72 protein-coding genes, 5 tRNA genes, 2 rRNA genes and 1 pseudogene (1 of these 80 running past the window's edge) are annotated in these 56,718 nt (G+C 22.3%); 63 read left to right on the top strand and 17 right to left on the bottom strand.

What is annotated here, in order from left to right; all coding sequences use genetic code 11:
• On the top strand, positions 1-823 hold the 3' portion of the coding sequence (epmA, locus tag D9V81_RS02045) for an elongation factor P--(R)-beta-lysine ligase (protein ID WP_158349686.1). Its footprint begins 134 nt before the window's first position; 823 of the gene's 957 nt are visible here — the last part of the coding sequence; its start codon lies off the left edge, out of view; the stop codon is at positions 821-823.
• A gap of 34 nt (positions 824-857) precedes the next feature.
• Here the strand turns inward: epmA and D9V81_RS02040 are convergent, their stop codons facing one another.
• The 3 genes from D9V81_RS02040 to hslV are packed head-to-tail and all read right to left on the bottom strand — an operon-like array spanning position 858 to position 3,520.
• Entirely contained in the window at positions 858-1,607 is a 750-nt protein-coding gene (locus D9V81_RS02040; RefSeq protein ID WP_158349684.1) for an FAD-binding oxidoreductase, read from the bottom strand.
• A 34-nt stretch (positions 1,608-1,641) separates the two neighbouring features.
• A complete protein-coding gene (hslU, locus tag D9V81_RS02035) occupies positions 1,642-2,973 on the bottom strand; it encodes an ATP-dependent protease ATPase subunit HslU (protein ID WP_158349682.1) in 1,332 nt (443 codons plus the stop codon).
• Positions 2,974-2,989: 16 nt separating this feature from the next.
• Positions 2,990-3,520: an ATP-dependent protease subunit HslV gene (hslV, locus tag D9V81_RS02030; RefSeq protein WP_158349680.1), complete on the bottom strand. Its 531-nt coding sequence runs from the start codon at positions 3,518-3,520 to the stop codon at positions 2,990-2,992.
• A 177-nt stretch (positions 3,521-3,697) separates the two neighbouring features.
• Here hslV and rpmE point away from each other — a divergent pair, with 177 nt between their 5' ends.
• A complete protein-coding gene (gene rpmE, locus D9V81_RS02025) occupies positions 3,698-3,901 on the top strand; it encodes a 50S ribosomal protein L31 (RefSeq protein ID WP_158349678.1) in 204 nt (67 codons plus the stop codon).
• A 33-nt stretch (positions 3,902-3,934) separates the two neighbouring features.
• Here the strand turns inward: rpmE and D9V81_RS02020 are convergent.
• The 3 genes from D9V81_RS02020 to D9V81_RS02010 all read right to left on the bottom strand — a co-directional run bounded on the left by D9V81_RS02020 (position 3,935) and on the right by D9V81_RS02010 (position 5,156).
• Positions 3,935-4,007 (bottom strand) — tRNA-Gly (locus tag D9V81_RS02020).
• An 82-nt stretch (positions 4,008-4,089) separates the two neighbouring features.
• Positions 4,090-4,632 (bottom strand): oligoribonuclease, encoded by a 543-nt coding sequence (gene orn, locus D9V81_RS02015; protein ID WP_158349676.1) that lies wholly within the window; start codon positions 4,630-4,632, stop codon positions 4,090-4,092.
• A 74-nt stretch (positions 4,633-4,706) separates the two neighbouring features.
• The gene (locus D9V81_RS02010; RefSeq protein WP_158349674.1) at positions 4,707-5,156 is read right to left on the bottom strand and encodes an Hsp20 family protein; all 450 of its coding nucleotides are present in this window, start codon (positions 5,154-5,156) and stop codon (positions 4,707-4,709) included.
• Between the two features lie 162 nt (positions 5,157-5,318).
• Here D9V81_RS02010 and pgi point away from each other — a divergent pair, with 162 nt between their 5' ends.
• The 8 genes and pseudogenes from pgi (at position 5,319) to rplI (ending at position 12,907) form a co-directional block, all read left to right on the top strand.
• Positions 5,319-6,956, top strand: a complete 1,638-nt coding sequence (gene pgi / locus D9V81_RS02005) for a glucose-6-phosphate isomerase (RefSeq protein ID WP_158349739.1) — start codon at positions 5,319-5,321, stop codon at positions 6,954-6,956.
• 43 nt (positions 6,957-6,999) lie between these two features.
• Complete coding sequence (miaA, locus tag D9V81_RS02000) at positions 7,000-7,911, top strand: tRNA (adenosine(37)-N6)-dimethylallyltransferase MiaA (protein WP_222836878.1); 912 nt, start codon at positions 7,000-7,002, stop codon at positions 7,909-7,911.
• A gap of 216 nt (positions 7,912-8,127) precedes the next feature.
• On the top strand, positions 8,128-9,690 hold the full coding sequence (locus tag D9V81_RS01995; protein ID WP_187306097.1) for an anthranilate synthase component 1: 1,563 nt from the start codon (positions 8,128-8,130) through the stop codon (positions 9,688-9,690).
• Between the two features lie 2 nt (positions 9,691-9,692).
• Positions 9,693-10,262: pseudogene (locus tag D9V81_RS01990) on the top strand (aminodeoxychorismate/anthranilate synthase component II); the annotation flags it as partial.
• 78 nt (positions 10,263-10,340) lie between these two features.
• Complete coding sequence (locus tag D9V81_RS01985; protein ID WP_158349666.1) at positions 10,341-11,645, top strand: adenylosuccinate synthase; 1,305 nt, start codon at positions 10,341-10,343, stop codon at positions 11,643-11,645.
• A gap of 151 nt (positions 11,646-11,796) precedes the next feature.
• Positions 11,797-12,141 (top strand): 30S ribosomal protein S6, encoded by a 345-nt coding sequence (gene rpsF / locus D9V81_RS01980; RefSeq protein ID WP_158349664.1) that lies wholly within the window; start codon positions 11,797-11,799, stop codon positions 12,139-12,141.
• 52 nt (positions 12,142-12,193) lie between these two features.
• Positions 12,194-12,421 (top strand): 30S ribosomal protein S18, encoded by a 228-nt coding sequence (gene rpsR, locus D9V81_RS01975; protein ID WP_158349662.1) that lies wholly within the window; start codon positions 12,194-12,196, stop codon positions 12,419-12,421.
• 36 nt (positions 12,422-12,457) lie between these two features.
• Entirely contained in the window at positions 12,458-12,907 is a 450-nt protein-coding gene (rplI, locus tag D9V81_RS01970) for a 50S ribosomal protein L9 (RefSeq protein ID WP_158349660.1), read from the top strand.
• Positions 12,908-13,107: 200 nt separating this feature from the next.
• Here rplI and D9V81_RS01965 read toward each other — a convergent pair.
• A tRNA-Ile gene (locus D9V81_RS01965) sits at positions 13,108-13,179 on the bottom strand.
• Positions 13,180-13,288: 109 nt separating this feature from the next.
• Between D9V81_RS01965 and D9V81_RS01960 the strand changes: the two genes are divergently transcribed.
• Both D9V81_RS01960 and sbcB read left to right on the top strand, forming a co-directional pair.
• Positions 13,289-13,361, top strand: a tRNA-Asn gene (locus D9V81_RS01960).
• The gene (sbcB, locus tag D9V81_RS01955; RefSeq protein WP_158349658.1) at positions 13,332-14,807 is read left to right on the top strand and encodes an exodeoxyribonuclease I; all 1,476 of its coding nucleotides are present in this window, start codon (positions 13,332-13,334) and stop codon (positions 14,805-14,807) included. The genes D9V81_RS01960 and sbcB overlap by 30 nt, the downstream gene beginning before the upstream one ends.
• A 6-nt stretch (positions 14,808-14,813) precedes the next feature.
• Here the strand turns inward: sbcB and D9V81_RS01950 are convergent, their stop codons facing one another.
• Both D9V81_RS01950 and mutY read right to left on the bottom strand, forming a co-directional pair.
• The gene (locus D9V81_RS01950) at positions 14,814-15,047 is read right to left on the bottom strand and encodes an oxidative damage protection protein (protein WP_158349656.1); all 234 of its coding nucleotides are present in this window, start codon (positions 15,045-15,047) and stop codon (positions 14,814-14,816) included.
• Between the two features lie 23 nt (positions 15,048-15,070).
• Positions 15,071-16,102: an A/G-specific adenine glycosylase gene (gene mutY, locus D9V81_RS01945; RefSeq protein WP_158349654.1), complete on the bottom strand. Its 1,032-nt coding sequence runs from the start codon at positions 16,100-16,102 to the stop codon at positions 15,071-15,073.
• A 95-nt stretch (positions 16,103-16,197) separates the two neighbouring features.
• Here mutY and trmB point away from each other — a divergent pair, with 95 nt between their 5' ends.
• Positions 16,198-16,938, top strand: coding sequence for a tRNA (guanosine(46)-N7)-methyltransferase TrmB (trmB, locus tag D9V81_RS01940; RefSeq protein ID WP_158349652.1), 741 nt, complete (start codon positions 16,198-16,200; stop codon positions 16,936-16,938).
• 19 nt (positions 16,939-16,957) lie between these two features.
• Here the strand turns inward: trmB and hemW are convergent, their stop codons facing one another.
• The 4 genes from hemW to dnaB form a co-directional block, all read right to left on the bottom strand.
• Entirely contained in the window at positions 16,958-18,100 is a 1,143-nt protein-coding gene (gene hemW, locus D9V81_RS01935; RefSeq protein WP_158349650.1) for a radical SAM family heme chaperone HemW, read from the bottom strand.
• Positions 18,101-18,131: 31 nt separating this feature from the next.
• Positions 18,132-18,536: a Holliday junction resolvase RuvX gene (gene ruvX, locus D9V81_RS01930; protein ID WP_158349648.1), complete on the bottom strand. Its 405-nt coding sequence runs from the start codon at positions 18,534-18,536 to the stop codon at positions 18,132-18,134.
• A gap of 3 nt (positions 18,537-18,539) precedes the next feature.
• Entirely contained in the window at positions 18,540-19,103 is a 564-nt protein-coding gene (locus tag D9V81_RS01925) for a YqgE/AlgH family protein (RefSeq protein ID WP_158349737.1), read from the bottom strand.
• Positions 19,104-19,267: 164 nt separating this feature from the next.
• The gene (dnaB, locus tag D9V81_RS01920; protein ID WP_158349646.1) at positions 19,268-20,623 is read right to left on the bottom strand and encodes a replicative DNA helicase; all 1,356 of its coding nucleotides are present in this window, start codon (positions 20,621-20,623) and stop codon (positions 19,268-19,270) included.
• A gap of 207 nt (positions 20,624-20,830) precedes the next feature.
• On the opposite strand from dnaB, the gene ssb reads away from it, so the two are divergent.
• From ssb to deoD, 4 genes are all read left to right on the top strand, one after another.
• Positions 20,831-21,328 carry a single-stranded DNA-binding protein gene (gene ssb / locus D9V81_RS01915; protein ID WP_158349644.1) on the top strand — a complete coding sequence of 166 codons (498 nt, stop codon included), beginning with the start codon at positions 20,831-20,833 and terminating at the stop codon, positions 21,326-21,328.
• A gap of 99 nt (positions 21,329-21,427) precedes the next feature.
• The gene (locus D9V81_RS01910) at positions 21,428-22,024 is read left to right on the top strand and encodes a NifU family protein (protein WP_158349642.1); all 597 of its coding nucleotides are present in this window, start codon (positions 21,428-21,430) and stop codon (positions 22,022-22,024) included.
• Between the two features lie 47 nt (positions 22,025-22,071).
• Entirely contained in the window at positions 22,072-23,295 is a 1,224-nt protein-coding gene (locus tag D9V81_RS01905; RefSeq protein WP_158349640.1) for a phosphopentomutase, read from the top strand.
• A 32-nt stretch (positions 23,296-23,327) separates the two neighbouring features.
• Positions 23,328-24,035, top strand: a complete 708-nt coding sequence (deoD, locus tag D9V81_RS01900; protein WP_158349638.1) for a purine-nucleoside phosphorylase — start codon at positions 23,328-23,330, stop codon at positions 24,033-24,035.
• A 30-nt stretch (positions 24,036-24,065) separates the two neighbouring features.
• Here the strand turns inward: deoD and D9V81_RS01895 are convergent.
• A tRNA-Ser gene (locus tag D9V81_RS01895) sits at positions 24,066-24,154 on the bottom strand.
• A gap of 186 nt (positions 24,155-24,340) precedes the next feature.
• Between D9V81_RS01895 and aroK the strand changes: the two genes are divergently transcribed.
• From aroK to trpS, 4 genes are all read left to right on the top strand, one after another.
• Positions 24,341-24,862 carry a shikimate kinase AroK gene (aroK, locus tag D9V81_RS01890; RefSeq protein ID WP_158349636.1) on the top strand — a complete coding sequence of 174 codons (522 nt, stop codon included), beginning with the start codon at positions 24,341-24,343 and terminating at the stop codon, positions 24,860-24,862.
• A gap of 31 nt (positions 24,863-24,893) precedes the next feature.
• On the top strand, positions 24,894-25,985 hold the full coding sequence (gene aroB, locus D9V81_RS01885; RefSeq protein ID WP_158349634.1) for a 3-dehydroquinate synthase: 1,092 nt from the start codon (positions 24,894-24,896) through the stop codon (positions 25,983-25,985).
• Positions 25,986-26,051: 66 nt separating this feature from the next.
• Complete coding sequence (gene rpe / locus D9V81_RS01880) at positions 26,052-26,726, top strand: ribulose-phosphate 3-epimerase (RefSeq protein ID WP_158349632.1); 675 nt, start codon at positions 26,052-26,054, stop codon at positions 26,724-26,726.
• 47 nt (positions 26,727-26,773) lie between these two features.
• The gene (trpS, locus tag D9V81_RS01875; protein ID WP_158349630.1) at positions 26,774-27,769 is read left to right on the top strand and encodes a tryptophan--tRNA ligase; all 996 of its coding nucleotides are present in this window, start codon (positions 26,774-26,776) and stop codon (positions 27,767-27,769) included.
• 14 nt (positions 27,770-27,783) lie between these two features.
• Here trpS and tsgA read toward each other — a convergent pair whose 3' ends face one another.
• Positions 27,784-28,953 (bottom strand): MFS transporter TsgA, encoded by a 1,170-nt coding sequence (gene tsgA / locus D9V81_RS01870; RefSeq protein ID WP_158349628.1) that lies wholly within the window; start codon positions 28,951-28,953, stop codon positions 27,784-27,786.
• A gap of 193 nt (positions 28,954-29,146) precedes the next feature.
• Here tsgA and tusD point away from each other — a divergent pair, with 193 nt between their 5' ends.
• From tusD to rplQ, 35 genes are all read left to right on the top strand, one after another.
• Complete coding sequence (tusD, locus tag D9V81_RS01865; protein WP_158349625.1) at positions 29,147-29,539, top strand: sulfurtransferase complex subunit TusD; 393 nt, start codon at positions 29,147-29,149, stop codon at positions 29,537-29,539.
• Between the two features lie 6 nt (positions 29,540-29,545).
• On the top strand, positions 29,546-29,905 hold the full coding sequence (tusC, locus tag D9V81_RS01860; protein WP_158349623.1) for a sulfurtransferase complex subunit TusC: 360 nt from the start codon (positions 29,546-29,548) through the stop codon (positions 29,903-29,905).
• Positions 29,906-29,923: 18 nt separating this feature from the next.
• Positions 29,924-30,211: a sulfurtransferase complex subunit TusB gene (gene tusB, locus D9V81_RS01855; protein WP_158349621.1), complete on the top strand. Its 288-nt coding sequence runs from the start codon at positions 29,924-29,926 to the stop codon at positions 30,209-30,211.
• Between the two features lie 58 nt (positions 30,212-30,269).
• Positions 30,270-30,644 carry a 30S ribosomal protein S12 gene (rpsL, locus tag D9V81_RS01850; protein ID WP_158349618.1) on the top strand — a complete coding sequence of 125 codons (375 nt, stop codon included), beginning with the start codon at positions 30,270-30,272 and terminating at the stop codon, positions 30,642-30,644.
• Between the two features lie 40 nt (positions 30,645-30,684).
• A complete protein-coding gene (gene rpsG / locus D9V81_RS01845; protein WP_158349617.1) occupies positions 30,685-31,155 on the top strand; it encodes a 30S ribosomal protein S7 in 471 nt (156 codons plus the stop codon).
• A gap of 115 nt (positions 31,156-31,270) precedes the next feature.
• Complete coding sequence (gene fusA / locus D9V81_RS01840) at positions 31,271-33,379, top strand: elongation factor G (protein WP_158349615.1); 2,109 nt, start codon at positions 31,271-31,273, stop codon at positions 33,377-33,379.
• Positions 33,380-33,432: 53 nt separating this feature from the next.
• Positions 33,433-34,617 (top strand): elongation factor Tu, encoded by a 1,185-nt coding sequence (gene tuf, locus D9V81_RS01835; RefSeq protein ID WP_158349613.1) that lies wholly within the window; start codon positions 33,433-33,435, stop codon positions 34,615-34,617.
• A 237-nt stretch (positions 34,618-34,854) separates the two neighbouring features.
• Positions 34,855-35,166, top strand: a complete 312-nt coding sequence (gene rpsJ, locus D9V81_RS01830) for a 30S ribosomal protein S10 (RefSeq protein ID WP_158349612.1) — start codon at positions 34,855-34,857, stop codon at positions 35,164-35,166.
• A gap of 28 nt (positions 35,167-35,194) precedes the next feature.
• On the top strand, positions 35,195-35,824 hold the full coding sequence (gene rplC / locus D9V81_RS01825; RefSeq protein WP_158349610.1) for a 50S ribosomal protein L3: 630 nt from the start codon (positions 35,195-35,197) through the stop codon (positions 35,822-35,824).
• 10 nt (positions 35,825-35,834) lie between these two features.
• The gene (gene rplD, locus D9V81_RS01820) at positions 35,835-36,440 is read left to right on the top strand and encodes a 50S ribosomal protein L4 (RefSeq protein ID WP_158349608.1); all 606 of its coding nucleotides are present in this window, start codon (positions 35,835-35,837) and stop codon (positions 36,438-36,440) included.
• On the top strand, positions 36,437-36,739 hold the full coding sequence (gene rplW, locus D9V81_RS01815; protein WP_158349606.1) for a 50S ribosomal protein L23: 303 nt from the start codon (positions 36,437-36,439) through the stop codon (positions 36,737-36,739). Before rplD ends, rplW begins: the two co-directional genes overlap by 4 nt.
• Before the next feature lie 21 nt (positions 36,740-36,760).
• Entirely contained in the window at positions 36,761-37,588 is an 828-nt protein-coding gene (rplB, locus tag D9V81_RS01810) for a 50S ribosomal protein L2 (protein WP_158349605.1), read from the top strand.
• A gap of 14 nt (positions 37,589-37,602) precedes the next feature.
• On the top strand, positions 37,603-37,881 hold the full coding sequence (gene rpsS, locus D9V81_RS01805; protein WP_158349603.1) for a 30S ribosomal protein S19: 279 nt from the start codon (positions 37,603-37,605) through the stop codon (positions 37,879-37,881).
• Between the two features lie 17 nt (positions 37,882-37,898).
• Positions 37,899-38,231 carry a 50S ribosomal protein L22 gene (rplV, locus tag D9V81_RS01800; protein ID WP_158349601.1) on the top strand — a complete coding sequence of 111 codons (333 nt, stop codon included), beginning with the start codon at positions 37,899-37,901 and terminating at the stop codon, positions 38,229-38,231.
• Between the two features lie 18 nt (positions 38,232-38,249).
• Positions 38,250-38,966 carry a 30S ribosomal protein S3 gene (gene rpsC, locus D9V81_RS01795; RefSeq protein WP_158349599.1) on the top strand — a complete coding sequence of 239 codons (717 nt, stop codon included), beginning with the start codon at positions 38,250-38,252 and terminating at the stop codon, positions 38,964-38,966.
• 2 nt (positions 38,967-38,968) lie between these two features.
• Positions 38,969-39,382, top strand: a complete 414-nt coding sequence (gene rplP / locus D9V81_RS01790; RefSeq protein ID WP_158349597.1) for a 50S ribosomal protein L16 — start codon at positions 38,969-38,971, stop codon at positions 39,380-39,382.
• Positions 39,379-39,570: a 50S ribosomal protein L29 gene (rpmC, locus tag D9V81_RS01785; RefSeq protein WP_158349596.1), complete on the top strand. Its 192-nt coding sequence runs from the start codon at positions 39,379-39,381 to the stop codon at positions 39,568-39,570. The genes rplP and rpmC overlap by 4 nt, the downstream gene beginning before the upstream one ends.
• Before the next feature lie 3 nt (positions 39,571-39,573).
• Positions 39,574-39,828 (top strand): 30S ribosomal protein S17, encoded by a 255-nt coding sequence (gene rpsQ, locus D9V81_RS01780; protein WP_158349594.1) that lies wholly within the window; start codon positions 39,574-39,576, stop codon positions 39,826-39,828.
• Between the two features lie 109 nt (positions 39,829-39,937).
• Entirely contained in the window at positions 39,938-40,306 is a 369-nt protein-coding gene (rplN, locus tag D9V81_RS01775; protein ID WP_158349592.1) for a 50S ribosomal protein L14, read from the top strand.
• Between the two features lie 19 nt (positions 40,307-40,325).
• Positions 40,326-40,649, top strand: a complete 324-nt coding sequence (gene rplX, locus D9V81_RS01770) for a 50S ribosomal protein L24 (protein WP_158349591.1) — start codon at positions 40,326-40,328, stop codon at positions 40,647-40,649.
• Between the two features lie 9 nt (positions 40,650-40,658).
• Entirely contained in the window at positions 40,659-41,198 is a 540-nt protein-coding gene (gene rplE / locus D9V81_RS01765) for a 50S ribosomal protein L5 (RefSeq protein ID WP_158349590.1), read from the top strand.
• Between the two features lie 20 nt (positions 41,199-41,218).
• Positions 41,219-41,524 (top strand): 30S ribosomal protein S14, encoded by a 306-nt coding sequence (gene rpsN / locus D9V81_RS01760; RefSeq protein WP_158349589.1) that lies wholly within the window; start codon positions 41,219-41,221, stop codon positions 41,522-41,524.
• Between the two features lie 42 nt (positions 41,525-41,566).
• On the top strand, positions 41,567-41,962 hold the full coding sequence (rpsH, locus tag D9V81_RS01755) for a 30S ribosomal protein S8 (RefSeq protein ID WP_158349588.1): 396 nt from the start codon (positions 41,567-41,569) through the stop codon (positions 41,960-41,962).
• Between the two features lie 18 nt (positions 41,963-41,980).
• The gene (rplF, locus tag D9V81_RS01750; RefSeq protein WP_158349587.1) at positions 41,981-42,517 is read left to right on the top strand and encodes a 50S ribosomal protein L6; all 537 of its coding nucleotides are present in this window, start codon (positions 41,981-41,983) and stop codon (positions 42,515-42,517) included.
• Entirely contained in the window at positions 42,517-42,885 is a 369-nt protein-coding gene (gene rplR / locus D9V81_RS01745; RefSeq protein WP_158349586.1) for a 50S ribosomal protein L18, read from the top strand. The genes rplF and rplR overlap by 1 nt, the downstream gene beginning before the upstream one ends.
• 12 nt (positions 42,886-42,897) lie before the next feature.
• Positions 42,898-43,401, top strand: coding sequence for a 30S ribosomal protein S5 (rpsE, locus tag D9V81_RS01740; protein WP_158349585.1), 504 nt, complete (start codon positions 42,898-42,900; stop codon positions 43,399-43,401).
• Positions 43,402-43,408: 7 nt separating this feature from the next.
• Positions 43,409-43,591, top strand: a complete 183-nt coding sequence (gene rpmD, locus D9V81_RS01735; RefSeq protein WP_158349584.1) for a 50S ribosomal protein L30 — start codon at positions 43,409-43,411, stop codon at positions 43,589-43,591.
• Between the two features lie 4 nt (positions 43,592-43,595).
• On the top strand, positions 43,596-44,045 hold the full coding sequence (gene rplO / locus D9V81_RS01730) for a 50S ribosomal protein L15 (RefSeq protein ID WP_158349583.1): 450 nt from the start codon (positions 43,596-43,598) through the stop codon (positions 44,043-44,045).
• Complete coding sequence (gene secY, locus D9V81_RS01725; RefSeq protein ID WP_158349582.1) at positions 44,042-45,379, top strand: preprotein translocase subunit SecY; 1,338 nt, start codon at positions 44,042-44,044, stop codon at positions 45,377-45,379. Before rplO ends, secY begins: the two co-directional genes overlap by 4 nt.
• 45 nt (positions 45,380-45,424) lie before the next feature.
• Complete coding sequence (rpmJ, locus tag D9V81_RS01720) at positions 45,425-45,541, top strand: 50S ribosomal protein L36 (protein WP_158349581.1); 117 nt, start codon at positions 45,425-45,427, stop codon at positions 45,539-45,541.
• Positions 45,542-45,618: 77 nt separating this feature from the next.
• Positions 45,619-45,975, top strand: a complete 357-nt coding sequence (rpsM, locus tag D9V81_RS01715) for a 30S ribosomal protein S13 (protein ID WP_158349580.1) — start codon at positions 45,619-45,621, stop codon at positions 45,973-45,975.
• An 18-nt stretch (positions 45,976-45,993) separates the two neighbouring features.
• Complete coding sequence (rpsK, locus tag D9V81_RS01710) at positions 45,994-46,383, top strand: 30S ribosomal protein S11 (RefSeq protein WP_158349579.1); 390 nt, start codon at positions 45,994-45,996, stop codon at positions 46,381-46,383.
• A 24-nt stretch (positions 46,384-46,407) separates the two neighbouring features.
• A complete protein-coding gene (rpsD, locus tag D9V81_RS01705) occupies positions 46,408-47,028 on the top strand; it encodes a 30S ribosomal protein S4 (protein WP_158349578.1) in 621 nt (206 codons plus the stop codon).
• A gap of 28 nt (positions 47,029-47,056) precedes the next feature.
• Complete coding sequence (locus D9V81_RS01700; protein WP_158349577.1) at positions 47,057-48,046, top strand: DNA-directed RNA polymerase subunit alpha; 990 nt, start codon at positions 47,057-47,059, stop codon at positions 48,044-48,046.
• Between the two features lie 35 nt (positions 48,047-48,081).
• Positions 48,082-48,456, top strand: a complete 375-nt coding sequence (rplQ, locus tag D9V81_RS01695) for a 50S ribosomal protein L17 (RefSeq protein WP_158349576.1) — start codon at positions 48,082-48,084, stop codon at positions 48,454-48,456.
• A 54-nt stretch (positions 48,457-48,510) separates the two neighbouring features.
• Here the strand turns inward: rplQ and fmt are convergent, their stop codons facing one another.
• Positions 48,511-49,464, bottom strand: coding sequence for a methionyl-tRNA formyltransferase (fmt, locus tag D9V81_RS01690; RefSeq protein ID WP_158349575.1), 954 nt, complete (start codon positions 49,462-49,464; stop codon positions 48,511-48,513).
• A 46-nt stretch (positions 49,465-49,510) separates the two neighbouring features.
• On the bottom strand, positions 49,511-49,951 hold the full coding sequence (gene def / locus D9V81_RS01685; RefSeq protein ID WP_158349574.1) for a peptide deformylase: 441 nt from the start codon (positions 49,949-49,951) through the stop codon (positions 49,511-49,513).
• Positions 49,952-50,034: 83 nt separating this feature from the next.
• On the opposite strand from def, the gene D9V81_RS01680 reads away from it, so the two are divergent.
• The 7 genes from D9V81_RS01680 (at position 50,035) to cysS (ending at position 56,699) form a co-directional block, all read left to right on the top strand.
• Positions 50,035-50,577: a Sua5/YciO/YrdC/YwlC family protein gene (locus D9V81_RS01680; RefSeq protein ID WP_187306096.1), complete on the top strand. Its 543-nt coding sequence runs from the start codon at positions 50,035-50,037 to the stop codon at positions 50,575-50,577.
• Positions 50,555-51,421, top strand: a complete 867-nt coding sequence (gene aroE, locus D9V81_RS01675; RefSeq protein WP_187306085.1) for a shikimate dehydrogenase — start codon at positions 50,555-50,557, stop codon at positions 51,419-51,421. Before D9V81_RS01680 ends, aroE begins: the two co-directional genes overlap by 23 nt.
• A 91-nt stretch (positions 51,422-51,512) precedes the next feature.
• A tRNA-Glu gene (locus tag D9V81_RS01670) sits at positions 51,513-51,585 on the top strand.
• A 153-nt stretch (positions 51,586-51,738) separates the two neighbouring features.
• Positions 51,739-54,644 (top strand): 23S ribosomal RNA (locus D9V81_RS01665).
• A 39-nt stretch (positions 54,645-54,683) separates the two neighbouring features.
• Positions 54,684-54,799, top strand: a 5S ribosomal RNA gene (rrf, locus tag D9V81_RS01660).
• Between the two features lie 285 nt (positions 54,800-55,084).
• Positions 55,085-55,294, top strand: a complete 210-nt coding sequence (gene cspE, locus D9V81_RS01655; protein WP_158349571.1) for a transcription antiterminator/RNA stability regulator CspE — start codon at positions 55,085-55,087, stop codon at positions 55,292-55,294.
• Between the two features lie 169 nt (positions 55,295-55,463).
• Positions 55,464-56,699 (top strand): cysteine--tRNA ligase, encoded by a 1,236-nt coding sequence (gene cysS, locus D9V81_RS01650; protein WP_158349570.1) that lies wholly within the window; start codon positions 55,464-55,466, stop codon positions 56,697-56,699.
• Positions 56,700-56,718 lie beyond the last annotated feature (19 nt).

Below are 56,718 nucleotides of genomic sequence, written 5' to 3'. Positions count from 1 at the left end.
ATTTCCATTAAAGTTGAAATATAAAGATATTAATTCTAATTCTAATTTAAAAATGTGGTTGATTACTAGTCCAGAATATCATATGAAAAGACTTTTATCTCTGAGTATAGGGTCTATATATCAAATTTGTCATGCTTTTCGTAATGAAAAAATTGGTGATTTTCATAATCCAGAATTTACTATTTTAGAATGGTATCAACCATTTTATAATATGTTTGATATAATGGAATTTATTGAATATTTTTTTAAAAAAATTTCTTTTTCAAATTTTTGTGATAAAATATCTTATAAAGATATTTTTATAAAAAAATTTTTAATTGATCCTTTTAATACAAATATTAAACAATTAAATTTAATTTTAAAAAAATTAAACCATAAACATTTAATTAATTTTAAAAATACAATTTTTGATTTATTAAATTTGATATTTTTAATAGGTATTGAACCTACATTAGGTAAAAATCAACCGATATTTATATATCATTATCCTGCTCATCAAGCAATGTTATCTAGAATAAATAAAAAAAATATTTGTATTTCTGATCGATTTGAATGTTTTTTTCATGGAATAGAAGTAGGTAATGGTTTTTGTGAATTAATTGATAGTAATGAACAAAAAAAAAGATTTGATTTTGATAATTTTAAAAGAATTCAAAAAAAATTTTCTCAACGATTAATTGATTTTCGTTTTATTAATGCACTAAAAAGTAAATATATGCCAAATTGTTCTGGTATAGCACTTGGTTTAGATAGAATAATTATGATAATGTTAAAAATAAAAAAAATTAATCAAGTTATCCCTTTTTCTTTTCAAGAATGTTAATTTTTTTTATTTTTTATTATTTATTGATATAATTTTACCAATAATTTTCACTACTAATATGTCCTGGATTTCTTCTTAAGTGTTTTTTTAAAAAATAAATTTGAGTAAGTATTAATTGTGTATCTTTTACCATATTTGGATTACCACATAACATAATATGAGAATTTTTTGAATTAATTTCATAACCTATTTTTTTTTCAATGATTTTTTTTTTTAATAATTCAGGTATTCTTCCTGTTAATGAATTTTTATTTTTTTCTTGACTAGTAATTGCTTGAAATATTAATTTATTATGATATTTTTTTTTTAATTTTTTTATTAATGGTAAATATACTAATTCTTCTGAATATTTAACAGCATATATTAGAATTATTTTTTTAAATTTTTCTAATTCGGATCCATCTTGTAAAATTGAACAAAATGGTCCTATAGCAGTTCCAGTGGCAAACATCCATAATATTTCAGATTTGGGAATTTCATTAATAGTAAAAAATCCAGATGATTCTTTAGAAATTAATATTTTTTCTTTTAATTTTAAATTATATAATTTATTTGACATTATTCCATTTGGAATTAATGTAATAAAAAATTCTAAATTTTTATTTTTTGGACTATTAACATATGAATATACTCTTTTAATATATTTTTTTTTATTTATTGGTACTGCTAGTTTTGCAAATTGTCCAGCAATAAATGGAGATATTGGAGCATGTAATATTAAACTAAATAATCTACTTGTCCATTTTTTTATGTTAATTACTTCAGCATTTACCCATTGAGTCATATTATACCTTTTAAAAATAAATAATTATTATTAATTATAATATAAATCGATTGAAATCTTCATTAAAAATTAATTGATCTAAATGTTTACTGACATATTCAGAATTAATATTAATAGTTTCATTTTTAATTTTATTAGACATAAATGAAATATCTTCCATTAATTGTTCTAAAACAGTATATAATCTTCTAGCACCAATATTTTCCATAATTTCATTGATTTTCCAAGATGCTTCTGCTATTTTATATATTCCATCTTTTGTAAATTGAATTTTTATTCCTTCTGTTTTCATTAATTCAATATATTGTTTAATAATTGATGTTTTTGGTTCTGTTAATATTTTTTCAAAATCTTGAATATTTAATGGATGTAATTCTACACGTATTGGTAATCTCCCCTGTAGTTCTGGTATAAGATCTGATGGACTAGAAACTTGAAATGCACCTGATGTTATAAATAAAATGTGATCTGTTTTAATCATTCCATATTTTGTAGATATTGTACATCCTTCAATTAATGGTAATAAATCTCTTTGTACGCCCTCTCTAGAAACATCTAATCCTGTTGTTGTTCCTCTTTTTTTACAAATTTTATCTAATTCATCAATAAAAACTATTCCATTTTGTTCAACTGATGTAATAGCTTCTTTTTTAATTTCATCTATATTTAATAATTTTAATGCTTCTTCTTCACAAAGTAAATTCATTGCATCTTTTATTTTTAATCTTTTTTTACTTTTTTTAGGACTATTTAAGTTTTGAAATAATAATTGTAGTTGATTTGTTAATTCTTCCATACCTGGAGGTGCCATAATTTCCACACCCATAGAATTATTATTTATATTAATTTCGATTTCTTTATCATCTAATTTACCTTCTTTTAATTTTTTATAAAACATTTTAATTGTTGTTTTTGGTTTTTTAGATTCATTATTTTCGGATTCTTCTGGAATAGTTGGTACTAATATATCTAATATTCTTTTTTCAGCCATTTTTTTAGCTTTTTTTTGATTTTGTTTATTTTTTTTATTTTTAATAATTTTAATTGCTATTTCAATTAAATCTCGAATAATTGAATCTACTTCTTTACCTACATAACCTACTTCAGTAAATTTTGTCGCTTCTACTTTAATAAATGGAGCATGAGCTAATTTTGCTAATCTTCTAGCAATTTCAGTTTTTCCTACACCAGTAGGTCCTATCATTAAAATATTTTTTGGTGTAATTTCATTTTGTAATTCATTATTTAATTGCATTCTTCTCCAACGATTTCTTAAAGCTATTGCTACTGCTCGTTTTGCTTTTTTTTGTCCAACAATAAATTTATTAAGTTCTTTTACAATCTCTTGAGGAGTCATAATTGACATAAAATAATCCTTTTTTTTATTTTTCTGAATGTAATTCTTTAATAATAAACATATGATTAGTATATATACAAATATCTGCTGCAATATTTAATGCTTTTTTTACAATACTTTTTGCATCTAATTGAGAATTTTTTAATAAAGCATAAGCGGCTGCTTGAGCATATGGTCCTCCAGAACCAATTGCAATAATATCATTTTCTGGTTGTATTACATCTCCATTTCCTGTAATAATTAATGATGTATTTTTATCAGCAACAGCAAGTATTGCTTCTAATTTTCTTAATATTCGATCACTTCTCCAATCTTTTGCTAATTCTATAGCAGATTTTTTTAATTGTCCTTGATATGTTTCTAATTTTTTTTCAAATAATTCAAATAAAGTAAATGCATCTGCTGTTCCACCAGCAAATCCTGAAATAACTTTATTATTATAAAGAGATCGTATTTTATTAACATTATTTTTCATTACAGTATTTCCTAGAGTAGCTTGTCCATCTCCCCCGATTACTACTTTATTATTTAATCTTATACTTAATATTGTTGTCATAAATTAATCTCTTGTATATGATATATTAATTATATATTTTAAATTTATTAATTTTAAATATTATATTTATTATATAATATTAATAAAAATAATTTTATTATTTTTTTTATTTTTATAATTATTTTAATTATAAAATTTAATTATTTAAATTTATTAATTATATTTATAGGAATTAACATGAAAAAAAATATTCATCCTAAATATAAAAAAGTTAATATTCATTGTTCTTGTGGAAATATTATTGATATATTTTCTACATTAAATAAAGATAATTTACATATAGACGTTTGTTCAAAATGCCATCCATTTTATACAGGAAAACAAAGAAATATAACTCAAGGAGGTCGAATTGAACGATTTAATAAAAAATTTTATAATTAAAAATTTTAATTTATAATTATTATTTAATTATTGAGCGGGAAACGAGATTCGAACTCGCGACTTCAACCTTGGCAAGGTTGCGCTCTACCAACTGAGCTATTCCCGCATATTAATATTATTAATTATAGTATATAACATAATTTAAATAAACTGAAAATATTTAAATAATATTATTTTATATGTTTTTTTTATTTTTGTATAAAAAAATTTTTATAAAATTTTAATTCATTAATTGAATTATAAATATCAAATAATGCTGTATGTGTTTTTTTTTTTGTATATTTTTTAATAATTTCTGGATTCCATCTTTTTATTAATTCTTTAATGGAACTAACATCAATATGACGGTAATGAAAATATGATTCTAATTTTGACATATATTTAAATAAAAAACGTCGATCTTGGCTAATAGTATTACCACACATAGGTGATTTTTTTTTTGGTACCCATTGTTGTATAAATTTTAATATTTCAATTTCTGCTTTATTTTCATTAAATTGACTATTTTTTACTTTATTAATTAAATTATTTTTTTTATGAACTTTTTTATTCCATTGATTCATTATTGAAAGAATATTTTTATTTTGATAAATTTGTATTAATGGTCCAATAGATAAAATTTTTAAATATTGATTTGTAATTACTACAGATATTTCAATTATTTTATGTTTTTCTGGATTTAATCCAGTCATTTCTAAATCTATCCATATTAAATTATTTTTATTTATCATTGTTATTATAATTTTTTTTTATTATAATTATTTTATATAATAACAATGATATAAAATAATATTATTTTTTTAAATTATTTTTTTTCTATATTAATTTTTTTTATTTTTTTTGATTCTGGAATTTCATATTCAAAATTTATTTTTAATAAACCTAATTTTAAAATAGCTTTATTAATTTTAATTGGATGATATAAATTAAAACTAATTGAAAAACTATTATTATTAATACCTTTATGTATATATTTTAAATTTTGATTTTGATTTTCTTTATTATTTTTAATATTTCCTGAAATAGTTAATTGATTATTTTCAATAGAAACATCTAATTGATGCTCATGATATCCTGGAACTACTAATATTAATTGATATTTTGTATTATCAAATTTAATAAAATCATAATCAGGAAGTTCAGATAAAGGTTTTTCTCCTGTTAAAGTACTAAATATTTTATCAATTTGATTAAATCTATTAGAAAATAAACTATTTGATAATGTTGGTAAAAAAGAAATAGAATTATAAGACATATTAAATCTCCTTAACAATTATCATATGAATATTTTTTAAAATTTTTTAAATTTTATATTTTTAAATTATATTTTATTTGATAATATAGGGATAATCTTTTTTTTTTTCAAGTTTTATATTAATATTTAAATAAATTATTACATATAAAAGGTAAATATATGATTAAACATCCTATTCCTAATCAAACTAATTCTTGGAAAAATTTAAATATACATTTTAAAGAAATACACAATTTACATCTATTTGATTTATTTAAAAATGATAATAATCGTTTTAAAAATTTTTCTTTTAATTTTAAAAATAAATTATTAGTTGATATTTCAAAAAATAGAATTACTAATACAACAATAAAAATATTATTAAATTTAGCTAAAGAAATGAATTTATCTCAAGCAATTGAATCAATGTTTTGTGGTGAGAAAATTAATTTAACTGAACAACGCCCTGTTTTACATACTGCTTTAAGAAATTTTAGTAATAATCCAATTTTTTTTAATGAATCTGATATAATGTTAGAAATTAATAAAGTATTAAATAAAATGAAATATTTTTCAGAAAAAATAATAAATGGAACATGGAAAGGATATTCTGGAAAAAGTATTCAAAATGTTGTAAATATAGGTATCGGTGGTTCAGATTTAGGACCTAAAATGGTAACTGAAGCATTACGTTTTTATAAAAATCATTTAAATATTTTTTTTATTTCTAATATTGATGGTACTGAAATTTTTAATATTTTGAAATTAATTGATTTTGAAACTACAATATTTTTAATATCTTCTAAAACTTTTACTACACAAGAAACTATTGTTAATTTTAAAACTATTAAAGATATTTTTTTTAAAAAAGTAAATAATAAAAATATTTTAGATAAGCATTTTTTTGCAATTACTGTAAATGAAAATGAAGCAATGCGTTATGGTATTACTAAAGAAAATATTTTTAAATTATGGGATTGGGTTGGTGGTCGTTATTCCTTATGGTCTGCGATGGGATTATCAATTATCCTATCATTAGGATTTGATAATTTTATTCAATTATTAAGCGGTGCTTATGATATGGATATTCATTTTAGAACTACAAGTTTTGAAAAAAATATTCCTGTCTTATTAGGTTTAATAGGTATATGGTATAATAATTTTTTTAATTCTGAAACAGAAGCTATTTTACCTTATGATCAATATTTATATAATTTTCCAATGTATATTCAACAGAGTAATATGGAATCTAATGGTAAAAATATTGATAAAAATGGAAATAAAGTTTCTTGGCAAACTGGACCTATTATTTGGGGAACAGTAGGAACAAATGGACAACATTCATTTTATCAATTAATACATCAAGGAACAAAATTAATTCCGTGTGATTTTATTGCTTCAATTTTTTCTCATAATCCTATTAATGATCATCATGTAATATTATTATCTAATTTTTTTGCTCAAACTCATGCTTTAGCTTTTGGACAAAATTTTTATAAAAATAATAATTTAAAAAAAAATACTTTACATGATGAATATGTAGAAAAATTTAAATTTTTTGAAGGAAATCGTCCTAGTAATTCATTTTTATTTCAAAAAATGGATCCTTATTCTTTAGGTGTATTAATTTCATTATATGAACATAAAATATTTACTCAGGGTGTAATTTTTAATATTTTTAGTTTTGATCAATGGGGTGTGGAACTTGGAAAAAATATATCTAATAATATATTTAAAAATTTAGTTAATAAGAAAAAAGAATTTAATTATGATTCTTCTACAGAAGGATTAATAAATTTTTATAATAATATAAAAAAATAAAATTATGTTGAATTATTATAATAAAAAAATTGTTATTTTTCTTATGGGTCCTACTGCATCTGGAAAATCAGAATTAGCAATGATATTAAGAAATTATCTTCCTATAGAATTAATTAGTGTTGATTCAGCTTTAATTTATAAAAATATGAATATTGGAACCTCTAAACCTACTGATATAGATTTATTAAATCATCCTCATCGATTAATTAATTTAATTGATCCTGGTAATTTATATTCTGTATCAAATTTTAGACATGATGTTATGATAGAAATTAAAAAAATTTTTAAAATGAATAAAATCCCCTTACTTGTTGGGGGTACTATGTTTTATTATTATATTTTACTTCATGGAATATCTATTTTACCAAAATCAAATTTAAGTTTACGAAAAAAATTATTATATTATAGTACAATAAAAAATGATAATTTTTTATATAGATATTTATCTTTAATTGATCATGATTCTTATAAAAAAATTCATCCTAATGATATTCAAAGAATAATACGTGCATTAGAAGTATATTTAATTACTGGAAAAAAAATGAGTTTTTTAAAAAAAAATATTTTAAATATATTCCCATATCAAACAATACAATTTGCTATTATTCCAAAAAAAAAATATTTATATAATAATATTAAAAATCGATTTTATTATATGTTACATCAAGGTTTTGAGTTAGAAGTAAAGAAATTATTTTATCGTGGTGATTTAAATATGAAATTACCTTCTATACGTTGTATTGGATATCGACAAATGTGGATGTATTTTTTAAATAATATTAGTTATGATGAAATGATTAAATTATCAATAACATCTACATATAATTTTTCAAAAAAACAAATAACTTGGTTAAAAACATGGAAAAATATTAATTTTTTATTTGATACAAATATAAATATATTAATTAAAAAAATATTAAAAATTATTTATTATCAATATTTATTTTTTAAATAAATATATATTTATTTTTTAAATATTTAAATTTAATAAAATAATTTTTTTTATAAATATTATTTATTTATTTTAATAATTGATTATACTATTTATTATATTTTATATTAAATTATTTAATTTTATATTATTATATAATAATGTAATTTATTTAATATAAAATATATTTTAAATAATAATATAAACAATTATTTAATATAAAATAAATATATGATAAATATTGAAAATCAAAAATGTGAAGTTGAAATTATAAAAATAGATGCTCCATATAAAAATAATCCAGCAGCAGTTTTTTATGAAATTTGTGGTAATAAAAAATCAACTTTATTATTAGAATCTGCTGAAATTAATAAAAGAAATCAAGTTAAAAGTATGATGATTATAGATTCTGCAATACGTATTACATCATATAAAAAAACAGTAATTTTTGAATCTATTACTCAAAATGGTAAAAATATTTTAGATAGAATATATATGGTTATTCCTAAAGAAATAAAAATTTATTATTATAAAAATAAATTAAAATTAATATTTCCAAAATATAATTTCAATTTAGATGAAGATATTAAATTAAGATCATTATCAGTATTAGATTGTTTTCGATTTATTTTTAAATTATTAATATTAGATCAAAATGATTTAGATTCTATTTTTTTTGGAGGAATGTTTTCATATGATTTAGTAAATACATTTGAAATTTTACCTAAAACAAAAAATTTTCAGCAATGTCCAAATTTTTGTTTTTATTTATCTGAAGTATTATTAACAATTAATCATTTAAATAAAACTAGTATAATTCAAGGTAGTATATTTTCTAAAGATATTTCAGAAAAAATTCGAATTCAAAAAAGATTATTTAATATTCAAAAACAATTAAATAAAAAATTAACTAATATACCTATTAAAAAAATATATGGATCTAATATTACAGTTAATTTTAATGATATTCAATATCAAAAAATTGTAAAAACAATGAAAGAATACATAAAAAAAGGAGAAATATTTCAAGTTGTTCCGTCAAGAAAATTTTTTTTATCTTGTCCATATCCCTTATCAGCATACGATACTCTTAAATTAAATAATCCTAGTCCTTATATGTTTTTTATGCAGGATATAAAATTTACTTTATTTGGAGCATCTCCTGAAAGTTCATTAAAATATAATCCTAAAAATCGAAAAATTGAAATTTATCCTATTGCTGGAACACGACCTAGAGGTTTTGATAATTTAGGAAATTTAAATTTAGATTTTGATAGTAGAATAGAATTAGAAATGAGAACTAATCATAAAGAATTATCAGAACATGTAATGTTAGTAGATTTAGCAAGAAATGATTTAGCGAAAATTTGTATACCAGGTACTAGATTTGTTTCTCAATTAACTAAAGTTGATAAATATTCTCATGTTATGCATTTGGTGTCAAAAGTTATAGGAACGTTAAAACATGATTTAGATGTTTTACATGCATATTTAGCATGTATGAATATGGGTACTTTAACTGGAGCTCCAAAAATTCGGGCTATGGAATTAATTTCTCAAATAGAAAAAGTAACACGTGGTAGTTATGGAGGAGCAATTGGTTATTTTACAGCATCAGGATTATTAGATACATGTATTATTATTAGATCGGCATATATTGAAAATAATATTGCTACTGTTCAAGCTGGAGCTGGTATTGTCTTGGATTCTATTCCTATTGAAGAAGCTAATGAAAGTCGTAATAAAGCACAAGTAGTTTTAGATTCTATTATTCAGTCTAATTATAAAAAAGGCATATTATAAACATGTATCGAGATATTTTATTAATAGATAATTTTGATTCTTTTACATATAATATTGTAGATCAATTAAGATGTACTGGGAATAATGTTATAATTTATCGTAATAATATTTCAATTAATATTATTTTATCAAGATTATTAAAATTAAAAAATCCAATAATATTATTATCACCAGGTCCTGGTAAACCGGAACATTCTGGTTGTATGTTACATTTATTAAAATTAGTAATTGGTAAAATACCTATTATTGGTATTTGTTTAGGTCATCAGGCTATTGTACAGTATTATGGTGGAACAATAGGATATGCAGATAAAATTTTACATGGAAAAACATCATATATATATCATGATCAAAAAGCAATGTTTTCTAATTTTTCGAGTCCATTATTAGTAGCGCGATATCATTCTTTAATTTGTAAAAATATTTCAAAAAAATTAATTATTAATGCTATATCAAATAATATGGTAATGGCAGTTCGAAATGATTATGATAAAGTTTGTGGTTTTCAATTTCATCCAGAATCTATTTTAACTACATATGGTTTTAAATTGTTAAATGATACATTAAATTGGTTAAATAATTAAATATATTTTTTTAAAGTATTTATTTTTTAAATTTATTTTTATATTAATAAAAATATAAGGTTTTTTATGAATCGTAATATTGTTATATTAGGTATGCAATGGGGTGATGAAGGTAAAGGGAAAATTGTAGATTTTTTAACTTCTCATGCAAATTATGTTGTACGATATCAAGGTGGACATAATGCTGGACATACTTTAGTAATAAATAATAAACAAATTATTTTACATTTAATTCCATCAGGAATATTGCATGATCATGTAATTTGTATTTTAGGTAATGGTGTTGTTATTTCACCTAGTAATTTATTACAAGAAATGGATATGTTATCAGAATTAAATATTTCTTTAGAAAATCGTTTATTTATATCTCATAATTGTACTTTAGTTTTACCATATCATGAAAAAATAGATATTTTAAGAGAAGATATGTTAAAAAATAAATGTATTGGTACTACAAGAAAAGGTATAGGTCCTGCGTATGAAGATAAAGTATCTCGTCGTAGTTTAAGAATATGTGATTTATATAATACTTCTTTATTAAAATATAAATTAAAAAATATTATTAATTATTATAATTTTCAAATTGTAAATTATTATAAATCAGATCCTGTTGATTATAATATTATTTTAGAAGATTTATTAAAATTAAAAGAATTATTTAAAAATAAAATAAGAGATATTCCTTTAATTTTAAATCAAGCATATGATAATAATAAAAAAATTATTTTTGAAGGAGCACAAGGTGCATTATTAGATTTAGATCATGGAACTTTTCCATATGTTACTTCTTCAAATAGTACAATAGGAGGTATTTTTACCGGTTCTGGCGCATGTTTTAATCAAATACATAATATATTAGGTATTGTAAAAGCATATTGTACAAGAGTAGGATCTGGTCCATTTCCTACAGAATTAAAAGATGAAATGGATGAGTATTTATGTCAACAGGGACAAGAATTTGGTTCTACAACTGGTCGAAGAAGAAGAACGGGTTGGTTAGATTTAGTATTATTATCAAGAATGGTGATGTTAAATTCAGTTTCTTCTTTATGTTTAACAAAAATTGATGTATTAGATGAATTATCAGAAATAAAAGTATGTATTGCTTATAAAAATAAAAATACTGATCAAGTTATTAGTAATCCATTTGAATATTTAAATTGGGAAGAATTAAAACCAGTATATAAAAATTTACCTGGTTGGAAAACATCTATTAAAGGTATAACTGTATTTTCAGATTTACCTGATGCTCTTAAGAATTATATTTCTTATATTGAGAATTATATTGGAAATAATATAAAAATTGATATGTTGTCTATTGGACCTGAAAGAATAGAAACAATTATAATACGTGATGTATTTAATTTGTAACTTTATTTATTTTAATATATATAATAATTTTTATTATTTATATAATTAAATATTTTTTAAATTTTTTAATATATTTAATAATATATAATATTATTTTATATTATATATTATATAATATATTAAAAAATAATTTATAAGGAATTTTATTTTCATGCGTCATTATGAAATTGTACTTATGATACATCCTGATCAAACATCAGAGCAATTAATGAAAATTATTAATGAATATAAAATGTTTATTACAAAGAATAAAGGATTAATACATCGTTTTGAAGATTGGGGAAGAAGACAATTAGCATATTCTATTAAAAAATTACGTAAAGCATATTATATATTAATGAATATTGAATTATCTCCTAATATTATTATACAATTAAAAGAAAAATTTCGTTTTAATAATCTTATTATTCGTAATTTAATTATTCATAAAAAAGATAAAATTCAAATTTCATCACCAATCTTAAAGATGAAAGATGATAAAAAAATATTAAAATAATTAAATTTTTTTATTATTTAATTTTTAAATATATAATTTTTAAGGAAAAAATATGATTCGATATTTTCGAAGAAGAAAATTTTGTAGATTTACAGCAGAAAAAATTACTCATATTGATTATAAAGATATATCTATTTTAAAAAATTATATTACTGAAAATAGTAAAATTGTTCCTAGTAGAATAACAGGAACATGTTCAAAATATCAAAAACAATTATCTCGAGCTATAAAACGTGCTCGATATCTTGCATTAATTTCTTATACTGATCAACATCGTTAATATAATTTTATAAAAAAAATAAGAAAAAAGGTAAAAATGAAAATTATTTTATTAAAAGATATTCAAAATTTAGGTAAATTTGGAAATATTATTACAGTAAAATCAGGATATGCTAGAAATTATCTCATACCATATGGTATGGCATTATTTGCAAATAAAGAAAATATTCAAAATTTACAAAATAAAAAACAAGATGTTCAAATTAAAGAAATTATAAAAATTAAAAATTCATATTTAAGAATTAGAAAAATTAAAGAAAAAACTCCAATTGTTATTTTTTCAAAAGCAAGTAAAAAAGGAAAATTATTTGGATCAATTGGATTAAAAGAAATTTTAAATGCAATTACTGGATTAGGAATTAAAATTAAAAAAAATGAATTAATAATTAGAGATGGGTTAATTCGTAATTTAGGCAATTATAATATTATATTTCAACCTCATAAAGAAGTATCATGTTATATAGCAATTAAAATACTTTCTCGTTAATTATAATTTATATAATATAATATATTATTAAAGAATGTAATTAAAAAGATGTATTATTTATAATACATCTTTATTTTTATAAAGATATAATATAATATATAATTTTATATTTTTTAATATATATATAATAATTAACTAATTTATAATATATTTTTTAGTAACTTAATTAATTTTATTAAAAAATTATTTAATTATAAAATTGGCCCTTGCTGGATTTGAACCAGCGACCAAGCGATTATGAGTCGCGTGCTCTACCACTGAGCTAAAGGGCCTATTTAAAAAATATTATAATATTTTAATTTATTATATTATATATTTATTATAATATAATTAAAAGTTTTTGACAAAATTATTTTTACATGGTAATATATAAATATATAATCCTCTGTAGTTCAGTTGGTAGAACGGCGGACTGTTAATCCGTATGTCACTGGTTCGAGCCCAGTCGGAGGAGATAATTTTTTTAATTTTTTTTAAATATAATATTGTGATTAATTTAAAAAATAATAATTTTAGTTTTTTATTTTATGATTATGAAACATTTGGAATTCATCCTGCTTTAGATAAACCTGCTCAATTTGCATGTATAAAAACTGATTTTGATTTAAATATTATTCAAGATCCAATTTGTTTATATTGTTATCCTTCTAATGATTATTTACCTAATCCAGAATCAATTCTATTAACTGGAATTACACCTCAATATACCATAAAATATGGTATGAATGAATTTTTTTTTTCTAAAAAAATATTTAAAATTTTAAATATTAATAATATGTGTATTATTGGTTATAATAATATTAAATTTGATGATGAAATTACAAGAAATATTTTTTATAGAAATTTTTTAGATCCTTATTCTTGGAGTTGGAAAAATGGTAATTCTAGATGGGATTTAATACAAATTATCCAAGCTTGTTATATTTTATCTCCTAATAATATTTTATGGCCAAAAAATAAATTAGGATATATAAGTTTTAAATTAGAAGATTTAACTAAAATTAATAATATTAAACACAATTCACATGATGCTTTATCTGATGTATATGCAACTATTGATTTAGCTCGTTTAATAAAAAAAAAAAAACCTGAATTATTTGATTTTTTATTTAAATATAGATTAAAAAAAAATATTAAAAATTTAATTGATATTCAAAATTATATTCCTTTAATTTATATTGTAAATTTTTTTAATAAATTAAAAAATAATTTAATTTGTATTCTTCCTATTTTGTGGGATTCTAATAATCCTAATAATTTATTATTTTTTAATTTACATATGGATGTTGATTTATTAATTAAATATTTATATAAAACAAAAATTCATAATATTAATATTCAAACATTATATAAATTAGGAATAAATTTTTTAAAAATAAATAAATGTCCTATATTGGTTCCAATTGATTTTTTTAATAAAAATAAATTAACAAAATTAAATATAAATCTTGATTTATTTTTAAAAAAAATTGATATTTTACAAAAAGAAAAATTAATTTTTAATAAAATTAAAAAATTTTTAAAAAATTATACTTATAATAATATTACAAATAATGTTGATTTAAAAATATATCATTCTTTTTTTTCTGAAAAAGATAAAAATATTATGAAAAAAATACAAACTATTAAAATAAATTTTTGGAAAAAAATAAATGTTAATTTTTTAAATAAAAATTTAGAAGAAATATTTTTCAGATTAAAAGCAAGAAACTTTCCTAATTTATTAAAAGAAAATGAAAAAAAAATATGGTTTAATTATCGTAAAAAAATATTTAATTTAAGTAATTTAAATGAATATTTTATAAAATTAAATCAATTATTAGAAATATATCGTTATAATGTTAAAAAATATAATTTATTAATAGATTTAAAAAAATATGTATATTCAATAATTATATAATTTTTTTTATTTTTTTTTAAATAAAAATTTTATCATATATTGTTCAACTTTATTGTTATCTTTTTGATTAATCATATTTAAATTATTTTCATTAATAAATTTTGTTTGTTCATGAATCCATATTTTCCAAGCTTTTTTAGAAATATTATTGTAAATTTTTTTTCCTATTTCACCAGGATAAAATGGTTTTTCAAAACCTTCTAATTTTTTTTTAAAATATTTACAAAAAATAAATTTCATATTATTTTTTCATATTTAAATAATTATTTATGTAATTGAATTATTATATCATATATTGGTTTTGGTATTCCAATATGTATTTTTTTTTTTAAATTATACCAACATTTATTTTTATTGATATTAATTTTTATTTTTTTTTTTATTTTTATGTTAATAAAAATCATTTTAATTTTTAAATGACTTAATTTATGTATTTTATAAAAATATTTTTTATAATTAAAATTAAAAATATTATTTTTTAATAACCAATATTGCATTTCTTTTAAATTATTAAATTCAGGAAAACAAAATAACTTATTCCATATTCTTTTTTTTCTGTTTTCAAAAACAATAAAATTTTTATATTGTAATATCATATAAAAAATTGTTTTTTTTTTTATTTTATTTTTTTTTATATTTTTTTGAATATTAATTGTATTATCATATTGACAAGAATTTTTTAAAGGACAAATATAACATTTTGGTTTTTTATATGTACATATTAAAGCTCCTAAATCCATCATACCTTGATTAAATTTTTTAGCATTATGAATAGGAGTAATTTGATTAATTATTTTCCATAATTTGTTTTCATTAATTTTTTTTTTAGAATTTTCTATTTTTAAATTATAAAAACGTATTAATATTCTTTTTACATTTCCATCTAAAATTGGAAAAGAAAAATTATATGATAATGATAAAATAGCATGTGCTGTAGTTTTTCCAATTCCTGGTAATTTTATTAAATTATTAAAATTATTAGGAAAATTTCCATTATAATTATTTATTATAATTTTTGCTGTTTTATAAATATTATTAGCTCTATTATAATATCCTAATCCACTCCATAAATATAATATTTTATTTAAATTAGATTTTGATAAAGATTTAATATTATTAAATTGAGTAATAAATTTATTAAAATATGGTATAACAGTTTTAACTTGTGTTTGTTGTAACATAATTTCTGAAATCCATATATAATATGGATTATTATTTTTTTGCCAAGGTAAATTATTTCTTCCAAAATAATGTTGCCAATTAATTATAATTTGTGAAAATTTCCAATTTTGCATAATATTAATATTATTTATTTTATTATCATTTTATATTTTTTAATTTAAAAAAATAAATTTTTTTATAATTAATAATATTCATTTAATATATCATTATGAAAAATATTATTACTAATAATGTAATTATACCACAGTATAATAAACAAGGTATTTTTTTACGTCGAGTACGTAGTTTTACATGTAGAAATCGACCTATAAAAAAAAATATGATTAATATTTTAAAAAATTATTGGCCATATTTTGGTTTAAATTTTGAGAATAGATTTATTAATTTGAATAATGTATTTAATAAAAAAAATTCACCTATAATATTAGAAATTGGTTTTGGAAATGGTGAAAATTTACTTTATAATGCTTTACATTATAAAAAATATAATATTTTAGGTATTGAAGTATATATACCAGGTATTAGTAATATTTTTAATAAAATACATCACTCAAAAATACATATTGATAATTTAAAGATTATTTTACATGATGCAACAGAAGTATTAAAATTTATGATTCAAGATAATACAATACAAATTATTCAATTATTTTTTCCTGATCCATGGCCAAAAAAAAAACATCATAAGCGAAGAATTTTAAATATAGAATTTATTAAATTAATTTCAAAAAAATTAATTAATAATGGAATTTTACATATAATAACTGATTGTAAATTATATAATGAATATATTATAAATAATATTAATATAATAAAAAATTTTATCAATTTATCAGATCATTTTTATTATTTTATATCATCAAATTTAAAAAAAATGACTTATTTTGAAAAAAAAGCAAGATTATATAAAAAAAATATTTTTAATTTAATTTTTCAGTGTAGAAAATAATTTAATTTATATTTTTTATTTATATTATTATAAATAATTCTAATAAATTATTTAAATAATTTTTGCCTTTTTTTGATATTTTCCAATATTTATTATTTTTTAAAATATATCCTTTTAAAATTGCTTTTTTAATATTTTTTTTTATATATTTTATTTTTAAATTTGTATATAAATAAAAATATTTTTTTTGTATTGGTTGAAATAATCTAAAAATATTCATAAAATATTCAAATGGTTTATCTTGATTAATAATTTGATATTTTTTTTCAATATATATTTTTCTTATATTACAGTAATCATAAATTCTTTTTTTTTTTATTATTCTTATTATTTTTCCATTTTTTTGTGTTATTTTACTATGTGAACCACAACCTATACCAATATAATCTCCAAATTTCCAATAATTTAAATTATGAAAACAAAATTGATTGTGTTTACAATATGAAGATATTTCATATCTTTGATATTGCGATTGTAATAATAAACTATTACCTTGATTATACATGTTCCATATTATAGAATCTTTTGGTAAATTTGGTTTTTGGTAATAAAATACAGTATTTTTTTCTATATTTAATTGATACCAAGAAATATGATTTGGATTAATTAAAATTGCTTGTTCTAAATCTGATAGACAATTTTTTAAAGTTTGTTCAGGTAATCCATATATTAAATCTATATTAAAATTGATTTTAATATTTTTTTTAATTTCATTTAATAATATAATGATTTTTTTTGAAGTATGATTTCTTCCAATTAATTTTAATAATTTATTATTAAAAGTTTGTATTCCAAATGATATTCTATTAATACCTGATTCTTGATATTTTAATATTTTTTCAATTGTAATATTTTCAGGATTAACTTCAATTGTAATTTCTGTATTTTTTTTAATAGATACGATTGTTTTTATTTTTTGTATTAAGTATTTTATTAAATAATTATTTAATATACTTGGAGTTCCTCCGCCTATAAAAATTGTCTTTATAGTTCTTTTTTTAATAATAGATACATCATTTTTTAAATCTTGAATTAAATGTTGAATATAATTGATTTGTGAATCATGATTTTTTAATGTATATGCATTAAAATCACAATATGGACATTTTTTTAAACACCATGGTATATGAATATATAAACTAAGTGGGGGAATAAAAATCATAATATTATCCAAAATTTCACAATTATTATTTTTATTTTTTATTTAACCAACTCTCTAATATTAATACCGCTGATAAAGAATGTATATTTTTTTTTATATTTTTATATTTTTTATTTTTATATAATATTGATTTAGATTCTATAGTTGTTAATCTTTCATCATGTAATTCTACATTAATTAAATATTTTTGTTTTAATATTTTAGCAAAAAGAATGGTTTTTTTAGTAATTTTTTGTTTTGATCCATCCATATTTAATGGATAACCTACAATAATAATTTTTGGATTCCAATATATAATTAAATGAGAGATTTGATTCCAATTAGGAATTCCATTTTTTACATTTATTGTATTTAATATATTTGCTGTACATGTAATTTTTTGTCCTATTGCTACACCAATTTTTTTTGTTCCAAAATCAAATGATAATATCATGATAATTTATGCATGTCCAAAATTGATAGATAATTTATATATATTTAATCCTAAATTGTTTAATGCTTTTATCCATTTTTTTTTTAGTGGTGTATGAAATAATATTTTTTGATCAACAGATGAAATTAACCAAAAATTATTTAATAATTCTTGTTCTAATTGATTTTTATCCCATGTACAATATCCCAAAGCCATTAATATATTTGTTGGTTTTTCAAGAAAACCAGTTGTTTCTAAAATATCTTGAGATGTTGTAATTATCATTTTATTTGAAATTTTAATACTAGAATAAAATATTTTTTTTGATGAATGTAATATAAATCCTCTTTCTTGAGCTTGTGGTCCTCCTATAATAACTGAATCAAAAATTTTTGGACCAAATAAACAAGGAGATGCGTTCATATTTAATTTTTTTAAAATATTTTTTATTTTTATATCTTTTAATGGTTTATTTATTATAATACCCATTGCTCCTTCATTATTATGTTCACAAATATATATTACAGTTTTTTTAAAAAATGGATTTTTTATTCCAGGCATAGCAATTAATAAGTTATTTTGCAAAGTCATTTTCACTTGATATGCTCAATAATTAAATTCATAATATATTATTTTATATAAATTTATTATTTAATGAAATATAATTTTATTTTTAAATATTTTAAATATTTTAAATATTTTAAATATTTTAAATATAATAAAAATGATTTATTTTATAAATTATTTATATATTATTATTCATAATAATTATCAAATCGACATAAATTACCATTAAATATTAATTTTATTGTTCCATTAGGTCCATTCCTTTGTTTTCCTATTATAATTTCTGCTATTCCTTTTAATTCAGTATTTTCATTATATAATTCATCTCTATATATAAAAATTATTAAATCAGCATCTTGTTCTAATGAACCTGATTCTCTTAAATCAGAATTAATTGGTCTTCGATCTGATCTTTGTTCTAATGAACGATTAAGTTGTGATACAGCAATAATAGGTATTTTTAATTCTTTGGCTAGTGATTTTAATGATTTTGAAATTTCAGCAATTTCTAAATTTCTTTGATTAGATAAATTTGGTACATTAATTAATTGTAAATAATCAATAATAATTAAACTTAAACCTTTTTTTTTATATAATTTTTTTGATTTTGATCTTATTTCAGTAGGTGTTAATTGTGAAGAATCATCTATATATATATTATTTTTTTTTAATAGGATATTAATTGTACTTGATATTCGAGACCAATCTTCATCATTTAAATTTCCTGTTCGGATATTACTTTGATATACTCTTGATAACGAAGATAACATTCTAATTATAATTTGTTCACCAGGCATTTCCAAACTAAAAATTAATATTGGTTTATTATTGGTTATAGCAATATTTTCACAAATATTCATTGCTAATGTTGTTTTTCCCATAGATGGTCTTGCTGCAATAATAATTAAATCAGATTTTTGTAATCCAAGTGTTTTTTTATTTAAGTCAGAATATCCTGTATCTAATCCTGTTAAGTTATTATTTGGATATTTTAATAGTTTTTCTATTACAGTAATAGTTTTATCTAACATTAATCGTATATTTTTAGGATTTTTTTCTTTTTTATTTTTTTTATTAATAATTTTTAGAATATTATATTCTATATCATTTAAAATTTCTTTACTATTTTTTCCATGTGTATTATATCCTAAATAAGAAATTTTTTTTCCTATTGAAATAATTTCTCTTAATGTTGAACATTCTTTAACAATTTTTGCATATGCTGTAATATTTTCAGTACTAGGAGTATTTTTAATAATTTCTGATAAATAAGAAAATTTTCCTATTTTTGATAAAATTTTTTTTTTTTCTAGTGATTCTGATAAAGTTATTAAATCAATTGGGAAATTATGGTTTATCAATTCTTTCATTTCATTAAATATTAATTTATGTGAAATATTAAAAAAATCATCACTAATAATATAATTTGATATAATATCCCATTTTTTATTATCTAACATTAATGCACCTAATATAGATTGTTCAGCTTCTAAAGAATAAGGGATTTTTTTTTTACTATTTTGTAAAGGATTATATTTTTTCATTTTTTTATATTTTAATACAATAATTTAATATTAATAATGATTTATTTAAAATTTTAATATTTAAATAATTAATATTTTATATTTTATAATATTAATATATAATTTTATTATTTAAAAAATAAAATCATTTTTATTGATTTATTATATTTATTTTAAAATATATAATTTTTTTATTTTTTTTAAATATGTTATTTTTAGGAAAAAAATATGGTACGAGGTATAAATAAAGTTATTTTAATTGGTAATTTAGGTAAAAATCCTGAAATACGATATATGTCAAATGGTAATGCAGTAGTGAATATTACTTTAGCAACATCAGAAAATTGGAAAGATAAAAAAACAAATTTAACAAAAGAAAAAACTGAATGGCATAGGATTGTATTATTTGGTAAATTAGCTGAAATTGCTAATGAATATTTAAAAAAAGGATCTCAAGTATATATTGAAGGTTCTTTACAAACTCGAAAATGGACTGATCAAAATGGTTTTACTCGTTATACTACGGAAGTTATAGTTAATATGAATGGTAAAATGCAAATGTTAGGAACACGTATATTAAATAAAAAAAATAATGATACTAATATCAATAATTCTAAAGATATTAATAATATTAAAAAAAAAGATAATATTGATAATAATTTAAAAAATAAGTTATTAGAAGATGATATGTCAAATATAGAATTTGATGAAGAATTACCTTTTTAAAATGATTTTATTTTTATATTTTTTATTAATCAAAAATTTTTTAATGTCACATAAATATATTTTTTATTTATTTAATATTAAAATGTTAAAAAGATTATTATGATAAATATTACTAAAAAAGCTGAAAAATATTTAAAAAAAATACTTTCAAAAAAAAACAATACTAATTTAAGAATATCTATTAAATTTCCTGGAACAGAATATTCTGAATGTAAAATTTCTTATGAAATAAATAAAAATAAATGTAATGAAGATATTGAATTAAAATATGATGGTTTTAAAATTTATATAAAAAAAAATATATTTCCTTATTTAAATGATTCAAAAATTGATTTATTTGGTGATAATTTGAATAAAAAGTTAATGTTATTAGCACCAAATGTTAAAAATAATATTTATAGTAATAATATTCATAACAATAATATTGAAAATAATATGTTATTTTATAAAGTACAAAATTTTATAGATTATAATATTAATCCTATGTTAAATATGCATGGAGGTAAAATTATTTTAATAAATATTACAATAACAGGATTTGCTATGATAAAATTTTTAGGTGGGTGTAATGGATGTTCAATGTCAAATATTACTTTAAAAAAAAATATTGAAGAAAAAATTATAAATAATTTTTCAGAAATAAAAGGTGTAAAAGATATTACTGAACATCATAGAGGTTCACATTCTTTTTTATAATGTAAGTATTTTTATTATTTTTTTTGAAATATATTAGGTTATTAAATATGAAAAGAGTATTTATTTTAGTATTAGATTCATTTGGAATAGGATATAGTGAAGATTCTGAACAATTTAATGATTTTGGTTCAAATACTTTTGGACATATTGCTGATTATTGTAATTTTAGAAAAGCTAATAATAATAGATTTGGTAATTTAAATATTCCTAATTTAATATCTTTGGGATTAGCAAAAATTTATTATAAAATTCATAAATGTTTACCATCTGGGATAATACAATCTAAATATATTATTAGTAGTTATGGTTTTTCTAGTGAACTTTCTACTGCTAAAGATACCTCTTCCGGGCATTGGGAAATTGCTGGTGTACCAGTATTATTTGAATGGGATTATTTTAAAAAAAATACAAATAGTTTTCCTAATGTAATATTAAAAAGTATAATTTCAAAATTTAATTTATCTGGAATTTTGGGAAATTGTCATGCTTCTGGTATTAATATTTTAAATGATTTTGGAGAAGAACATATTAAAACAAATAAACCAATTTTTTATACATCTTCTGATTCTGTTTTTCAAGTTGCCTGTCATGAAAAATATTTTGGTTTAAATAAATTATATAAATTATGTAAATTTATTAGAATATTACTTGATAAATATAATTATAATATTACTAGAGTGATTGCTCGTCCATTTATTGGTGAAAAAAAATATCAATTTGTTCGTACAGGTAATCGAAGAGATTTTTCAAAACCTCCTCATAAAAATACTATTCTTAAGAAATTAATAATAGAAAAAAATGGAAATGTTATTGCTTTAGGAAAAATAGCAGATATTTTTGCAAATATTGGAATTACTAAAAAAATTCATGCAACAGGGCTAGATTGTCTTATAAAAAAAACTATTGAACAAATAAAAATAGCTACTAATAATACAATTGTATTTGTTAATTTTGTTGATTTTGATTCTATTTGGGGTCATAGAAGAGATGTTTCTGGATATGCTCAAGGTTTAGAATTTTTTGATATGCAATTACCAAAAATTTTACATTCTTTATATGATGAAGATATATTAATTATTACTGCAGATCATGGTTGTGATCCAACGTGGTCAGGAACAGATCATACGAGAGAATTTATTCCAATATTATTGTATAGTAAATTTATTAAAAATAATTATTTAGGACATAGAAATACATTTTCTGATATTGGACAAACTATTTCCAAATATTTTTCATTATCACCTATGAAATATGGAATTAGTATATTTTAACAAATAATATTTATTTTTAGGTAATATAAATTATGGTTACTCCTCATATTAATTCTAAAAAAAATGATTTTTCTGAACTTGTAATTATGTCTGGTGATCCTCTTCGTGTTAAATATATTGCAAAGAATTTTTTAGAAAATTGTATTAAAATAAATAGTGTTCGTTTTATGTTAGGTTATACTGGTTATTATAAAGATGTTTTAATTTCAATTATGAGTCATGGAATGGGTATTCCATCTGCAGCTATTTATGTTGAAGAATTAATTAAATTTTATAATGTTAAAAAAATTATTCGAGTAGGAACATGTGGTACTGTACAAGAAAAAATTAATTTAAAAGATATTATTGTTGCCATGGGAGCATGTACTGATTCTAGTTTTAATCGTATTCGATTTAAAAATTATGATTTTTCGGCAATTTCAGATTTTGATATTTTATGTCAAGTAATTCATATTGCAAAAAATATGAATATTAATATTCGTGTTGGAAATTTTTTTACAACAGATAAATTTTATAATTTTGATAATTCATTTTATGATTTATTAAAAAAATATAAAATATTAGGAATTGATATGGAGACAGCTGGAATATATAGTATTGCTGCTGAATATAATATACAAGCTGTATCAATATGTTCTGTTTCAGATCATATTTTATTTAATAAAAAACTTTCTATTAAAGAAAGAGAACATACATTTGATAACGTAATTACATTAGCTTTAAATACTATTATAAAATAATAATTTATAATTTAATAATAATTATTTCATTGGTGAGAAAGGGATTCGAACCCTTGATACGTTTTATAACATATACACGCTTTCCAGGCGTGCTCCTTAATCCTCTCGGACACCTCACCATACTTTTATATTATAATAATATATATTATATGAATATAATCAAGTAATTTTATTATATTATTTATTATTTTAAAGATTTATAGTATTATAATGAATATATTTAATAATAAAAAAATATTTATTCCTTCTAATAGATTATAAAATTTATTAGGTATTATGAAAGAAAAATCACTAATATTAAAAATATGGTTAAAAAACAGAATATCTTTTTAATAGGTCCTATGGGAGCTGGTAAAAGTACTATTGGTCTGCAATTATCTAGAGAATTAAATATGGCATTTTATGATTCAGATCGTGAAATAGAAAAACGTACTGGTGTAGATATTAGTTGGGTTTTTGATATAGAAGGTGAATCTGGTTTTAGATTTCGTGAAGAAAAAATTATTAATGAATTAACTAAAAAAAGTAATATTATATTAGCAACAGGAGGTGGGTCAATTCTTTCTAAAAAAAATAGAAATATTTTATCTTCTAGAGGTATTACAATATATTTACAAGTAACAATTAAAAAACAATTATTACGAACTAATCGATATAAACATAGACCTTTATTAAATACATCTGAATCATCAGATATTGTTTTAAAAAGATTAGCAAAAATACGTAATCCTTTATATGAAGAAATATCTGATATAACAATTAATGTTGATAATAAAACTATTAAATCAGTTATTAATTATATAAAAAATTATTTAAAAAAAATATAATCTATATTTATTATCAATAAGAGAATATTTTATGAAATTAAAAATAATTCCAGTTAAAACAAAAAATAATTCTTATTATATTAATATTGGTTTTAAAATTTTTAATTTAGAAAATATATTTAGTCCATTAAAATCTGGTGATAGATGTGTTTTAGTAACAAATATTACAATATCAAAAATATGGAAAGAAAAAATCGTAAAATATTTTTTAAAAAATAAAATTATTTTAGAAGAATTTATTTTATCTGATGGTGAAAATTATAAAACGTTAAATTCAGTAAATTTATTATTAACATATTTATTAGAAAAATTACATGATCGAAATTCAATATTAATTGCATTTGGAGGGGGAGTAATTGGTGATTTAACTGGATTTGTTGCTTCAATTTATCAAAGAGGAATACGATTTATTCAAATTCCTACAACATTATTATCTCAAGTAGATGCTGCAATAGGAGGAAAAACAGGAGTAAATCATATACTTGGAAAAAATATGATTGGTACTTTTTGGCAACCCAATGCTGTAATTACAGATATTAATTTTTTATCTACATTACCATATAAACAATTAATATCTGGAATTGCAGAAGTAATTAAATATGCTATTTCATTTGATTATGTTTTTTTTCAATGGTTAGAAAATAATATAAAACAAATATTATCATTAAATACTGAAGTTTTAATATATTGTATTCAAAAATGTTGTGAATTAAAATCTAAAATTGTTAATTTAGATGAACGTGAATATGGATTTCGAGTTTTTTTAAATCTTGGACATACATATGGTCATGCTATTGAAGCACATTTTAAATATTTAAAATGGTTGCATGGTGAAGCTATTTCTATAGGAATTGTTATGGCTATTAAGACATCAGAAATATTAGGGATATTAAGTTCTTTTGATGCAACTCGAATGATTAATTTAATTAAAAATTTTGGTTTACCTACTGTGGCACCTAAAGATATGAATGTTCAATCTTATTTAAAATATATGATTCGTGATAAAAAAAGTTATTCTGGAAAAATTCAATTAGTTGTTCCTATTAAAATTGGAAAATTAAAAATATTAAAAAATGTTAATCAAGATATTATTTTTTCTGTTATTAAAAAATGTATTATATAAAATTTTTAAAATTTTATTAAATATATTAATTAAAGTAATTTATTTGTTTTAAATTGAGATAAAAAAATGAAAAAATTTTTTATTGCACCTTCTATTTTATCTGCTAATTTTTCAAAATTAGGTCAAGATATTAAAGATGTTCTTTCAGCTGGAAGTGATATTATTCATTTTGATGTTATGGATAATCATTATGTTCCTAATTTAACTTTTGGACCTATGGTTCTTAAATCATTACGACAAGATAATATTATTGCACCTATTGATGTGCATTTAATGGTAGATTCAGTAGATAATTTAATACCTTTATTTGCTCAATCGGGAGCTACTTCTATTACTTTTCATCCTGATTCTAGTAAAGATATTAATAAAACATTATCTTTAATTCGTAGATATGGGTGTAAGTCTGGATTAGCAATTAATCCTGAAGTACCTTTAAGTATTTTAAATAATTTTATGGATCAGTTAGATATTATTTTATTAATGAGTGTTATGCCAGGTTTTTCTGGACAAAAATTTATTTCATCTATTTTAAATAAAATATTTAAATTAAGAAAAATGATTGATAAATATAATTCAAAAATATTGTTAGAAGTAGATGGCGGTATTAATATTAATAATATTATAGATGTAGCTCATGCTGGAGCAGATATTTTTGTTATGGGTTCATTTATTTTTGAAACAAAAAATTATAAAAAAAAAATAGATATGATTAAAAATAAATTAAATATGTTAAATATTTAAAAAATTAATATATTATATATTATAATTTATAATTTAAGGATAATAATATGGTATTATTAAAACCTATTATTTTTAGTGCTATACAACCTTCAGGTCAATTAACTCTTGGTAATTTTATTGGTACTATATCACATTGGTCTACTATTCAAGATAAATATAATTGTATTTATAGTATTGCAGATTTACATTCTATTACTGTTTCTCAAAATTTATATTTATTTAAAAAAAATAAATTAGATACTTTAGCAATTTATTTAGCATCTGGAGTTGATCCTCAAAAAAGTATTATATTTATGCAATCAGAAGTACATGAACATTGTCAATTAAATTGGATATTAAATTGTTATACTTATTTTGGTGAATTAATGCGTATGACACAATTTAAATCAAAATCAAAAATTAATTCTCAAAATATTAATATTGGATTATTTAATTATCCAATATTAATGTCTGCAGATATTTTATTATATCAAAGTGACAAAGTATTAATTGGTCAAGATCAAAAACAACATATTGAATTAACTCGTAATATTGCTCATCGTTTTAATTCTTTATATGGTAATATTTTTAAAATTCCTGATATTTATATACCAAATAAATATAGTGCAAAAATTATGTCTTTATTAAATCCTTATAATAAAATGTCTAAATCTGATAGTAATAAAAACAGTGTTATATTTTTATTAGATGATCAAAAAACAGTATTAAAAAAAATTTCTAAATCAGTCACTGATTCAGATGGTAAAATATTTTATGATATCAATAATAAAGCAGGTATTTCAAACCTGTTAAATATTTTTTCTAGTTTAACAGGTAAAAGTATTTTAGAATTAGAAAAAAAATTTTTTAATACAACATATAAAGATTTTAAATATTTACTTGCAAATGTTATATCAAAAAAATTAAATGATTTACAAGAAAAATTTTATTATTTTAGAAGTCAAAAATCATATTTAAAGAATATTTTAGATATTGGGGCTTATAAAGCAAGAAAAAAAGCAAAAAAAAATATAAAAGTTATTTATGACATTTTAAATTTATAATAATATAATATATTTTAATAATATTTTTTATGTTGACTAGTAAAACCTAACAATATACACATTAAAAATACTATTCCATATAGTATATTTGATATAATTAATGCTCCTCGTATTCCAATTGTATAAACAATAGGACCAGTAATAATAAATGTTAATAATGTTCCAATAGTACCAAATATTAAGATTAAATTAATAAATTTTTGAGAAGGATATTTTGTTTGTAGAGATGTTAATGTAATAATCATAGTATAAATAGCACTTGAAAAAAAACCTAATAAAATAATAATGATATTAAATAAAATGATTTTATGATTTTGAATGAAAATATACATAAAAAATGTAGAAATTCCACTTAATAAAGTTAATCCTATTTGTAAATCAATAAATTTTAATATATAACTAAAAAACCACATTCCAATCATATATGATAACCAAAATATACTAACTAAATTACTAGAAGATTGAATATTCATACCTATATTTTGTCTTGCATATTCAGGTATCCAAGAAATAAAACCTAATTGTCCTAAAATATATAATAATGCTGAACAACATAATAAAAATATACTAATATAATTAGTATTTTTATTTTTAATTTTTGTATTTTTAGTATTTGTTTCAATTTTTGGAAAATCAACATTTAAAGTAATAAGAAAAATAATTAAATATATTATTCCAATTATTATATAAATCCAATACCATAATATTTTATTTTTTAATAAAAATGATGCAATAATTGGAAAAATAATACCAGACATACTAAAAAAAGAATCTGTAATTAATAATTTTGATACTCTTTCTTTTCCATAATAAATATTCGTTATTAAAAATGTTCCTATGGACATTGTAATTCCACCAACCATTCCCATTAAAAACATATTTATACAAAAAATAATTAAACTATGTGATTTTATAAATCCCATAATAGCAATAATAATTAAAATAAATCCTAAAATAATTTGTTTTTTTAATGAAATTATTTTTGTGATCCAAGAATTTAAAAAAATGGAAAATAATATTCCAGCATTTAAAAAAGTAAATGTATTACTCATTTCAGAAATAGATAATTGAAAATATTTTGCAGTACTTCTTATAACTATTCCTGTAACAACAATCATAGCACCCGTTAAATAATATGATAAAAAACTAATAATGGTTAAACCAATAGTATTTTTATTTTTCATATTTTTCTCTTTTTAATATAAAATTTATTTATTTTATAAAAAATATAATCTTTTATATATCATTTAATTAAAAATAAATATATAATATAATTATATTTTAATAATTTTTTATTAAATATTTTTACTTTTGTAGTATTATATGTTAAGATGAGTTTTATGAATTTAAAAATTTATATTATATAATTTAAATATAATGTTAATATATACTATATTAATTACAAGTTCATTATTTCATTCAGAAGGTTCAAAAAGTGCTTTTTTATTTTCTAATGCATTAATGAAAAAAAAAAATCATTTTATTAATAATATTTTTTTTTATAGTCATGGTGCTTTAAATGGAACTAATATGATGTCATCTAAAATCAATGGAATAAATTTAGTTCATGAATGGTATAAATTTAGTAAAAAATTTTTAATTACATTAAATATATGTTCTAATTCAGCTCAAGAAAGAGGTATTATTTCTGATGAGATTGCAAAAGAATTAGGATTTATAAATGGTAATTTACATTCTGGATTTCAATTAGTTGGATTAGGAAAATTAATTAAAACAATGTTAAAATCAGATCGTTTATTACAATTTTAATTTTATATGAAAAAAATAGCTGTTATATTTTCAAATACTCCTTATGGTAATTATATAGGATTAGATGGATTAAAATTTGCATTATCTGCTTCATGTTATTTAAAAAAGATAAGTTTTTTTTTTATTAATGATGGAGTTTTTTATATTATAAATAATAAAAATAAAAATTTAATTGTATCTCATTCATTTTATTCTTATTTTAAATTATTAAAATTATATAATATAAATAATTTTTATTTATGTTATGATTCTTTATTAAAACGTGGTTTGCATAATCATGTTGATTTTGTTATAAAAGTAAATATTTGTAGTTTTTTAAATATTAGATATCAAATTAATAAATTTGATATTATCTTTAACTTTTAAACATTTAAAAAAAAAATTATGTTACATATATTATCAAATTCACCTTTTAAAATAGATATTTCTGTAATGTTTAATATGTTATCATCTCAAGATGGTTTAATTGCATTACAAGATGGTGTATTAATTGCTTTGAATAATAATTTTTTTATTTCTGATCTTATTAAATATTCAAAAAATATATATGTATTACAAGAAGATGTACTTATTAGAGGTATTTCTGATAATATTTCAAGTAAAATTAAATTAATTAATTATTGTGAATTTGTTACTTTAACAGAAAAATATAATAAATTTATTAATTGGTAAATTATATATTTATATATTATAAAATATCTTAAATTTATTTTTTAAAAAAAAGGCTTTTATGACTACTATAAATCAATTAGTTCGTAAACCTCGTATTAAAAGAATTGTTAAAAATAATGTTCCTGCATTAGAAGGGTGTCCACAAAAAAGAGGTGTTTGTACTAGAGTATATACTACAACACCAAAAAAACCTAATTCAGCATTACGAAAAGTTTGTCGAGTAAAATTAACTAATGGATTTGAAGTTACTGCTTATATTGGAGGAGAAGGACATAATTTACAAGAACATTCAGTAATTTTAATTCGTGGAGGTCGTGTTAAAGATTTACCTGGAGTTAGATATCATGTAATTCGAGGTGCTTTAGATTGTGCTGGTGTGAAAAATAGAAAAAAAAGTCGATCAAAATATGGTGTAAAAAAGATAAAAAAATAATTTATATATAAATTGAAGATATATACTTAGGAGAATAATTATGTCAAGACGTAAAATTATTGAACAAAGAAAAATTTTACCTGATCCTAAATTTTCATCTGAAATTTTAGCAAAATTTATTAATATTTTAATGGTTCATGGAAAAAAATCTATTGCAGAATGTATTGTATATTCTGCATTAAAAAAAATATCAAATAAAATAAATAAAACTGAATTAGATATTTTTGATATAGTTTTAGAAAATGTACGTCCTATAGTTGAAGTAAAATCACGTCGTGTAGGAGGTTCAACTTATCAAGTTCCAGTTGAAGTTCGACCAATAAGACGAAATACATTAGCTATGCGATGGATTATTGATGCAGCTAGAAAACGAAAAAATAGTTCTATGTTATTAAGATTATTTTATGAATTTGTAGATATTTTAGATAAAAAAGGTGCTGCTATTAAAAAAAGAGATGAAGTACATCGTATAGCAGAAGCAAATAAAGCATTTGCACATTATCGTTGGTAATTATATATTTATTATTAATAATATCAATTTATATAAATAAAAATTAATTATAAAAATATGAATACATTTTTTAAAATAATTTTTATTTATAATATTAATTTTTAAGAGGAATAAAATGATTCGTAAAACACCTATTACATATTATCGAAATATTGGAATTAGTGCACATATTGATGCCGGAAAAACAACTACAACAGAACGTATTCTTTTTTATACAGGTATTAATCATAAAATTGGAGAAGTACATGATGGTACAGCAACAATGGATTGGATGGAACAAGAACAAGAACGTGGAATTACTATTACTTCTGCTGCAACTACAACTTTTTGGTCAGGTATGAATAATCAATTTCCATCACATAGAATTAATATTATAGATACGCCAGGTCATGTTGATTTTACTATTGAAGTTGAACGTTCTATGCGTGTTTTAGATGGAGCTGTTATGGTGTATTGTGCTGTAGGTGGAGTACAACCTCAATCAGAAACTGTATGGCGTCAAGCAGATAAATATAAAGTTCCTAGAATTGCTTTTATAAATAAAATGGATCGTATTGGATCAGATTTTTTTAATGTTTTAAATCAAATGAAACAACGTTTAAAAGTTATTCCAGTTCCTTTACAATTACCTATTGGTTCAGAAGAAAATTTTGTTGGAATTATAGATTTATTAAAAATGAAAGCAATTTATTGGCATGATAAAGATAAAGGCATTACTTTTAATTATAAAGATATTCCTAATAATATGTTATCATTATCAAAAAAATGGAATCAAATTTTAATTGAATCAGCAGTAGAAAATAATGAAAGTATTATGGAAAAATATTTAAATAATGAATTTTTATCAGAAGAAGAAATTAAATGTTCATTACGTAAAAGATCATTAAATAATGAAATTATTTTAGTTACTTGTGGTTCTGCTTTTAAAAATAAAGGAATACAATCTTTGTTAGATGCAATAATTGATTATTTACCATCCCCTATTGATATTGATTCTATTAAAGGAATTATGAATAAAGATAATGAAATAAAATTGAAAAGAAATGCTGATGATAAAGAGTTTTTTTCTGCTTTAGCTTTTAAAATTGCTAATGATCCATTTGTAGGAAATTTAACATTTTTTAGAGTTTATTCAGGTGTAGTATCTTCTGGTGATACAGTATTAAATTCAGTAAAAATGCAAAAAGAGCGATTTGGACGTATTGTTCAAATGCATGCTAATAAAAGAGAAGAAATTAAAGAAGTTCGTGCTGGTGATATTGCAGCTGCAATTGGATTAAAAAATGTTATGACTGGAGATACTTTATGTGATTTAAATCAACCAATTATTTTAGAAAAAATGGAATTTCCAGAACCAGTTATTTCTATTGCAATAGAACCAAAAACTAAAACAGATCAAGAACGAATGGGTTTAGCTTTAAATCGTTTAGCTAAAGAAGATCCATCATTTAAAGTACATACAGATCATGAATCTAATCAAACAATTATTTCTGGAATGGGTGAATTACATTTAGAAATTATCATTGATAGAATGAAAAGAGAATTTAATGTTGGAGCTAATATTGGAAAACCCCAAGTAGCATATAGAGAAACAATTTATAATACTATTAAAAATATTGAAGGTAAATATATTAAACAAACAGGTGGTAGAGGACAGTATGGACATGTTGTAATTGATTTATTTCCTTTAAGTTCCAATAAATCAGGTTATGAATTTATTAATGATATTAAAGGTGGTATTATTCCTAATGAATATATTTCTGCAATAGATAAAGGAATTCAAGAACAATTAAAATCAGGTCCTCTTGCAGGTTATCCAGTAGTAGATGTTGGAGTACGATTACATTTTGGTTCTTATCATGATGTAGATTCTTCTGAACTTGCTTTTAAATTTGCAGCCTCTATTGCTTTTAAAACTGCCTTTAAACAAGCAAAACCAATATTATTAGAACCAATTATGAAAGTAGAAGTGGAAACTCCAGAAGACTATATGGGAGATGTAATAGGAGATTTAAATCGTAGGAGAGGAATTATTGAAGGTATGAAAGATTTACAATTAGGAAAATCAATTTCTGCAAAAGTTCCTTTATCTGAAATGTTTGGGTATGCGACGGATTTACGTTCTCAAACTCAAGGAAGAGCTTCTTATTCTATGGAATTTTTAAATTATTCAGAAACTCCTAAAAATATAGCTTTAGAAATTATTGAAAATCAAAATAAATAATTTTTTAATATTGATTTATATATTTATTATATTTTTTAATAAAGGAAAATATTGTGTCTAAAGAAAAATTTCAAAGATTAAAAACACATGTTAATGTTGGTACAATAGGTCATGTTGATCATGGTAAAACAACATTAACTTCTGCGATTACAACTGTTTTATCTAAACATTATGGTGGTTCTGCACGTGCTTTTGATCAAATTGATAATGCTCCAGAAGAAAAAGCAAGAGGTATTACAATTAATACGTCTCATGTTGAGTATGATACTAAAATGAGACATTATGCACATGTTGATTGTCCAGGTCATGCTGACTATATTAAAAATATGATTACTGGTGCTGCACAAATGGATGGAGCTATTTTAGTAGTGGCAGCTACTGATGGTCCAATGCCTCAAACACGAGAACATATTTTATTAGCACGTCAAGTTGGAGTACCTCATATAGTTGTATTTTTAAATAAATGTGATATGGTTGATGATGAAGAATTATTAGAATTAGTTGAAATGGAAGTTCGTGATTTATTAACACAATATGATTTTCCAGGAGATGATACACCTATTATTAGAGGGTCTGCATTAAAAGCATTAGAAGGAGATGCTAATTGGGAATCTAAAATACTTGATTTGTCAAATACATTAGATAATTATATTCCTAATCCTAAGCGTGATATTGAACAAGCATTTTTATTACCAATTGAAGATGTATTTTCAATTTCTGGTAGAGGAACAGTAGTAACAGGAAGAGTAGAAAAAGGTGTAATTAAAGTAGGTGAAGAAATAGAAATTGTTGGTATTAAACCAACTATAAAAACTATTTGTACTGGTGTAGAAATGTTTAGAAAATTATTAGATGAAGGACGTGCTGGAGAAAATGTTGGAATATTATTAAGGGGTACAAAACGAGATGAAATAGAACGTGGTCAAGTTTTAGCAAAACCGGGAAGTATTACACCTCATACAAAATTTGAATCTGAAGTTTATATTTTATCTAAAGAAGAGGGTGGTCGTCATACACCATTTTTTAAAGGTTATAGACCTCAATTTTATTTTAGAACTACTGATGTTACTGGATTTATTGAATTACCTAGTGGAGTAGAAATGGTTATGCCAGGTGATAATATTAAAATGATTGTTACATTAATAAATCCTATTGCTATGGCTGAAGGTTTAAGATTTGCAATTAGAGAAGGTGGAAAAACTGTTGGTGCAGGAGTTGTAATAAAAATAATTACTTAATTTTTTATGTTTATTTAATAAATATATAATATTATTCAAATTCTTATCAAGAAGGGGAATAATATATTCTCTTTTCTTGATTTAATATTTTAATATTTTTCATAAAATTTATTTTCAATACATCAATATTTTATATTAATTATTTTATATTATTATATAATAAATTATAATATATTATATTAATAATATTTAATATAATATATTTTTTTATTATTATATAATTGGAGTTCTGATATTATGCAGAACCAAAGAATTCGTATTAGATTAAAAGCATTTGATCATCGTTTAATTGATCAATCTACTTTTGAAATTGTTGAAACTGCTAAAAGAACTGGTGCAACAGTTCAAGGACCTATTCCATTACCAACAAAAAAAGAAAAATTTACAGTATTAATATCTCCTCATGTTGATAAAGATGCTCGTGATCAATATGAAATTCGTACGCATAAACGTTTAATTGATATTGTTAAACCTACTGAAAAAACTGTTGATGCATTGATGCGTCTTGATTTAGCTGCTGGTGTCGATGTACAAATTAGTTTAGATTAAATAAATAATTATTATAATTGGTGAAATTATGATTGGTCTTATTGGTAAAAAAATTGGAATGACTCGTATTTTTTATAAGGAAGGTATGTCAATTCCGATTACAGTAATTAAAATTGAAAAACATTATGTGACTCAAATTAAAAATCAAAGTAATGATTCTTATGATGCAATTCAGTTAACAACAGGTATAAAAAAAAAGAATAAATTACGTAAACCAGAAATTGGTCATTTTTTAAAATCAGGTGTTTCTGTTGGTATTGGTTTATGGGAATTTAGAATTCATAAAAATCAAATTTTTAAATTAGGACAAAGTATTGATATAAATTTATTTAATTCTATAAAAAAAGTTGATATTTCTGGAATAAGTAAAGGAAAAGGATTTTCAGGAACAGTAAAACGTTGGAATTTTAGTATGCAAGATGCGACACATGGAAATTCATTATCACATAGAGCTCCTGGATCTATTGGTCAAAATCAAACTCCAGGAAGAGTTTTTAAAGGTAAAAAAATGTCTGGTCATTTAGGAAATAAAAAGATAACTATTCAAAATTTAAAAGTTATTAAAATTGATTTAAAAAAAAATTTGATTTTTATTAAAGGTTCCGTTCCTGGTTCAGTTGGGGGTAATGTTATTGTAAAGCCAGCAATAAAATCATAAAGGAATAAATATGAAATTACTTGTTCAAGATATTAAGTCTTATATTTCCGTTTCAGATAATATATTTAATCAAAGTTTTAATTTATCATTAATTCATCAAGTAATTACTGCTTATTTATCTGGTGCTCGTTCTGGAAATCAATCTCAAAAAAATAAATCAGAAGTTTCTGGTTCTGGAAAAAAACCCTGGCGTCAAAAAGGTACTGGAAGAGCACGTGTAGGTTCAATTCGTAGCCCCCTATGGAGATCTGGGGGAGTAACTTTTGCTGCTAAACCTAGATCTTATGATCAAAAAGTTAATAAAAAAATGTATCGTGGAGCATTACGAAGTATTTTTTCAACATTAATACGTCAAAATCGTTTAATTATTTTTAATAATTTTACTATATTGCAACCAAAAACTAAAATTTTATTAAATGAATTAAAAAAAATATCTTTGAAAGAAGTATATATTATTATAGAAAAAATAAATAAAAATTTATTTTTAGCTTCTCGAAATTTATATAAAGTTTCTGTAAAAGATATTAAATCAATTGATCCGGTAAGTTTAATTAATTTTAAAAAAATACTTATTACTGTAGAAGCAATTAAAAAAATTGAGGAAATATTAAAATGAAATTTAATGATAAATTTTTTAAAATATTATATTCACCTCATATTTCTGAAAAATCAACTTTATTTTTAAAAAAAAATAATACAATAATATTTAAAGTTGCAATTAAATCTACTAAAAATGAAATTAAATTAGCTATTCAAAAATTATTTTCGGTTCAAGTAGAAAATGTAAATACGGTATCAATGAAAGGTAAAGTAAAACGTAAAGGAAAATATAATACTCGTCGTAATCATTGGAAAAAAGCCTATATTAAATTAAAATCTGGTCAAAATTTAGATTTTATCAATAATGTTATTTAAATATATTTAAGGTAAAATATTATGGCGATTATTAAATGTAATCCAACTTCTCCAGGTCGTCGACATGTTGTAAAAGTAAAAAATTTAAAATTATATCGAGGTCGTCCATTTAATTCATTATTGACATCTAATCATAAAAGTGGAGGAAGAAATAATAATGGACGAATTACTGTAAGGCATATTGGTGGTAGACATAAAAGAATGTATCGAATAATTGATTTTAAAAGAATAAAAGATAATATTTATGCTAAAGTAGAACGTTTAGAATATGATCCAAATCGATCTTCTAATATAGCTTTAATTTTATATAAAGATGGAACAAGAAATTATATTTTAGCTCCAAAGGGCTTATGTATTGGTTCAAAAATTATTTCTGGAAATAAAATTCCAATTAAAATTGGAAATAGTTTACCAATAGGAAACATTCCAACAGGAACGTTAATTCATAATATTGAAATAAAAGTTGGAAAAGGTGGTCAAATTGCTAGAACAGCAGGTAGTTATGCTCAAATTATTTCTAATGATAAAAATTATGTAAGTATTAGATTACGTTCTGGAGAAATTAGAAAAATTGATTCTAGATGTCGAGCAACAATCGGAGAAGTTGGAAATTCTGAGCATATGTTAAAAATGTTAGGAAAAGCAGGTGCATCTCGATGGAAAGGTATTCGACCTACAGTTCGAGGAACTGCTATGAATCCTATTGATCATCCTCATGGGGGTGGGGAAGGTAGGAATTTTGGTAAACATCCTGTAACACCATGGGGTCAACAAACTAAAGGTAAAAAAACTCGTAAAAATAAACGTACTGAAAAATTTATTGTGAAACATCGTAATTATAATAAATAATTTAAGGATATTTTATGCCTCGATCTCTTAAAAAAGGTCCTTTTATTGATGTTAGTTTATTGAAAAAAGTAGAAAAAGTTATTTTAAATAAAAGTAAAAAACCATTAAAAACTTGGTCTAGACGTTCAACTATTTTTCCTAATATGATTGGATTAACTTTTGCAGTACATAATGGTAAACAACACATACCAGTTTTTATAACTGAGGAAATGGTAGGTCATAAATTAGGTGAATTTTCTTTAACAAGAACGTATAGAGGACATGTATCTGATAAAAAAATTAAAAAAAAATAAGGTGAAAATATTATTTTATGGAAATTATAGCAAAATATAAAAAAGCAAAATCATCGCCTCAAAAAATTAGATTAATAGTAGATTTAATTAGAGGTAAAAAAGTAAATAATGTTATTAATATATTAAATTTTTATAAAAAAAAATCAGCTTTATTTGTACAAAAATTATTAAAATCAGCTATTGCTAATGCAGAACATAATTTTGGTTTAGATATAGACAAATTATTTATAAAAAGAATTTTTGTTGATGCAGGACCAACTATGAAACGAATGATGCCAAGAGCAAAAGGTAGATCAGATAGAATTTTAAAACGTACTAGTCATATTACTATTATTTTATCTAATAAATAAATTTTTAAGGAAATTAATATGGGTCAAAAAGTACATCCACATGGTATGAGGTTAGGAATAATTAAAACCTGGAATTCTACTTGGTTTGCTCAAAAAAAAGAATTTTCTGAATATTTAAATAGTGATTTTAAAGTACGATCATTTTTAAAAAAACAATTAAATAAAGCATCTGTTTCAAAGATTATTATCGAGAGACCTTCTAAAAATGTTCGTGTAACAATTTATACATCTCGACCTGGAATTGTTATTGGTAAAAAAGGTGAAGATGTTGAAAAATTAAGATTAAATATTGCAAATATTACTGGATTTCCAACGCAAATTAATATTTCAGAAGTTAAAAAACCTGAATTAGATGCTAAGTTAATTGCTGATAATATTACTGTTCAGCTTGAACGAAGAATTATGTTTAGAAGAGCTATGAAACGTGCAGTTCAAAATGCTATGAGACAAGGAGCAAAAGGTATTAAAGTTGAAGTAAGTGGTAGATTAGGTGGAACTGAAATTGCTAGAAGAGAATGGTATCGTGAAGGTCGTGTTCCACTACATACTTTACGTGCTAATATAGATTATAGTTTGTCTGAAGCACATACTACTTATGGTATTATTGGTGTTAAAGTTTGGGTTTTTAAAGGTGAAATATTAGATAGTATGCAATTTTTAAAAAATGAAAATCAGAATTTTTTTAAGGAAAAAAAAACTTATAGAAAATTAAGAAAAGTAAGGAGATCATTTTAATTATGTTACAACCTAAAAAAACAAAATTTCGAAAAATGCATAAGGGTAGAAATCGAGGTTTAGTTTTAAATTCTAAACTTAGTTTTGGAAAATTTGGTTTAAAAGCAATTACAAGAGGCAGATTAACATCTCGACAAATTGAATCTGCAAGACGTGCAATTACAAAATCAATGAAAAGACAAGGAAAGCTTTGGATAAGAATTTTTCCTGATAAACCTATTACTCAAAAACCATTAGAAGTAAGAATGGGAAAAGGTAAAGGAAGTGTTGAATATTGGGTTGCTTTAATACAACCTGGAAAAATATTATATGAAATAGACGGTCTTTCTGAGAAAGAGTCGAAACATGCTTTTAAATTAGGTACTTCAAAGTTATCTGTAAAAACAGTATTTGTAAATAAATTGGTGACTAAATGAAATTAATAAAATTACATAAAAAAACTATTCATGATTTAAATATTGAATTATTAAATTTATTACGTGAAAAATTTAGTTTAAAAATACAATTATCTTCTGGAAAATTAAAGAAGACTCATATGTTAAAAAAAGTGCGTAGAAATATTGCTCAAATTAAAACGATTATTACTATAAAAAGCAGGGTATAATAAATGAATTCTAAAGTTTGTATTTTAAAAGGTATTATAATAAATAATAAAATGCATAAATCTGCTATAGTAGTTATTGAACGATTGATTAAACATCCTATATATAAAAAATTTATTAAAAAACAAACAAAATTACATATACATGATGAAAATAATTTATGTTCTAATGGAGATATAGTAGAAATATCTCAATGTAAACCAATTTCTAGAACTAAATCTTGGAAATTAGTGAAAATTATTAAAAAATCTATTTTTTAATATTTTTTATTTGAAGACATGAATTATTTTACATGTCTTCTTAATTATTTATATAATAATATTAATATAATTAAATTTAATATTTTTATTTTTTTGGAATATTATTTATATGATACAAGAACAAACAATATTATTTATTGCAGATAATTCTGGTGCAAAATCTGCTATGTGTATTAGAGTTTTGGGTGGTTCTAAAAAAAAATATGCTAAAATTGGTGATATAATTAAAGTTTCCATTAAAGAAGCAGTTCCAAGAGGAAAAGTTAAAAAAGGAGAAGTATTTAAAGCAGTTGTAGTACGTACTAAAAAAGGTATTCGTCGTTCTGATGGTTCATTAATTCGATTTGATAGAAATGCTTGTGTTATTTTAAATAATTTAAATCAACCTATTGGAACTCGTATTTTTGGTCCAATTACTCGTGAACTAAGAACAGAAAAATTTATGAAAATAATTTCTTTAGCTCCAGAAGTACTTTAATTATTTAAGGAGATACTAAATGGCTTTAAAGATTAGATGTTCTGATAAAGTAATAGTATTATCTGGTAAAAATAAAGGAAAAATTGGAATAGTAGCATGTATTTCTTCTAATAAACAAAAAGTAATTGTTAAAGGTATTAATATTATTAAAAAACATCAAAAAGGTATACCTTCAAAAAATATTAATTCAGGAATTATAGAAAAAGAAGCTTTTATTCATATTTCAAATATAGCTATTTTAAATCCAGTAACAAAAAAAGCTGATCGTATTGGATTTAAATTTATTTCTGGAAAAAAAATGCGTTTTTTTAAATCAAATAATCAAATTATTAAATATAATTAGGAATTTTAAATAATGGAATTATATGATTATTATAAAAATACAGTAGTTAAAAAATTAATGTTAAAATTTCAATATAAATCTATTATGCAAGTACCATGTATAAAGAAAATTACTTTAAATATGGGAGTAGGGAAAGCAATTAATAATAAAAAAATATTAGAACAAGCTGTTAATGATTTAACATTAATTTCTGGACAAAAACCTTTAGTTACAAAATCAAAAAAATCTATAGCAGGTTTTAAAATAAGACAAGGAAATCTTATTGGTTGTAAAGTTACTTTAAGAGGTTTACGTAAATGGGATTTTTTAAGTCGTTTAATTAATATTGTTATACCTAGAATTCGTGATTTTAGAGGATTTTCTAGAAAATCTTTTGATGGTTTTGGTAATTATAATATGGGTATACGTGAACAAATTATTTTTCCAGAAATTAATTATGATACTATTGACAAAATTCGTGGTTTAGATATTGCAATTACTACTACTGCAAAATCTGATATTGAAGGTTTTGAATTATTATCTTCTTTTCATTTTCCATTTCAGTTATAATTTAAAATAAAAGGTTTAATATGGCTAAAGAATCAATGAAAGCACGTGAATTAAAAAGAATTAAATTAGGAAAAAAATTTTTTATAAAGCGTCAAAAATTAAAAAAAATTATTTTAAATATGTCACTTAAACAAAAAGTTAGATGGAAAGCAGTTTTAAAATTACAAACTTTACCTCGTGATTCTAGTTTATCAAGACAACGTAATAGATGTTTTCAAACTGGTAGACCTCATGGATTTCTTAGAAAATTTGGATTAAGTAGAATGAAAGTTAGAGAAGCAGCTATGCGAGGAGAAATTCCTGGATTACGAAAATCTAGTTGGTAAAAAAATATAAATACTTTTAAACTATAATGAGAGAAATAAAAGATGAGCATGCAAGATCCAATATCAGATATGTTGACTAATATACGTAATAGTCAATTAGCTAATAAAATTTCAGTTTGTATACCTTCTTCAAATTTTAAAATTGCTATTGCTAATGTATTAAAAAAAGAAGGTTATATTGATGATTATAGTATTGAAAAAAAAAATAATAAAACAACATTAACAATTTTTTTAAAATATTTTAATGGAAAACCTGTTATAGATGAGATTAAAAGAATAAGTAAACCTAGCCTTAGAATTTATAAAAAAAAAAATAATTTACCTATTGTAATGGACGGTTTAGGAATTGCTATTTTATCTACTTCAAAAGGTATTATGAGTAACAAAATGGCTTATAAATTTGGATTAGGTGGAGAAATTATTTGTACAGTATCTTAACTTTTGGAGATTTTATATATGTCTCGTATTGCAAAAAAACCTATTTTAGTTCCTGATAATATTAATATTTCTTTAAATAAAGAAAATATTACTATTATCAAAGATAATCAATCTATTTCACAAAATATACATAATTCTGTTCAAATTAATTATAATGATAATAAATTGTTTTTTAAATCAAAATCTAATAATTATAATGGTTGGATGCATGCTGGTACTATGAGATCTTTAGTTAATTCTATGATTTTAGGAGTTACAATAGGTTTTTCAAAAAAATTACAATTAATTGGTGTGGGTTATCGAATTAGTTTAGAAAAAAATAATGTATTAAATATGTCTCTTGGGTATTCGCATATTATTAAATATGTTTTACCCATAAATGTTTTTGCAACAATTATTTCTTCTACAGAAATTATTTTAAAAAGTATTAATAAACAACTTTTAGGTCAAGTTGCAGCAAATTTGAGATCAAAACGTAAACCTGAAGTTTATAAAGGTAAAGGAATACGTTATTTTAATGAGTATATACGTATTAAAGAGGCTAAAAAGAAATAATGAATATATTAAAAAATAAAAAAAATGCTCGTATACGAAGAAGTTTAAAAAATCGTATTCGTTTTAAAAATTTAAATATTATTCGTTTAGTAGTACATCGAACTCCACGTCATATATATGCTCAAATTTTTGATTCAAAAAAATCTATTGTTTTAGTATCTGCTTCAACTGTAGAAAAAAAAATTCGAAAAACACTTAATTCATATACTGGAAATAAAAAGTCTGCAAGTATCATTGGTACAATGATAGCTCATCGTGCTTTAAAAAAAGGTATATGTTCTGTATCTTTTGATCGTTCTGGTTTTAAATATCATGGTCGAATACAAATTTTAGCAGAATCTGCAAGAAAAGCAGGATTAAAATTTTAAGGATATAATAACATGATTTATCATGAACAACAAAATAATATTGATTTAAAAGAAAAATTAATTACAGTAAATCGTGTTTCTAAAACTGTTAAAGGTGGTAGAATTTTTTCATTTACAGCATTAACAGTAGTTGGAAATAATAAAGGTAAAGTTGGTTTTGGTTATGGTAAAGCAAAAGAGGTGCCTGCTGCTATACAAAAAGCAATGGAACAAGCACGTCGTAATATGTTTAATGTTATTATTAAAAATGGAACTTTACAACATGCAGTAAAAGGTTCACATACTAGTTCTACAATTTTTATGAAACCCGCTTCTAAAGGAACAGGGATTATTGCGGGAGGAGCAATGCGAGCGGTTTTAGAAGTTGTTGGTATACATAATGTATTAGCAAAAACATATGGTTCAACAAATCCTATTAATGTAGTTCGGGCAACAATTAATGGTTTAAAAAATATGCAATCACCAGAATCTATTGCTGCTAAAAGAAATAAGACTATTTATGAAATATTAGGATAATTTAAAAATGATAAAAAAAATTTTTATTACGCAAATTAAAAGTAGTATTGGTCGTTTACCTAAACATAAAGCAACAATATTAGGTTTAGGATTACGGAGGATTGGTCATACTGTAATTAGAAAGGATACTCCATCTATTCGAGGAATGATTAATAAAGTATCTTATATGATTAAAATTACAAGAGGATAAAAAATTGTATTTAAATACTTTAAAATTTGTAAAAAATTCAAGAAAAAAAAAAAAAAGAGTTGGTCGTGGAATTGGTAGTGGTTTAGGAAAAACATGTGGTAGAGGACATAAAGGTCAAAAATCAAGAACAGGTGCAAGTATTAGAAGGGGTTTTGAAGGTGGTCAAATGCCTTTATATCGACGTATTCCAAAATTTGGATTTTCTTCTTACAAAAAAAATCTTAAAATGGAAGTGAGATTATCAGATATTAATAAAATACCTAATAAAATAATTAATATAGAGATATTAAAAAAATTTAATATTATTAAAAAAAATATTAAATATGTGAAAATTATTAATACAGGAAAGTTAGATAAAAAAATTGATATTAAAGGTTTAAAAGTAACAAAAAGTGTTTTTTCGATTATTAAAAAATTAGGTGGAAAAATTGAGGAAATAGTTTCAAAAAAATGATTAATATCATGCAATATAAATTAAAAAATTTTAGTAAAACTTTGTTAGAATTAAAACAAAGAATTGTTTTTGTAATTTTTGCAATAATAATTTTTCGAATTGGTTTTTTTATACCTATTCCTAGTATAAATATTTCTATGTTATCAAATTTTTTAAAATTGCAAAAAAATACAATTATTGATTTATTTAATATGTTTTCTGGTGGTGCATTAAGTCATGCTTCTATTTTTTCATTAGGTATTATGCCTTATATTTCTGCTTCTATTATTATGCAATTATTATCATTAAGTATCAAACGATTATCAGATATTAAAAAAGAAGGAGAAATTGGAAAAAAAAAGATTTATCAATATACCAGATTTATTACTTTAATTTTATCAATTATACAATCTACTATAATATCATTTTCTTTACCAAAAATATTAAGTATACAAATATTGATACCTAATCCAAATTTTTATTTTTATTTTAGTACAATATTAAGTTTAAGTACTGGTACAATGTTATTAATGTGGTTAGGTGAATTAATTACTGAATGTGGTATTGGAAATGGTATTTCTATTATTATGTTTATTGGTATTATATCTAAGATACCTTTAAATATAATAAATATATTTCATCAAATGTATTATGGTAATATATCAATATTATTTTTATTTTTTATTTTTATTTTAATTTTTTTAATAGTTTTTTTTATTGTTTTTATTGAACAAAGTTATCGAAAAATTATTTTATATCATTCTAAACAACGTAATTTACATAAAATGTATATAATGCAACATACGCATTTACCATTAAAAATTAATATGTCAGGTATATTACCAGTAATTTTTTCATCAAGTATTATTATTCTTTTATCTACAATATGTTCATGGTTAGAAATGAATTTTCATTTTACTATTTTATCTATTATAAAAAATTATATACAACCTGGTAAAATATGTTATATAATAATTTATTCTATATTAATTACTATTTTTTGTTTTTTTTATTCTAATTTAATATGTAATGCAGTAGATATTTCAAAAAATTTAAAAAAATCTGGTGTATTTATTCCAGGAATTCGACCTGGAATAAAAACAGCAAAATATATTAATGATATTATTAATAAATTAATTTTTATAAATTCTTTATATATTATTTTTATTTTTTTAATATCAGAATTTTTTAGAATTATTATATATGTTCCATTTTATATTGGAGGTACTTCATTATTAATTATTGTTGTTGTAATTATTGATTTTATATCTCAATTTCAAACATTGATGATATCAAATAAATATAATTCTATTTTAAAAAAATCAAATTTAGGAATAAATAATTTTTTTATATAAAATAATAAAATAAAATATTTTTATAAATATAAATATGGTATTATTATGAAAGTACGAACATCAGTAAAAAAAATATGTCGAAATTGTAAAATTATTAAACGAAGAAATGTTATTCGAGTATTATGTACTAGTTATCCAAAACATAAACAGCGTCAAGGATAATTTTTTTTAAAAATTTACTTTATAATATTGTTTATTTATAATAATATTAATTATTAATATAATTATAGAGGAATATAATGGCACGTATTGCAGGAATTAATATTCCAAATGATAAACATACCATTATTGCATTACGTTTAATATATGGTATAGGTAAAACTCGTTCTAAAAATATTTGTACATATTGTAATATATCTAAAATTACAAAAATTAAAGATTTAACTGAAAAGCAATTAAATTTATTACGTCATTCAATATCTAAATTGGTTTTAGAAGGAGATTTAAGAAGAGAAAAAACATTAAATATTAAAAGATTAATAGATCTTGGATGTTATAGAGGTTTTCGTCATCGTAGAGGATTACCTGTACGAGGTCAAAGAACAAAAACAAATGCTCGTACTAGAAAAGGTCCTCGTAAACCAATAAAAAAATAATTTTAGAGAGTTTATAATATGGTAAAATCTGTAACTAGAACAAAAAAAAAAATTAAAAAAAAAATTTTAGATGGAATTGCATATATACATGCATCTTTTAATAATACAATAGTTACAATTACTGATCGTCAAGGTAATGTTTTAGGATGGGCTACTTCAGGAGGTTCTGGATTTAGAGGTTCTCGTAAATCTACTCCATTTGCAGCTCAAGTTGCTGTTGAAAGATGCGTGGAATTAATTAAAGATTATGGAATAAAAAATTTAGAAGTTATGGTAAAAGGACCAGGTCCGGGAAGAGAATCTACTATTCGAGCTTTAAATGCTTCAGGATTTAAAATTACTAATATTACTGATATCACTCCAATTCCTCATAATGGTTGTCGTCCACCAAAAAAACGTCGTGTATAAATTTTAAAATTTTGAGATATTAAAATGGCAAAATATTTAGGACCTAAATTAAAATTAAGTCGTAGAGAAAATACTGATTTATTTTTAAAATCAGGATATCGTTCTCTTGATTCAAAATGTAAAATTAATCAATTACCTGGTCAACAAGGATCAAGAAGATCAAGATTATCTGAATATGGAATACAATTAAGAGAAAAACAAAAAGTACGTCGTTTGTATGGTATTTTAGAGCGTCAATTTCGTAATTATTATAAAAGCGCCGCTCGATTAAAAGGAAATACTGGAGAAAATTTATTAATATTATTAGAAAGTAGATTAGATAATATAGTATATCGATTAGGTTTTGCAACAACACGTGCTGAATCTAGACAATTAGTTAATCATAAAATGATTATGGTAAATAATAAAGTAGTTAATATTGCTTCATATCAATTATTTCCTAACGATTATATTCAAATTAGAGATAAATTTAAAAATCAAAAACGAATAAAATCATCTTTAGAATTATCAGAACAACGAGAAAAACCTATTTGGTTAGATTTAAATAAAGTAAAAATGGAAGGTAGATTTATTAGGATTCCTGATCGTTCTGATTTAGCACCAGATATTAATGAGCACCTAATTATTGAACTTTATTCAAAATAAATTTTAAATAAATGATTGGGAGAGTAATATGCAATATATGTTGAGGGGTTTATTAAAACCAAGTATAGTAGATATTGAACAAATCAATTCGACTTATTTTAGGGTAATTTTAGAACCTTTAGAAAGAGGGTTTGGTCATACTATTGGTAATGCATTACGTAGAGTTTTACTTTCTTCAATACCAGGATATGCTGTTACTGAAGTTCAGATTAAAGGAATTTTACATGAATATAGTGCTAAGACAGGTATTAAAGAAGATATTTTAACTATATTATTAAATTTAAAAGAATTAGCAATTAAATTATATGGTAAAGATCAAGTAATGTTAAAATTACAAAAATCTGGTATTGGTCCTGTAAAAGCGTCTGATATCATTTATGATAATAGTGTTGTTATTATTAATCCAGAACATATTATTTGTAATTTAACTGATCAAGTAGCATCAATTGATATGTTAATGAAAGTTGAAAAAGGTATTGGTTATGTTACAGCTGCTTCTAGAATTGCATCACATGATATTAATAAAAATGTTGGTTGTATATCATTAGATACATGTTATAGTCCAATAGAACGAATTTCATATATGGTAGAACCTGCTAGATTACAGCAAAAAACTGATTTAGATAAGTTAATTATTGAAATAGAAACTAATGGAACAATTGATCCTGAAGAAGCTATTAGAAGAGCAGCAACTATTTTATCAGAACAATTATCAACTTTTGTTGATTTAAATTATTTGACTAAAAAACCAGTAATAGAAGTAAAAAAAACAAAACCAGATTTTGATCCTATTTTATTAAAATCAGTTGATGATTTAGAATTAACAGTACGTTCTGCTAATTGTTTAAAAACAGAAATGATTAATTATATTGGTGATTTAGTACAAAAAACTGAAGTAGAATTATTAAAAATGCCAAATCTTGGAAAGAAATCTTTAATGGAAATTAAAGATATTTTATCATTAAGAGGTTTATCTCTTGGTATGTATATAAAAAATTGGCCACCAAAAAATATATAAGATAAATATTTTAATTATATTTTTTAAGGAAAAACATGAGACATAGAAATAAAGGTAGATATTTAAATCGTACTTCTAGTCATTATAAATCTATGTTTAATAATATGATATGTTCATTATTAAAATATGAAATTATTAAAACAACTTTACCTAAAGCAAAAGAATTACGTACTATTATTGAACCGTTAATTACGATTGCTAAAGTTGATTCTGTTAAAAATAGACGATTTATTTTTTCAAAAATTAGAAATAATATAAGTGTATCAAAATTATTTAATGATATTGGACCTCATTTTTTAAATCGTTCAGGAGGTTATACACAAATTTTTAAATTTGGATTTCGATCTGGAGATAAAGCAAATATTGCATATATAAAATTTGTTGATCGTGATCAAATAAATTATAAATAATATTTTATTTTTATATATAACGGCATATTTTTGCCGTTTTATATTTATTTTTATTTAAATAATTTGATGAATATTAAATATGTGATTTTTATTTTTAATAAATTCACATATTTTAATTATTTTTTTTCCTGGTATTTGTATTTTGATAATATTTAAAATATCTTTTTTAGTTTGAATTTGAATACCAAATTTATTAATTTTAATAATTTCACCAATATGATATTTTTTATTATTTTTTAAAATTTTTGCAGCATGTATTTTAATCCTATAATTTTTAATTATAATATATGTTCCTGGCCATGGATTAAATGCTCTAATCATTCTTTCAATTTTTTTTGCATTAATATTAAAATTAATTTTTCCCATTATTTTACTTATTTTTTTTGCATATGTTATTTTTTTTTCATTTTGTTTCTTTTGTATTATTTTTTTTTCTATAATTTTTTTTAAAATTTTTAATATACTTTTTGAACCAATTTTATATAATTTTTTTGTTAAACTAATTGTTGTTTCTTTTTTAGAAATTTTACAAGATTTTTGGTATAGTATATTTCCAGAATCTAATTTTTCCTCCATTTGAATAATACTAATTCCTGTTTTTTTATCCCCATTCAATATAGCATATTGAATAGGAGCAGCGCCTCTCCATCTAGGTAATAAAGAAGCATGTATATTAATACAACCCATAGAAAATTTATTTAAAATAAATTTTGGCAATAATAATCCATATGCTACTACAATCATAATATCTGCATTTATACTTAATAAATCTAAATGATTTTTTTTATTTTTTATATTTTTAGGTTGAAAAATAGGAATGTTATTTTTTTGTGCAATAATTTTTACTGGTGATGGTATAATAATATTTCCTCTTTTATTAGGTCGATCTGGTTGAGTTAGAACTCCTAATACAGTATGATGTGAAGATATTATTTTTTTTAAATGATAAGCTGCAAAATATGGTGTACCTGCAAAAATAATTTTTAATGATTTTTTATAATTTTCCATATTTTATTTTTTTTAATTAATTATTATTTATATAATATTTTTTATATTAATAATCAATTAATAATTTTCCAATTAAATGATCCATTTCATGTTGTATACAAATTGATAATAATGATTTAGCTATTATTTTAATTTTTTCGCCATAATAATTTAGAGCTAAAATTTCAATTTCTTTTGATCTAGTAATAATTTTTTTTTTTTCAGGAACTGATAAACAACTTTCTTCTATTTTTATTACACCTTGTTCTTTAATTTTTTTAGGATTAATTAATATAAGTGGTTGATATTTTTTTTTCATAATATCAATAACAATAATTTTTAAATGAATATTAACTTGAGTTGCTGCTAATCCAATTCCTTTATTTTCATACATTGTTTCAAACATATTATGTATAATTTTTTTAATGTTTTTATTAACTTTTTTTACTGGCTGTGCTATTTTTCTTAATCTTTTATCTGGATATTTTAATATTTTAAGTATTACCATATATATAAATAATTATAAATAATATTATACTATTATACTAAATTTAAAAAAAAATGAATAAATATTTTTCAAAATATATTGATATCTTAAATAATGGTAATGTGATTGCATATCCCTCTGAAGCAGTATTTGGGCTTGGATGTGATCCTAATAATGATAATGCTATTAAAAATTTATTAAAATTAAAAAATAGAAAAAAAAATAAAGGATTTATTTTAGTTGCTTCATATTATGATCAATTATTACCATATATTAATGAAAATAAATTATCTAATTTTCAAAAAAAAAAATTATTTTTATCTTGGCCAGGTTTTATTACTTTTTTAGTTCCTGTTAAATCAAATATTTCACATTATATTACAGGTTATTCTGATTTAATAGCAGTTAGAGTTACATCACATCCTATTTTAAACAAATTATGTTTTTATTTTGGAAGACCAATTATTTCAACTAGTGCTAATATTTCTGGAATGAAATCAGCAAAAACAAAAAAAGAGGTATTAAATTATTTTGGTGTAGATTTTCCTGTTTTAGATGGAAAAATTGGAAATTTTTTATATCCTTCTAAAATTTTTAATATTGTTAATGGAGAATATATTCGAAATGACTATATTTCAAAAATATAATTATTTATTATTTGGTAATCCTGTAAATCATTCTAAATCACCAATTATTTATAATTATTTTGAAAAATATACAAATTTTAAATGTAATTATCATACTAAATGTGTTGAAAAAAAATTATTTTTAAAAAATGTATTAAATTTTTTTAAAATTCACGGAAAAGGGGCAAATATTACAACACCTTTTAAAGAAGAAGCTTATAAATTATCAAATATTGTAACTAGAAGAGCTCAAATTACTCGTTCAGTTAATGTTTTAAAAAAAATTTCAAATAATAAAATTTTAGGGGATAATACAGATGGTATAGGATTATTATATGATTTAAGAAGATTAAATTTTATTCAATCTAGAAAAAAAATTTTATTAATTGGTGCAGGAGGTGCTGCTAAAGGTATAATACCAAATTTATTATCTTTAAATTGTTCTATAGATATTGTCAATCGAACATTTAGTCGCGCATATAATTTAGCTACTTATTTTAAAAATTTAGGTAATATTAATGCAATTAAAAGTTCTGATTTAAAAGTTTTAAATTATCATTTAGTAATTAATGCAACATCTTTTGGAATATATAAAAAATCTGATTTTTTTATTTCTAATATTATTTTTTATCCTGAACGTACAATGTTTTATGATTTATATTATGAAAATAATTTAACTGAATTTTTAAAATGGTGTACAAATCAAGGAGCAATATATTATTCTGATGGAATTGGAATGTTAGTTAGTCAAGCAGCATATTCATTTTATTTATGGAGTAATCTTTTCCCAAATATTGAGTTAATAATTAAAATTTTAAATAAAAATAAAGAATATTTTATTAATAATTTAAATAATATTAAATAAAAAAAATATATTGACTATCTTTAAATGTTTTGTAATAATATTTTATATTTATATAATGATATTTTAATAATATATTTATATATTATTTTTAGTCCCTTTCGTCTAGAGGTCTAGGACATCGCCCTTTCACGGCGGCAACAGGGGTTCAAATCCCCTAGGGGACAAAATAAAATAAAAAATATCTATGAAAAAATATAGTTTTATGTTATTATATATTTAATGATTTATAAATTTTATATTTTGTAATTTAAAAATATATAAAATATAAAATGCTCTTTAAAAATATAAAATTAATAAAAAACAATTATAGATTGTTAGATCAAGCGAGTAAGCGTATATGATGGATGCCTTGGCAATCAGAAGCGATGAAGGACGTGCTAATCTGCGAAAATTATCGGTAAGCTGATAAGAAGCGTTATAACCGATAGTATCCGAATGGGGAAACCCGACATTTAATGTCATTATTAACTGAATACATAAGTTAATAAAGCAAACCAAGAGAATTGAAACATCTAAGTATCTTGAGGAAAAGAAATCAATTGAGATTCTCTTAGTAGTGGCGAGCGAAAAGGGAAAAGCCTAGAGTCAAAATCTTTTTAATTTTTAGTAGAATATTTTGGAAAAAATAGCGATACATGGTGATAGCCCAGTATATTAAAAAAATTAAATTAGTGGACTCAAAAAGTAAAACGGGACACGAGAAATCTTGTTTGAAGACGGGGGGACCATCCTCCAAGGCTAAATACTCCTGATTGACCGATAGTGAACTAGTACCGTAAGGGAAAGGTGAAAAGAACCCCGGTTAGGGGAGTGAAATAGATCCTGAAATCATATACGTACAAGCAGTAGAAGCCTAATTTATCAGGTGACTGCGTACCTTTTGTATAATGGGTCAGCGACTTGTATTTTGTAGCAAGGTTAACTTATTCAGGGAGCCGAAGGGAAACCGAGTCTTAAATGGGCGATAAGTTGCAAGATACAGACCCGAAACCCGGTGATCTAGCCACGGGCAGGTTGAAGGTTAGGTAAAACTAACTGGAGGACCGAACCGACTGATGTTGAAAAATCAGCGGATGACCTATGGTTAGGGGTGAAAGACCAATCAAACCGGGAGATAGCTGGTTCTCCTCGAAAGCTATTTAGGTAGCGCCTCATGAATTCATCTTTGGGGGTAGAGCACTGTTTCGGTTAGGGGGCCATACCGGTCTACCAATCCGATGCAAACTCCGAATACTAAAGAATGTTATCATGGGAGACACACAGCGGGTGCTAACGTTCGTTGTGGAAAGGGAAACAACCCAGACCACCAGCTAAGGTCCCAAAATTATAGTTAAGTGGGAAACGATGTGGGAAGTCATAGACAACCAGGATGTTGGCTTAGAAGCAGCCATCATTTAAAGAAAGCGTAATAGCTCACTGGTCAAGTCAGCCTGCGCGGAAGATTTAACGGGGCTAAAACTATATACCGAAGCTGTGGCAATAAAAAGATTTTTTTTTATTGGGTAGAGGAGCGTTCTGTAAGCCTGTGAAGAAGTATTGAAAAATGCTTTGGAGGTATCAGAAGTGCGAATGCTGACATGAGTAACGATAAAGCAGGTGAAAAACCTGCTCGCCGAAAAACTAAGGTTTCCTGTCCAACGTTAATCGAGGCAGGGTAAGCCGACTCCTAAGGTGAGGCCGAAAGGCGTAATCGATGGAAAACAGGTTAATATTCCTGTGCTTAATTTTTACTGCGATGGGGAGACGAAGTAGGTTAGATTATCCAGGTGACGGTTATCCTGGTTTAAGCGTGTAGATATAATAACTAGGCAAATCCGGTTATTTTTAAGTTGAGGCGTGATGACGAATTACTACGGTAATGAAGTAATTAATACCACACTTCCAAGAAAATCCTCTAAGCTAAAGGTAAATATTAAATCGTACCCAAAACCGACACAGGTAGTTAGGTAGAGTATACCAAGGCGCTTGAGAGAACCCAGGTGAAGGAACTAGGCAAAATGGTGCCGTAACTTCGGGATAAGGCACACTAATTGTAAGTGATAAGATTTACTCTTTGAGCTGAAATTAGTCGAAGATACCAGCTGGCTGCAACTGTTTATTAAAAACACAGCACTGTGCAAACACGAAAGTGGACGTATACGGTGTGACGCCTGCCCGGTGCCGGAAGGTTAATTGAGGGAGTTAAAGGTAACTTGAAGCTCCTAATCGAAGCCCCGGTAAACGGCGGCCGTAACTATAACGGTCCTAAGGTAGCGAAATTCCTTGTCGGGTAAGTTCCGACCTGCACGAATGGCGTAATGATGGCTAGACTGTCTCCACCTGGGACTCAGTGAAATTGAAATTGCTGTGAAGATGCAGTATACCCGCGGCAAGACGGAAAGACCCCGTGAACCTTTACTATAGCTTGACATTGATTATTAATTTTTAATGTGTAGGATAGGTGGGAGGCTATGAAATTAAATCGCCAGGTTTAATTGAGCCAACCTTGAAATACCACCCTTTAAAATTTAATATTCTAACCTAGTACCGTAATCCGGTATAGAGACAGTGTCTGGTGGGTAGTTTGACTGGGGCGGTCTCCTCCTAAAGAGTAACGGAGGAGCACAAAGATTGGCTAATCACGGTCGGAAATCGTGAGGTTAGTGCAAAGGCATAAGCCAGTTTAACTGCGAGCGTGATAACGCGAGCAGATGCGAAAGCAGGTCTTAGTGATCCGGTGGTTCTGTATGGAAGGGCCATCGCTCAACAAATAAAAGGTACTCCGGGGATAACAGGCTAATACCGCCCAAGAGTTCATATCGACGGCGGTGTTTGGCACCTCGATGTCGGCTCATCACATCCTGGGGCTGAAGCAGGTCCCAAGGGTATGGCTGTTCGCCATTTAAAGTGGTACGCGAGCTGGGTTTAGAACGTCGTGAGACAGTTCGGTCCCTATCTGCCGTGGGCGCAGGAAGATTGAGGGGGGCTACTTCTAGTACGAGAGGACCGAAGTGGACGCATCACTGGTGTTCGGGTTGTCATGCCAATGGCATTGCCCGGTAGCTATATGCGGAAAAGATAAGCGCTGAAAGCATCTAAGCACGAAACTTGCCCCAAGATTAGTCTTCCCTGAGACGAAAGTCTACTGAAGGGACGTTGAAGACTACAACGTTGATAGGCTGGGTGTGTAAGCATAGTGATATGTTAAGCTAACCAGTACTAATGACCCGAGAGGCTTGATCTTTCAAGCTATAGTTGTTTTTTATTAATTTTATATTTATATCCTGGTAAATATAGCGTAATGGTAACACCTGAATCCATATCGAACTCAGAAGTGAAATATTACAACGCCGATGGTAGTACAAGGTTTCCTTGTGCAAGAGTAGGAAATTACCAGGATGAATTTTTTTATATTTTAATAATTAAATATTATTTATTTATGTAAAATAAAATATAAAAATATATTTTAATATTAAAATAATAATATTTATATATATTATTTAATTTTTTATATTTTTGATAATCGATAAAAATTATTTTTTATTTTTTATCATTAGTAGTTAATTGGTAATTTTTGAAAATTTTTTAGTGGGTATATTAAAGACCTTTATATAATTTATATTGTGTTCATTTCCATTTTAAATTTTGTTTATATATTTGTTTTTGGTTAAAAAGGTAATTTAGATGTCTAAGATTAAGGGTAATGTGAAATGGTTTAATGAATCTAAAGGTTTTGGTTTCATTACTCCAGAAGATGGCAGTAAAGATGTGTTTGTACATTTTTCTGCTATTCAAAGTAATGGATTTAAGACTTTGTCAGAAGGACAAAGTGTTGAATTTGAAATTACTGAAGGAGCGAAAGGACCATCAGCGGCTAATGTTGTTAGTTTATAATTGTTATATTTTTTAATTTTAATGTATATTTATTAATATGACATATTCGCCACAGTGAAAATATTTTTATTATTGTTCTGTGGTGAAAATATCATTAATAATATAATTTAATATTTTATATTAATTTTATTTATTTTTAAATTTAAAGTATTTTATTTAAGAGTTAATAATGTTAAAAATTTTTAATACTTTAACAAAAAAAAAAGAAATATTTATTCCAATTTGTGAAAAAATAATTAATATTTATGTTTGTGGAATTACTGTTTATGATCATTGTCATATTGGTCATGCTAGAACATTTACTATTTTTGATATGATTATTAAATATTTAAGATATTGTAAATATAAAGTACAATATATCCGTAATATTACTGATATTGATGATAAAATTATTAAATCAGCTAAATTAAATAATGAAAATATTGATTTATTAACTAATCGAATGATTAAATCTATGAATCAAGATTTTTTGAATTTAGGTTTAATTAATCCAGACTTTCAACCTAAAGTTACTAATCATATTCAAGATATTATTTCTATAATTAATAAATTAATAAATAAAAATTACGCTTATATTTCTAAAAATGGAGATGTAGTTTTTTCAATTTCTCATTGTAAAAATTATGGTGAACTTTCTAAACAAAAAATTAATAAATTAAAATTTAAAAATTTTATTGATTATAATAATAAAATTTGTAAAAATGATTTTGTTTTATGGAAAAAATTAGATCAATTAGATCTTCCAAATTGGAATTCTCCTTGGGGTATTGGAAGACCTGGATGGCATATAGAATGTTCTGCTATCAATCATAATTTTTTTGGAAAAAATGTTGATATTCATGGAGGCGGTGTAGATTTATTATTTCCTCATCATGAAAATGAAAGAGCACAATCTATGTGTTTTTATAATGTTAAAAATTATGGTAAATATTGGATTCATGTTGGTTCATTATTAGTTAATAATAAAAAAATGTCTAAATCTTTAAAAAATACTGTATTTTTAAAAAATTTATTAAAATTATATAATTCAGAAGTAATACGATATTTTTTTTTATTAACGCATTATCGTAAACCGTTATTGTATAATATAAAAAATTTAAATAGCGCTTATCAATCATTAAGAAAATTATATATTATTATTAATAAGATAGATAATAATGTTATATTAAATAAAAAATTTTATATTAAATATCAGTATTTTTGTACAAATTTTTTTAATGCTCTTCATGATGATTTTAATACCCCCCAGGCAATATCAATTTTATTTTCTTTATTAAAAAAAATTAAAAATTTATTTAATAAAGATAAAAAAAAAATAGCCATACAATTAATATATCAATTAAAATATTTAGCAAATATAATTGGTTTATTAAATCAAGATCCTAATTTTTTTTTAAAAAAATAGTATTTTTTAATATATAAAT

The organism is Buchnera aphidicola (Therioaphis trifolii), assembly GCF_005080705.1.
Taxonomy (GTDB): Bacteria; Pseudomonadota; Gammaproteobacteria; order Enterobacterales; family Enterobacteriaceae; genus Buchnera_L; species Buchnera_L aphidicola_X.
The sequence above is the reverse complement of the archived record's forward strand: the minus strand, read 5'-3'. Positions and strand labels throughout refer to the sequence as shown.

Excerpts from the sequence above, each read along its gene's own strand:
- D9V81_RS02040 (WP_158349684.1), bottom strand. The coding sequence starts at position 1,607 with ATGACTCAATGGGTAAATGCTGAAGTAATTAACATAAAAAAATGGACA.
- hslU (WP_158349682.1), bottom strand. The coding sequence starts at position 2,973 with ATGTCAATTATGACTCCTCAAGAGATTGTAAAAGAACTTAATAAATTT.
- hslV (WP_158349680.1), bottom strand. The coding sequence starts at position 3,520 with ATGACAACAATATTAAGTATAAGATTAAATAATAAAGTAGTAATCGGG.
- rpmE (WP_158349678.1), top strand. The coding sequence starts at position 3,698 with ATGAAAAAAAATATTCATCCTAAATATAAAAAAGTTAATATTCATTGT.
- orn (WP_158349676.1), bottom strand. The coding sequence starts at position 4,632 with ATGATAAATAAAAATAATTTAATATGGATAGATTTAGAAATGACTGGA.
- D9V81_RS02010 (WP_158349674.1), bottom strand. The coding sequence starts at position 5,156 with ATGTCTTATAATTCTATTTCTTTTTTACCAACATTATCAAATAGTTTA.
- miaA (WP_222836878.1), top strand. The coding sequence starts at position 7,000 with ATGGGTCCTACTGCATCTGGAAAATCAGAATTAGCAATGATATTAAGA.
- D9V81_RS01985 (WP_158349666.1), top strand. The coding sequence starts at position 10,341 with ATGAATCGTAATATTGTTATATTAGGTATGCAATGGGGTGATGAAGGT.
- rpsF (WP_158349664.1), top strand. The coding sequence starts at position 11,797 with ATGCGTCATTATGAAATTGTACTTATGATACATCCTGATCAAACATCA.
- rpsR (WP_158349662.1), top strand. The coding sequence starts at position 12,194 with ATGATTCGATATTTTCGAAGAAGAAAATTTTGTAGATTTACAGCAGAA.
- rplI (WP_158349660.1), top strand. The coding sequence starts at position 12,458 with ATGAAAATTATTTTATTAAAAGATATTCAAAATTTAGGTAAATTTGGA.
- sbcB (WP_158349658.1), top strand. The coding sequence starts at position 13,332 with ATGTCACTGGTTCGAGCCCAGTCGGAGGAGATAATTTTTTTAATTTTT.
- D9V81_RS01950 (WP_158349656.1), bottom strand. The coding sequence starts at position 15,047 with ATGAAATTTATTTTTTGTAAATATTTTAAAAAAAAATTAGAAGGTTTT.
- mutY (WP_158349654.1), bottom strand. The coding sequence starts at position 16,102 with ATGCAAAATTGGAAATTTTCACAAATTATAATTAATTGGCAACATTAT.
- trmB (WP_158349652.1), top strand. The coding sequence starts at position 16,198 with ATGAAAAATATTATTACTAATAATGTAATTATACCACAGTATAATAAA.
- hemW (WP_158349650.1), bottom strand. The coding sequence starts at position 18,100 with ATGATTTTTATTCCCCCACTTAGTTTATATATTCATATACCATGGTGT.
- D9V81_RS01925 (WP_158349737.1), bottom strand. The coding sequence starts at position 19,103 with ATGACTTTGCAAAATAACTTATTAATTGCTATGCCTGGAATAAAAAAT.
- dnaB (WP_158349646.1), bottom strand. The coding sequence starts at position 20,623 with ATGAAAAAATATAATCCTTTACAAAATAGTAAAAAAAAAATCCCTTAT.
- ssb (WP_158349644.1), top strand. The coding sequence starts at position 20,831 with ATGGTACGAGGTATAAATAAAGTTATTTTAATTGGTAATTTAGGTAAA.
- D9V81_RS01910 (WP_158349642.1), top strand. The coding sequence starts at position 21,428 with ATGATAAATATTACTAAAAAAGCTGAAAAATATTTAAAAAAAATACTT.
- D9V81_RS01905 (WP_158349640.1), top strand. The coding sequence starts at position 22,072 with ATGAAAAGAGTATTTATTTTAGTATTAGATTCATTTGGAATAGGATAT.
- deoD (WP_158349638.1), top strand. The coding sequence starts at position 23,328 with ATGGTTACTCCTCATATTAATTCTAAAAAAAATGATTTTTCTGAACTT.
- aroK (WP_158349636.1), top strand. The coding sequence starts at position 24,341 with ATGGTTAAAAAACAGAATATCTTTTTAATAGGTCCTATGGGAGCTGGT.
- aroB (WP_158349634.1), top strand. The coding sequence starts at position 24,894 with ATGAAATTAAAAATAATTCCAGTTAAAACAAAAAATAATTCTTATTAT.
- rpe (WP_158349632.1), top strand. The coding sequence starts at position 26,052 with ATGAAAAAATTTTTTATTGCACCTTCTATTTTATCTGCTAATTTTTCA.
- trpS (WP_158349630.1), top strand. The coding sequence starts at position 26,774 with ATGGTATTATTAAAACCTATTATTTTTAGTGCTATACAACCTTCAGGT.
- tsgA (WP_158349628.1), bottom strand. The coding sequence starts at position 28,953 with ATGAAAAATAAAAATACTATTGGTTTAACCATTATTAGTTTTTTATCA.
- tusD (WP_158349625.1), top strand. The coding sequence starts at position 29,147 with ATGTTAATATATACTATATTAATTACAAGTTCATTATTTCATTCAGAA.
- tusC (WP_158349623.1), top strand. The coding sequence starts at position 29,546 with ATGAAAAAAATAGCTGTTATATTTTCAAATACTCCTTATGGTAATTAT.
- tusB (WP_158349621.1), top strand. The coding sequence starts at position 29,924 with ATGTTACATATATTATCAAATTCACCTTTTAAAATAGATATTTCTGTA.
- rpsL (WP_158349618.1), top strand. The coding sequence starts at position 30,270 with ATGACTACTATAAATCAATTAGTTCGTAAACCTCGTATTAAAAGAATT.
- rpsG (WP_158349617.1), top strand. The coding sequence starts at position 30,685 with ATGTCAAGACGTAAAATTATTGAACAAAGAAAAATTTTACCTGATCCT.
- fusA (WP_158349615.1), top strand. The coding sequence starts at position 31,271 with ATGATTCGTAAAACACCTATTACATATTATCGAAATATTGGAATTAGT.
- rpsJ (WP_158349612.1), top strand. The coding sequence starts at position 34,855 with ATGCAGAACCAAAGAATTCGTATTAGATTAAAAGCATTTGATCATCGT.
- rplC (WP_158349610.1), top strand. The coding sequence starts at position 35,195 with ATGATTGGTCTTATTGGTAAAAAAATTGGAATGACTCGTATTTTTTAT.
- rplD (WP_158349608.1), top strand. The coding sequence starts at position 35,835 with ATGAAATTACTTGTTCAAGATATTAAGTCTTATATTTCCGTTTCAGAT.
- rplW (WP_158349606.1), top strand. The coding sequence starts at position 36,437 with ATGAAATTTAATGATAAATTTTTTAAAATATTATATTCACCTCATATT.
- rplB (WP_158349605.1), top strand. The coding sequence starts at position 36,761 with ATGGCGATTATTAAATGTAATCCAACTTCTCCAGGTCGTCGACATGTT.
- rpsS (WP_158349603.1), top strand. The coding sequence starts at position 37,603 with ATGCCTCGATCTCTTAAAAAAGGTCCTTTTATTGATGTTAGTTTATTG.
- rplV (WP_158349601.1), top strand. The coding sequence starts at position 37,899 with ATGGAAATTATAGCAAAATATAAAAAAGCAAAATCATCGCCTCAAAAA.
- rpsC (WP_158349599.1), top strand. The coding sequence starts at position 38,250 with ATGGGTCAAAAAGTACATCCACATGGTATGAGGTTAGGAATAATTAAA.
- rplP (WP_158349597.1), top strand. The coding sequence starts at position 38,969 with ATGTTACAACCTAAAAAAACAAAATTTCGAAAAATGCATAAGGGTAGA.
- rpmC (WP_158349596.1), top strand. The coding sequence starts at position 39,379 with ATGAAATTAATAAAATTACATAAAAAAACTATTCATGATTTAAATATT.
- rpsQ (WP_158349594.1), top strand. The coding sequence starts at position 39,574 with ATGAATTCTAAAGTTTGTATTTTAAAAGGTATTATAATAAATAATAAA.
- rplN (WP_158349592.1), top strand. The coding sequence starts at position 39,938 with ATGATACAAGAACAAACAATATTATTTATTGCAGATAATTCTGGTGCA.
- rplX (WP_158349591.1), top strand. The coding sequence starts at position 40,326 with ATGGCTTTAAAGATTAGATGTTCTGATAAAGTAATAGTATTATCTGGT.
- rpsN (WP_158349589.1), top strand. The coding sequence starts at position 41,219 with ATGGCTAAAGAATCAATGAAAGCACGTGAATTAAAAAGAATTAAATTA.
- rpsH (WP_158349588.1), top strand. The coding sequence starts at position 41,567 with ATGAGCATGCAAGATCCAATATCAGATATGTTGACTAATATACGTAAT.
- rplF (WP_158349587.1), top strand. The coding sequence starts at position 41,981 with ATGTCTCGTATTGCAAAAAAACCTATTTTAGTTCCTGATAATATTAAT.
- rplR (WP_158349586.1), top strand. The coding sequence starts at position 42,517 with ATGAATATATTAAAAAATAAAAAAAATGCTCGTATACGAAGAAGTTTA.
- rpsE (WP_158349585.1), top strand. The coding sequence starts at position 42,898 with ATGATTTATCATGAACAACAAAATAATATTGATTTAAAAGAAAAATTA.
- rpmD (WP_158349584.1), top strand. The coding sequence starts at position 43,409 with ATGATAAAAAAAATTTTTATTACGCAAATTAAAAGTAGTATTGGTCGT.
- secY (WP_158349582.1), top strand. The coding sequence starts at position 44,042 with ATGATTAATATCATGCAATATAAATTAAAAAATTTTAGTAAAACTTTG.
- rpmJ (WP_158349581.1), top strand. The coding sequence starts at position 45,425 with ATGAAAGTACGAACATCAGTAAAAAAAATATGTCGAAATTGTAAAATT.
- rpsM (WP_158349580.1), top strand. The coding sequence starts at position 45,619 with ATGGCACGTATTGCAGGAATTAATATTCCAAATGATAAACATACCATT.
- rpsK (WP_158349579.1), top strand. The coding sequence starts at position 45,994 with ATGGTAAAATCTGTAACTAGAACAAAAAAAAAAATTAAAAAAAAAATT.
- rpsD (WP_158349578.1), top strand. The coding sequence starts at position 46,408 with ATGGCAAAATATTTAGGACCTAAATTAAAATTAAGTCGTAGAGAAAAT.
- D9V81_RS01700 (WP_158349577.1), top strand. The coding sequence starts at position 47,057 with ATGCAATATATGTTGAGGGGTTTATTAAAACCAAGTATAGTAGATATT.
- rplQ (WP_158349576.1), top strand. The coding sequence starts at position 48,082 with ATGAGACATAGAAATAAAGGTAGATATTTAAATCGTACTTCTAGTCAT.
- fmt (WP_158349575.1), bottom strand. The coding sequence starts at position 49,464 with ATGGAAAATTATAAAAAATCATTAAAAATTATTTTTGCAGGTACACCA.
- def (WP_158349574.1), bottom strand. The coding sequence starts at position 49,951 with ATGGTAATACTTAAAATATTAAAATATCCAGATAAAAGATTAAGAAAA.
- aroE (WP_187306085.1), top strand. The coding sequence starts at position 50,555 with ATGACTATATTTCAAAAATATAATTATTTATTATTTGGTAATCCTGTA.
- cspE (WP_158349571.1), top strand. The coding sequence starts at position 55,085 with ATGTCTAAGATTAAGGGTAATGTGAAATGGTTTAATGAATCTAAAGGT.
- cysS (WP_158349570.1), top strand. The coding sequence starts at position 55,464 with ATGTTAAAAATTTTTAATACTTTAACAAAAAAAAAAGAAATATTTATT.